The sequence below is a fragment of the Pantoea sp. genome (assembly GCF_032114055.1).
GTDB lineage: Bacteria > Pseudomonadota > Gammaproteobacteria > Enterobacterales > Enterobacteriaceae > Pantoea.
The window spans coordinates 344,465-390,404 of the sequence record NZ_DAMCTB010000003.1 but is presented as its reverse complement, the minus strand read 5'-3'; the positions used below and the strand labels follow the sequence as shown (position 1 = coordinate 390,404).

Here is a 45,940-nt window from a genome sequence, read left to right as displayed (position 1 = left end):
CCATAATACCAACGCTCTCCGGTGAACCATTCATCACGATCCTCACTCCCATAGTATTCGAGCGTAATACCCAATTCCTGCACATTAGCTGGAAGAGTGAGCCCCCACTCAGCAGCCAGGCTGCGCTCTTTAATCAAAGCGGAGGCACCATTTTCAGAACGGTCTTCAGTAATAAAGCTTTGGTAATAGTCTTCTGAACGATAGAGACAGATTTCGCTTGTAAACATATCCGGAAGGCATATAACCGCAGTAATCCGGGGGCTGTAATTCATACCAGCAGTTGCCCTTATAAGATTTGAACAAGCATTGATCATGGCTTGCGCGCAATCTGCTTTAGTTTTAAGTGTGCTGTACTTTCCCTGAACAAGATTAATCTCTACCGGGATTTTGAAATTCCAGTAATGCTCATTTTCTGAAAACACGCTTCGTTGAGGGTTATGAAATGTATCAGCCCAACGTTTAATAGCTTTCAAGCGGCGTGGAATATTTCTGACTTTGGTTCGATGGTCTCTGTTAAGCCGTCTGCTCATGAGTCTTTAATTTTCATCCCTTCAAATGATATAAGCTGTGTGCAGCTAATCGTTAAGCAATAATATAATTTAGCTTTCTCGAGTTGAAACGCCTTGAGGCCGTTTTTCGCACATAGCGAAGATTCATCTCAGTCAGCCTGTCCGCTTTTTGCCAGAAGCGTACGTTTTAAGCCAGTTCAGCCAGCTATCTTGTGATCATAGCAAGTTTAGCCGCGAAGTATAAAAATAAGCCCCTGTTGCTCTGTCCATCATCTGGACAACGCGATTTTTATTCAAAATGGTTGACGCAACATGCCATGGTCGGCACCATCATTCGGGCTATTCGTCTTCCCGGAATTGAGTTTGAAAACGGTCACAGGATTTTTGGATACGCTGATGCGAGCAGCTTTGTGGATTATCTTTAGCTGAATATATCGTTTTATGGTCCAGATAATTATTCTGGCAGAAGGTGACGTTAACCTGCCCAATCTCGCACAAAGCAGATATCTTCCTTTCAGTTAGCCTTTCTGCTTTGTGCGGGAAGCGGACATTTGCACCTTTGCCATGCACTAACGGATGGAGAACAGTCCTTACCGCACAGTCTTACAGTCTCGCCGGAATTATCAGGGACACTTTTCAGCGTTATGAAGTGTTAAAAGGTATCTGAAACAAGTAGCTCGCGGCAGCACCGCGCTGAGGTCCCCTGCAGGCAGGTACGAAGGTAGTCCTTTATTATAAAAATGAGTAGACGTCGAAGTCGGAACAGGTATGGTAAATTCAGTCGTCAAAACTGAATTAAGGATAGTGAATGTTCACCATTTCAGAAGTTGATAAGGGAAATTCTGACCTGGCGCGGTTGGTCGGCGAGCTCGATGCCTTTCAGAGCGCACTTTATCCTACAGAAAGTAACCACTGCCTGGATCTTTCAACAGTCATTGACGAGCAGATCCGGTGCATAATAGTCCGCGATGAAGAGGGCGTGCCTGCAGGCTGTGGTGCTTTGCTCTTTCTCGAAGAGGGTTCAGCTGAGGTTAAGCGGGTTTACATTCGACCGGAATACCGCGGCAGAAAGCTCGGAGAGCAGATAGTCAGTGCGATCGAGAGGATTGCTTCAGAAAAGCATTTGCGGCTACTGCAGCTTGAAACAGGCATTCATCAGCAACCAGCTCTGGCGCTTTATCGCAAATGCGGGTATGAGATATGCGATGCATTCCCTCCGTATAAACCTGATCCACTAAGTGTTTTTATGCGCAAAGCGCTCCCTTGAAGTAACGCTGCTAAAACGCCAGGAAAGGACACAACAGGGTTGTTATTTTTGATCTGGCAGAGCTTCACTGTAACCATCATTCGACGTCCGCTCTTGCCTCATTGCCAGCAATATACTCAAAAACCATTCCTTTCAAAAAAAACCACTGATGACTAATAAAAGTTCTCCTGTGTATAAAGCATAAAGGTGACTTTGCCGCTGTTGTATTCCTCAGGTGTTTCATCGTGTTCGAGATAGTTCAGCAGGATGTCTACTGACAGCTGCGCATGACGTGCCGTATTCTGATCCAGCGTAAGGGCCAGTGCGTTTCTGGCAAACAGGGCTTTAGTCGTAGAATAGAGTTCATGTGTGATAAGTGTGCAGGTGTGTGTCAGACGATGCCGGGCCAGCGCTTCGCTGATTTCGGTATTACCCAGGCCGGTATTATAGAGCCCCACGACATGAGCAGACCGCACAAGCTCTTTTTCAAGCAATTTGCTGATGGTTATCCGGCTTTCCTGACCTGCCAGCACCTCACGTAATGTTACTTCAGGAAAACGCTTTTCAAGGACGTCCCGAAAGCCCTGAATACGCTGTTGATGAGCGCGATATTCACTGCGTCCACTCACCACAATCACATCGCCTTGCTGTCTGATCAGGCTGCCCATCATCAGCCCGGCTGTGCGGCCTGCCTGCAGCTGGTCGATACCAACATGACACAGCCTGTGTGCGCCAGGCAGATCTGTAACGAGGGTCACCACAGGAACGCCGCGCTGTTTGCAGCTCTGCAGCGCCTGATAAACAGCGGGGTGCTCATGTGCAAAAACAATCAGGCCGTCACGCATTTTGCTGCGCGCGTCAATGAGCACAGCCAGTTTGTCCGGGCAGGACTCCGTCACAAAAGTGCGGTGCAGCACTACGCGGCGATACCCCAGAGCATTGGCGATGGCGAGATAATCGCTGGCAAGCTGTCTGAAAAAAAATGCGTCATCGCCACTCAGCAGTACCTCTATCTGCCAGGCATGGCGGTGCTCTTCAGGCAGAATGCGCTTCAGGCCAGCCTCACGCGCGGCTTCGAGTACTTTCTGTACAGTCCGGGGTGAAACGCCGCCCCGCTCATTCAGCACGCGGTCGACCGTAGCCAGACTGACGCCCGCGCGTTCTGCCAGCATTTCAAGAGTCAGTGATTTCATCAGGGTTCCTGCTGAGGTAATTCCCTCAAAACATACATTTCTCAGGGTATGCAGGCAGGCTAATTTGGCAACGTCTTTATCGCCGAACTTTGACCTTCAGACAGGAAATTATCATGACTCAGAAAAAACGTTTTGCACTGATTGGCTGTGGCTTTATCGGACAGGTGCATGCCGCAAATCTCGCGATGCACCCGGATGTTGAGCTTGCAATGGTGGCCGACCTGGATACGGCCCGCGCCACCGCACTGGCCGGACAGATGAAGTGTACAGCGGGCGAAGTCAGCACCGCTATCAATAGTGACAATATAGATGCAGTGCTGATTGCCAGCGCAACGCCGTCACATGCTGAACTGCTTGAAGCCGCAGCGCGTGCAGGTAAGGCCGTCTATTGTGAAAAACCGATCGATTTGTCGCTGGCAAGAGCAGTCCGCGTTGCTGAAAACGTGCTGCCACTGAAGACAAAAATTACGGTAGGCTTCAATCGCCGTTTTGACAGCAGTCATCAGCAGTTAAAGCGCCAGCTGGAACAGGAAACAGTAGGACGTATCGAGTTAATCCAGATGGTCTGCCGTGCGTCAGAACTTCCGCCGCTTAGCTACCTTAAGTCTTCCGGCGGCCAGATGCGTGACCAGGCGATCCATTTTTTCGACCTGCTGCGCTGGCTGACAGCCGATGATGTTATTTCAGTCGGTGCAATGGGGGCTGCACTGGCGATGCCTGCCATCAGTGAGTCTGGCGATGTGGATACGTCGGTGCTGATTATGCGGATGCAGCAGGCCGCGTTTGCACAGCTCGATAACACGCGTCGTACGGGTTATGGCTATGATGAAAGGATCAGTGTCATGGGCGAAAAAGGACTGGCGGAGTCAGGTTCCCAGAGCCCGCCGGGCATGACGCTTTACATGGGAAAAACCATTATAAAGCAGGGCCTTTATGCGGACTGGTTCAGCCGTGTTAAGGGCACCTATTATCAGCATCTTGACGCGTTTGTCCGCTCTCTGAACGGCGAGGATGTGGCTGATTTACCCGGACTGCTGGATGGGATTCAGGCGCAGGCGATCGCAGAAGCCGCGACGAAATCCCTGACAACCGGAATGTTCTGCCCGGTCGACAGGGTGATGTGATAAAGGTCCGGGGCTGGTCCTGTCAGGATATGGCCCCGGAAGCTCCCCATACTCAGCCCTGGCTGCTGCAGATTTCAGCGCTCCTCGTTGAACACGATCCCAAGCTGTTCCCTCACCGTATCCATCGCTGTCAGAGTAGTGAGTACGGCAGATAACGGGCGAATGGGCGAGTCAGTTAACCCCTGCCCCACGCACCATGAAAAATGCCGGATTTCATGACAGAGCTGCGCGTAACGGCTGGCGGGCTCTTCCCAGCATAGCGTGTGGCCCCCCTGGCTTGAGGTCAGCACAAATCCGCCGGGTGCATAAAACTGTCCCGCCATAACCAGGGTAGCATCGCGTCCCGCAATCACTGCATTTCCAGGTGTATTACTGAACAGGGTCGTATTCAGCACCGAATGCATGCCACAGGCATGTTCAAACAGCATAGACGCCTGCCCGTTAACATTGCATTCTGCCGGTTGTCCGCTGGACTGGATGCGGACCGGTGCACCTGCCACCATCACACTCAGCGAAACCAGATAACTGCCTAAATCCAGCATCGGGCCTCCGGCCAGATCGGCATTAAAGATGCGGTGGTCCTGCGTAAAAAACTCGCCGTGATCGGCAATCAGGGTATGAAGATGGCCCAACACACCATCGGCTAAAAGCTGACGCAGCACATCGTATTTTGGCGCGAAATCACACCACATGCCTTCCATACACAGCAAACCTTTCTGACGGGCCTTCGCTTGCAGGGCCTCCGCTTCCCTGACATTCAGCGCCAGAGGTTTTTCAATCAGCACATGTTTGCCCGCATTCAGTGCTTTCATGCCATCCGGAAAATGGTGGTTATGGGGTGTGGCGATGTAAATTGCGTCCAGATCCTTCATTGCCAGCATTTCATCTGTGCTGCTGAAGGCCGCCGGAATGGCCCAGCGATCTGCGAACGCCTGTGCCCTTACTTTGTTTCTTGCTGACACTGCAACCAGCTGCTGTCCGGTGTGCGCTTTCAGCGCGCGGGCAAAATGTTCGGCGATCCAGCCGGGGCCGATAATGCCCCAGCGCAGTACGGGTATCGACTTTTCAGCAGGCAGTCGCGGGACGGGGAGGGAAGAGGGAAACATAGTGATTCCTTTTAAGCATTGTTCTGGCGGTTGCCTGCAACTGCAACCCACTGACGGGATAGAATGGACTGCTCAATGGCGGTCAGGATTTGCTGATTCTGCAGGCCAAATGCAAAGTTCGGATAACAGTCGTCGTCGCTGCAGATCCCCTGAACGAGATCATGAACTTCGATGACTTTGACATCAAAATACCCAAGCCCGCCGCCGCCGAAATCAAACCCGAAAAAGCCGGAATAGGCCGGGATCTGGCTGCCTGCATACAGGGTTTTGAAGCCCCGATCGTGTCTGTCATCACTCAAGCGATAAACCTGCAGCTCATTGAAACGTTCGCCGTCCATATAGAGGGTGCCTTCTGTTCCGGAGACTTCCCAGAACACACCAAATATGCGACCGGCGGCCAGGCGTGAAGCTTCGATAACGCCGCTGGCCCCGCTTTCAAAGCTGACGAGGCACTGAACCTGGTCATCATTTTCCACCTCGCGCCATTCTGCCTGTTCATCAATGTGACTGGCATAACCGGCATCTACCTGAGGAACCGGGCGCTGTTTCAGACAGGTCTGTGCGCTGGCCGTTACCTCGCTGATCTCCCCCATGAGAAACTGTGCGACGGAAAGGGTGTGAGCCCCCAGATCGCCCAGAGATCCGCTGCCGCCCAGGCTTCTGGAGCAGCGCCAGGACCAGGGCAGCGTCGGGTCATTGTAGAAACCCTGGTCAAAGGTGCCGCGAAAGCGGATTGGCGTGCCGATATCCCCGCGCTCAATAATCTGTTTTGCCAGCAGCGCCGCGGGCGTTTTGATATTGTTAAAGGCCACCATCGTTTTGACGCCTGCCTGCTCTGCAGCCAGCGTCATCTGCAGCGCCTCCTGCGCACTGACGGCCAGTGGCTTTTCACAATACACGTGCTTACCTGCCGCAATTGCTGCCAGCGCCATCTCAAAGTGCAGATGGTTAGGCGAGGTGATATCGACCACATCAACCTGCGGGTCATTAATCAGATCACGCCAGTTCCCGTAGGCCTTATCAGCCCCAAAGCGCTCTGCATTCGCATCGGCTAAGACCTGATTCTGATCGGCCAGTGCATAGAGACGAGGACGCTTCGGCAGGTCCGGATAAATCATTGCTGCGCGACGGTAGGCATCAGCATGCGCCTGCCCCATAAATCCCGAGCCGATTAAACCAATATTGAGGTTGTCTTTCATTGGGCGGTTTCCTCTGCAGAAAGAGACGGTGAAAAAGTACTTTTTACCCAGCGAAACGCCCGGGAAACAGCAGCAGACGGCTCTTCTTTTCGCGGGTCCTGCTCCGCCTCGACTATCAGCCAGCCCTGATAATCTGAGCGCGCAATAAAGTCAGTCAGCGGAGAATAATCAATGCAGCCCTCCCCCGGCACCGTGAAAAGTCCCGCACGCACAGCATCATTGAAGCTGAGGTCGTTTTCCCGAACCCGATGCAGTACATCAGCACGAACGTCTTTCAGATGAATGTGCACGATACGGTGTCCAAACTTTTCTGTTATCTGAGCCAGGTCAACTCCAGCGGCGAAAGCGTGCCCGGAGTCCAGAACCAGTCCGACCCTGTCGGAGGTTTTAGTCAGAAATTCTTCCAGCTCATGATGCTGTTCAACCAGCATCATCAGATGATGATGGTAGGCCAGTTTCAGACCAAACCTGTCCATCAGAATATCGGCGAACACGCTGACTTTGCGGGCATATTCATCAGCATTCAGGCAGTTCAGAGGCGGAGAAAGAGAAAGAGGCTCGTCCAGCGGATGGCTGCCAGGCATACAGCCGCACTCGCCGTAAACCATAACGTCTGCTCCTGATGCTCGGAGAAGTCCGGCATGTGATTCCACGGCCACGATTTCATCAGCAACGCTGCGTTCAGCAAGGAAACCGCTGTGCCAGCCTGAAGCAAGCTGAAGTCCTGCCTTATGCAATAGCGGGGCTAACTCCGCATGGGTACGGGGGAATTTTCTGCCCAGTTCAGTTCCCTGATAACCGGCAAAGGCAGCCTGTGTCAGGCAGGTTTCAAGGGCAATATTGTCACCCAGATCGGGCAGGACATCATTCGTCCAGCTCAGCGGGCTTACACCTAATCGAATACGTGAAGTCATCAGCATACTCCTCCTTTCAGGTCAGTCTGAGAGCACTATAGGGAGGGTGTGAGCAGAATCGTTATCGGTTCAATGAGGTAAAACCCTCATCCGGAGGAAATACAAGGTCTGTCTGTTGCACAGGGTGATTGACCGGAAAAAAACGTAAAGACTCACCCGCTCTTCGGGTTAATAAGTCGCCTCCCTCTGTTCCTTAAGATCCTCTCGTCCCGCAGCCGGAGATCGTCAGGGGTTAACCGCAGGTCACCCGATGATGAACGAAAAATAAGGGGCTGCTGTATCACGCACAGGCATACTTCGGTGCCGACCGAAGCAGCACGCCTTCGTCATCATTAATCTGTCCGTAAATTAACAACGGAGCGGACCATGATTGCAGTACTTTTTGAGGCTGATGCCCTGCCAGAGGCTCAGGAAAGATATCTTCAGCTCGCTTCAGAACTGAAGCCTCTCTTATCCGACACGCCCGGCTTTATTTCAATTGAGCGTTTCCAGAGCCTGACTACGCCCGGAAAGATTCTTTCTCTGTCGTGGTGGGAAGATGAGGAGTCTGTAGCCGGGTGGAAGCAAAATGTGATGCACCAGGCTGCTCAGAAAGAAGGTAAGCAGTCCATTTTTTCATTCTACAGAATACGGGTAGCCAGCGTATTCCGTGATTACGCTTCTGATAAGGGAACAAATCAGCATGTATGATATTCACGTTATTCTCAAAAACAGCCCGGGGTCACTGGGTTCGCTGGGTAGAGTACTGGGTGAAAACGGAGTGGGACTTGAAGGCGGTGGCGTATTTACAGGACCTGATGGCGGACATGCACATTTTCTGGTTGAAGACGGCCACAAAGCTCGTCAGGTGTTGACTGAGGCTGGTTTTGACGTGTGTAACGTGTGTCGTCCCCTGATAAGAAAATTGCCTCAGGAACGGCCCGGAGAACTGGGAGAAATAGCTGATACTATTGCCCGAAGCGGCATCAATATTCTGATACAGTACAGTGATCACAATAACCGGCTCATTCTCATTACGGATGATGATGCCCGGGCCGCCGAAGTAACCCGAACATGGGCAATACATTCTGAATGAATCTCGTTAAAACAACGCGCGACAGTGAGCCAGATGATGTCCTTGAAACATCAATGGTTAAAGTGGCTTCTTCGCTGTCTGATCCGTCGAGAGTCAGTATTCTGTGCGCCCTGATGGACGGGCGCGCATGGACAGCGACCGAACTTAGCGTAGTGGCTGGCATAGCGGCCTCGACAGCCAGCGGGCATCTGAACCGGCTTCTCAGCAACGGTCTGGTCATTTGCCTGACGCAGGGGCGTCATCGCTATTACAGCCTTGCGGGCCATCATATCGCTGGATTGCTGGAAAACCTGATGAGAGTTTCTATGGGGACTTCCAAAGCCCCCCTGTCCAGTACACCGGTCTATCTGCGTTACGCACGCACCTGCTATGATCATCTGGCAGGCGAGCTTGCTGTCAATATTTATGAATTTATGCTGCAGGAAAAATGGCTTGAAGCAGATGGCTCGGACCTGACAACAGCCGGCAAAATGCATTTTGAGAAAATGGGCGTTTTGCTTAACTCTCGCACACGACGCAAACCCTGTTGCGGCTGCCTGGACTGGAGTGAAAGACGTTTCCATCTCGGCGGTAACGCGGGCTCAGCCCTGTTTACACTTTTCCTGCAAAAAGAATGGATAACGCGTACACAGGGGTACCGTGAAGTGAACGTAACCAATTCAGGCCGGGTTGCACTACATCGGCTTTTTAAGCTGTAAATTACCTGAACTTGATTCATATACCGGTTGCTTTGAACGGGTGGTTCAAAGCGTTTTCACCCGTCTCTTTCATTTTTAGCAACAGGCTCGCTTCCCGACCAAAGCGAATCTGACATTCAGTTAGTGCAATCTGTGACCAACGCGGACAGTGCGATTAAAATTCACTATTAACTTGCAGAAAACGGGCTCGCGTGAAATAGCTAAACCTGAGAACTGAATCACTTCATCAATACTTACTGTAAGGACGCTTATATGCCTGACTACGACTTCTATCAAAAAGGTAAACGGATCGTTGCGTTAGAGCGTTCGGAAAACAATCAGGCTGTTAAATTAATTACTCAGGGTTATCAAAAGCAAGTTGAAGAGATTAGTGCTACGACGAAAAAAAGCGCACTCACGCGTCTTTATGACATTCGTAAAGATAGCAGAATAGACCAGCATAACTTCTTAGCAGGGGCGGGTACGATGCCGTTGATAGGCATAATGACGGCAATTGCAGCTTTTCTGTTACGGAAAAAAACCTGACATTGACTAATGCCTGCCTGACGCTCATTGCCAACCTTCAGCTCAACAAGATAATCTAACGCGTGGCAGTAACAGACGTTCAGTCCGCAAAACGCTGGCATTCTGAAATGGGTTTTAAAATATTGTTAATGCAGTCAGGCCTGTGCTATGTATAGCGTTCGACAATATCCAGCCACTATTAGGATGAGTTATGAAGGGAAGCTGTTTGTGTCAGAAAATCCGGTATGAATGCGATGTACTGGAAGGGGAAATAGTGAACTGTCACTGCCATACCTGCAGAAAAGCACACGCCGCCCCCTACGCACCAACAGCGGGCGTTAAACGCGAACATTTCAGATGGCTGGAAGGAAGTGAGCACCTCGGATCTTATGCCTCTTCCCCGGATAAACTTCGTCATTTCTGTTCACTTTGTGGCTCACACCTGATGGCAGAAAGGCCGCATCAGGGCCATGTCATCGTACGTGTGGCAACCCTGGATGAGCCCCCCTCCTCTGCGGCTATTTCACATATCTGGTGCTCTCATAACGTGCCGTGGCTTAGTGAATACCAGGATACGCCTTATTACGAGGAATGGCAGAAAACTGCTGGTCATAAATGAGAGAAAATTAATAGCGAGGATCCTGTTTGCTCATAACAGACAGCAAAGGGAACCGCCTGATTTCAGATGAGAACGTTGCTGATTACAGATCTGAGACTAACCTGTTGTAGGCAACATGAGTAACCGATACGACTAAACTTCCATCGATTGAAAGGGGATTAAGTTCTGTATGCGTACTCCGGATTATCCTTCACAGGATTCTGATAAATGGGCTCAGGTGGATGCCTGGTTTTCTGAAAGACTTGCTCCGGAAGAGGCAGGTTTACAATCTGCCCTCGCCAATAACGCCGGACAGGGTTTGCCTGCACACGATGTTTCCGCTTTACAGGGGAAAATGCTGGCTATTTTTATTCAAATGTCACGAGCCGTCCGGGTACTTGAAATAGGCACGTTGGGGGGGTATAGCACGATATGGATGGCCAAGGCACTCCCGCCGCATGGAAGCATAACGACAATTGAATTCAATGCGCATCATGCAGAAGTAGCCAGCCAGAATATTGAAAAAGCGGGGCTGGCTGAGCGCGTCACACTACACAGAGGCGCTGCGCTTGATATATTACCCACGCTTGATGCGCCTTTTGATCTGATTTTTATCGATGCCGATAAAGTAAATAACCCCCTCTATCTTGAATGGGCTATCAGACTGTCGAAACCCGGTACGGTCATCATTGGAGATAATACCGTGCGCGGTGGCCATATCATCGATGCCGACAGTAACGATCCCAATGTTACAGGCCTGCGGAAATTTGTCGACATGATCTCTGAGGATGAACGCCTTGAAGCGACAGCCGTACAGACTGTGGGTGAAAAAGGATGGGATGGTTTCGTTATTGCTATTATTAAAAACCATTGATGCAATGCATCATCACGAAAAATGCACTTTACACCCGTTTTTTAATCATCACTTCGGCATGATGAATTAAAGCTGTGCAGCTTAGGGTGTCTGTGTATTTTATACAGAAACCAGTTTCATACTCTCATCCCACCGGGTGACCTTATTTCTGCCAGCATCAAATGTCCGATGATCACGACGTCAGAAGACGGTATTCAAAGTCATGAGTGTGGTATCGCTACACAGCTTATGAGCAAGGCGATGATAAGGGCTGGCGGGTACGCATTGCAGACCCACGGGCATAATCTGAACAATCATGTCGCCCGCTATTCACTTATAGCGGGCGTTAACCTGACGTCAGTTCGCTTTATGCTAAAAGCGAACAGTGTGAGATGTCAGTGTCCGTTCTGTGCCAGAAGCGGACATTCATTTAGATATTAATCACAGCGCTATTACATGACCTGACCATAATACCAACGCTCTCCGGTGAACCATTCATCACGATCCTCACTCCCATAGTATTCGAGCGTAATACCCAATTCCTGCACATTAGCTGGAAGAGTGAGCCCCCACTCAGCAGCCAGGCTGCGCTCTTTAATCAAAGCGGAGGCACCATTTTCAGAACGGTCTTCAGTAATAAAGCTTTGGTAATAGTCTTCTGAACGATAGAGACAGATTTCGCTTGTAAACATATCCGGAAGGCATATAACCGCAGTAATCCGGGGGCTGTAATTCATACCAGCAGTTGCCCTTATAAGATTTGAACAAGCATTGATCATGGCTTGCGCGCAATCTGCTTTAGTTTTAAGTGTGCTGTACTTTCCCTGAACAAGATTAATCTCTACCGGGATTTTGAAATTCCAGTAATGCTCATCTTCTGAAAACACGCTTCGTTGAGGGTTATGAAATGTATTAGCCCAACGTTTAAGAGCTTTCAAGCGGCGTGGAATATTTCTGACTTTGGTTCGATGATCTCTGTTAAGCCGTCTGCTCATGAGTATTTTAATTTTCACCCCTTCAAATGATTTAGGCTGTGTGCAGCTAATCGTTAAGCATCAATATAACTCAGCTTTCTCGAGTTGAAACGCCTTGAGGCCGTTTCTCGCTCATAGCGAACATTCATCTCAGTCAGCCTGTCCGCTCAGTGCCAGAAGCGGACGTTGCTAACACTTGAATATACTCATCCGCGGGGCCCGGTCAGCGCAATATGCCAACTTAAGGCGCTGTCGTGACATCAGCTTATAAAGTAGTATGTGTTCTTCTGCTGTTCACACTTTGGATACTCAATGACATTGCAAGCGACCTGGCTTGAACAGCCTAAGCCCGGTGATGAAAGGGTAGGTGTTTCGATCATCGACGTTAATCCCTTTGGCGCTAATGGAGAAAAGGATCGACGACTGTTAATCAGTAAGGGCGGTGAACCCTTTGTGATTTTACAGTTATATATACGTGCTGATGAGGATGGCTGGCTGATTTCCAGCGCGTTTTGTGATTTCCTACTGAATGAATCCCAGGTGGCAATCATTTGTGGCGACCACTTTCATGTTGTCGAGATGACCACATACTCGTTCAGAAGCCATCCACTAGGTGATTACGTTGGCCATATTTATTCAGTTCCTGACATCCATTCTGACAGGCTACATAATTGGGTTCTGGTTACCACTTACTGCCACGTTTTTCTGATGGATATTGCTGCGAGCATTCTCTGGAAATCTAGACAGTGCGCCATTGATGGCGTGATCATTACATCGATAGAGAATGAGACGGTGCTGGGCCTGGGAGAGTGGGACCCGCCAGGAGGTTGGGAACCTTTTAAGCTCGATCTTAAAACGGGCATCCCGATTTGAAGAAGGGGGGGCCCCCTCACAGTCTTCGGTCGGCGCGGACGATGCATTCCAGCAATTATTGCCTTAAGAGTTAATGTTCGATTGCGATGAGGACAAACATTATGCTCCTGGAGACGCTAAAAAGACTTGAATGCTCTCTTCTTAGCAGCAAGCGGAAAGATCGGGTATGGCTTGAAGAGATACTCCACGAAAGATTTAGCGAAATAACACGCTAAGGTGTAGTCGTTGATCGTACTCAGACTATTGAAGCGCTTTTAAGTGAAGATAATGTTCCGGCTATTCTTGATCGTGATTACCGGCTTATCAGCGTTGGAAATAATTACGCAATATTGCACTACAGAACTGTTAATCCAGATGGCAGTCGTGCAACCCTACGTTCGTCATACTGGGAATTTTCTGCAAACGGGCAATGGAAATTGGTATTCCATCAGGGAACGCCAGAGGCAGGGGGCGTATAGATGGCAGATACAATGTCCGCTTCTCGCTCAGAGCAGACTTACATGCCTCAACAGCTGACTACTGCTTTTACCAGGCTGGGCGTCGTTGCCTGAACTCGTTTCGGGTAATGTCGTCAGCAGGTAAGCCGGGCAGCAGTACGACAGAAGAATGGAATAACAATATACTGATGCGATTGAATATCAGATGCTGGATTAGGCCGGCGAACCGGCCTGAGGTATTATCAGATGGCGCAATAAACGCGCGCTTCACGTGGCGTGTAGATACCAAACGTCACCACGCTCAGTAAACCATTAACAAACGTCTGCTGCACCTCAACCCGATTAACTTTTTCCTGTCCGCCGCACACCTGCGCCGCATCAATGCTCTTACGCTGACCGATACCTGAAACAAAGAACGGCTGGCTGGTGGTTTTCGTCGCCGCGCCAACCTGATTCTGTTTCATTACGAAAGTCTGCTGTGCACAGCCGGTTAAACTCAGAGCCAGTAACGCCGCAACAAAAAGCTTGTTCATAAATATCCTTATCGTCTGAAATGAAAAAAATGCTGAGTGAATTCATCACTCAGCCAGCCATCAGGTTATCGGCAACAAAAGCGGAAACATTAGAAATATTGTTAAGAACGCGTGACGGATGGGTTTTGCTGAAGCGTACAGAAATATACCCCTCCCTGCATAGCAAAGGGGGGTTTAAGCGTTATCCCTTAGCGAGTCAAATCGCAGAAGAACGTTTTAACGCCACCGGGAAAGCTTTTGCATGCGGACTGTTCTTCGCGCCCGCCGCACCATCAAAGTTCTATTCCAGCTCAGGCAGCAGAGACTTATGCTTCTCACTCGTAGCGGACCATGGCCTGCTGTTAGTCAACTTCGTGCCAGAAGCGGACCCTGCCAGGTCCGGGCTCAAATAACCATCGGCGCGCTGGTTAATTATATGTTCAACAGACATACAGACAAATCCGGTCACCATGACTGGGTTTTAAATGGCCACTACGTCAAACCCTGCATCCAAAACCGACTGAGTTCAGCAGTGGAAATATTAGTGGCAGGCAACAGTGGTTCAGGTTGTTCAGAAAAAATCTTATCAGCGAATTGTCTTCCAGTCAGCTGTGCTGCTGAGGTCTTGCTATGTCTTAGTTGGTAAAAGCTTTCCGGAACAATGTTTATATCGTCGATCTCCCTCAATAAGCGAGCCAAATGCCATGCATCTTCCAGCGCCTGGCATGCTCCCTGCCCGGAAGTCGGTAAGGAAGCATGAGCCGCGTCTCCAATCAGTAAAATATTGTCCTGATGCCAGAAAGGAAGAGGATCAATGTCATGAACAAAAATGCACTTAACCGATGCTTTATCACATGACTCCAATACATTCTGCACAGGATCAGGCCAGTCCTGAAAACGCTGATGCAACGCATCGAAATAATGCGCTCGAAGGCGTTCATCGTTAACAGGAGCGTTCCATGCACCTGCCCAATAGCACCACCCGTTATTCACCGGCACGATGCCAAAACGCTCCCCCCGGCCTCGAAAATCATCGATGACGTTGCTCAGGCTGCCCTCTCGTTGTCTGCCTACGCCTATTACGTTAACAAAGCCATGATAATGAGGAGGTATTCTCTCCGCATACAACGCCTGGCGGACGACTGAATTCATACGCCCGTCAGCCCCCACGACCAGATCAAACTTCTGGCTCAACTTCATTACGTCTGCATTAGTGATTGCACAACTAAATTTGATCTCGCAATCCAGACTATCCAGCGCACCGATCAATAAGCTGAGTAGCTCACGTCGTAAGACTGTCACGCTGGGAAAACCGCATAGTGAATTTACTGCTGAAATATCGAACTCTGTCTGAAGAAGACCATATCGGTCAAACTGGCGCATCATGCAGGGCGTACCACCCACCTGAATTACCTTTTTGTCCAGACCCATCTTCTGCATGACGAACATGGCATTGGGCCACAACGTCACACCCGCTCCTGCAGTGGATACGGTGCTGCCACGTTCAAATATGCTGACCTGATGGCCCTGTCTGGTTGCAAGTATTGCCAGCGCCATTCCAGCAATCCCGGCTCCTACGATGGCAATTTTCTTAGGTCTGGTCATCATCTTCTTCCTGTTACGAAACGTAATAGAAATTGTAATGACCTCCTTATTGCTGATAAATATGGCAATATAGTTTTATTAATCTCATTTACTGGGATAATTTATGATTGAAAAATTTGAGATGCAGTGGCTGATCTGCTTTCAGGCTGTTTATGAAAAGTTGAGCTTTAAGCTCGCAGCAGATCAGCTTCAACTGCCATCATCTAATGTCAGCCGTCATGTCGCTTTACTTAAACAACAACTTCGCGTGCGGCTGCTGGAGCGCACAACCCGCAAGATAATTCCAACCGCAGCCGGTAAACGACTATATCAATCCATTACACCGCTCACGCGCGCTTTGGACCATGCCCTGGAAGAAGTATCCCTATTCGGTGATTCACTTTCAGGCCATCTGAAAATCATTACCCCAGACCTTCCATTCATGGCCGATATTCTTGCTGACTTCTGCATCAGGCATCCACAAATACAGCTCAGTTGTGACACTCAGCTGGATCCAACAGAAGGACTACTGGACGGATTTGATCTGGTATTACGCTTTGGGCGTGGACCACTGGAGGATTCCAGCTGGGTTGCCAGGGAAATTCTGCGCTGGCCAAGCTGTGTGGTGGCCGCACCAGAACTTCTGAAACGTTACCCCTTGCCACGATCGCCAGATGAATTAGCCCACATCCCTTGCATTACCAGTATGTCGGTACTCCAGGGAACGCCATGGAGATTTAAACAAAACCAAACCGTCCGGGTGCATTCCAGTTACAAGGTGAACAGCGGACAGATGGCCAGAGCCGCTGCACTAAAAGGACTTGGCTTCGCCATTTTGCCTCTCCATGCGTGTGAATCCGAAATCGACAACGGCTCCCTTATAAAAATTAACTGTAATCGCGAACCTGAAGATCTGGTGCTCTACGCGCTGTATTCCGGCAGAAAATATCTACCTGTCAAAGTGAAGGCGTTTCTGGAACATTTGCAATTATCTATTGCCGATTTAGAGGTACACAGCAAGGAAGGTATATAACCGACAAAACAATCCGCTACCCTGGACCGAGGCAAAATGTCCGCTTCTCGCACAAAGCGGACATGGACCGGAGTGTAAGTCTGCTCGCCAGCAGCGGACTCTTTTAGGTTTACAACTTAGCAGCGTCTGTACGGGTCATTCAGCCACAGACCCTTACTGATTATTTCACTACCGGATTCTTTTTAAGCGAGAGCATGTTCATAAATTCATCATCCAGGTGCAGATGTTGCCGGACAAGTTCAGGCGGTGTACTGGCCAGCCACTGGTTAAGTGAAATATCGGCATAGTAATCGCTTTTAAACAGTTCAAGAAAACGCAGCGGCCCTTTACCGGTATTTTCGATGTAGTGACCCATTGCAAAGGGCACATAGCCAACATCCCCGGCGCGATAGTCGAACGTTCTTGCCTGACCTGATGAGGCAAAGACCCCCATCCGCCCCTCGCCTTCAAGGTAATATTGCCACTCATCATTATTGGGGTGCCAGTGCAGTTCACGCAGGCCGCCTGGCTCAATTTCCACCAGCGCGGCGGAGATCGTTTTTGAAACCGGGAAATTAGATGAATCGGTGATCCTGACGGTTCCTCCCGGCGCGCGTACCGGCTCCTGAGCCAGCATCCTGTGCGTAAAGCGAATTTTCGATTTCGCAGCACCTTTTATGCTGTCCGATTCCAGACTGCCTGGAACGTTGCCGGCAAAGATATATTCATCATCAGGTGAAGGAAGATGGGCAAATGAAGAGACCGGTACCTTAAAGTTTTTGGCCAGAATTTCCGGCGGAATATGTCTGAACCAGTCTGACAGCAGAAAAGTGCTGTCCTCATCAAAATTGCCGTCGTCAAACGCCAGTAAAAACTCACAGCCGTCAGGACCGAGCCCCTGAATCGAGTGAGGAATACCGGGCGGAAAATACCAAAGATCACCCGCTGCAATATCATCGACGAACCATCCGCCACTGGTGTCAAACGCTGTCACCCGTGCGTTACCGTAAGTCATATAAGCCCACTCGCCCTCCTTGTGCCAGTGCAGCTCGCGGATGCCTCCGGCATTAAGACGCATATCGACGCCCGCAATCGTCGTGGAGATGCCCAGCTCCCGCTGCGTCACCTGCCGCGTCCAGCCACCGCTTCCCTTACGAACGTGCGCGTCACTGAAAGAGAAATGGAGATTCGGCAGTGTTCCGCTGTCTGTCTCAGGCGGATTTACGATGTCCGGGTTTTCTGCTTCACGGATGGGATCATGAGGACCGGGATCCCGTCCTCCACCGCCCGTTCCGGCAGGAAACGTCTTTACGCTATTGTCGTGAGCCAGCGCCTGACCGGCTGCAAGTGCAACCGTTCCACCTGCCGCAAAAGCCATAAAATGTCTTCTTGTTAATGTTTTCATCGCCATCCATCCTCAGAATAGTGTTTATCTTTGGTCTTATTTTGCTAACGCCCTAACGTTATAGCCGCGCTGAAAATGAACGAGGAAACAATTTTGTAACACTGGCGAGGCAGTGGAACAGCGCTGCGAACAGTCAAGACTGATGAATGTATTCAGAAAAATTAATACTGTTTAATCGCTGTATATCTGCAACGGTTTTATCCGTAAAATAAGCGCACTTATCGTCAATCAATACGACACGGTTTTATTTCTGGTTAGCCGTTCATCCGTTACAACTGATAAAATTTTTTACCAATTGCGCGATTTAACAGACCCTGAATATCTGAGAGCCCGCGCCTGGCGACGCCTTTTGAAAACCAATTTCAATCAGAGGGGGCAACAAAATAACGGAGGTAATTTTTGCTTAAATCCGCCAGACAGCAATGCTGAAGTTCTGAATATGTTTAGTAAACTTCCTGAATATCTGATGGGTTTTCACTGTGGGCCAAAAGGTCACTATGCGCTCATGCTGGTTTTCTGAGGCAGAACTGATGGGTAACGTTGTCTCTCCCCGATAAAATAAAAAATCCCGCCCGTTCATAAAAAGCGAATGCCGATGAAGGCGCATTGGTATTAATCACATCAAACCAGCGGTCTGCACCCCTGAGTATTTCCTTGAGCAGATAGCTGCCTATCCGCCTGTTTCTCCATTCCCTGTCTACATAAAAATGTCGCAGCCGCCCGATGCCTGTTTCTGATACAAAAGGGTCAATGTTAAGTCCGCACACGCCGACCAAAAGACCATCAACGTACGCACCCATCAGGCTTTCGCCGGGCCTGTCAAAACGGTTATGTCCACTAAGCCAGTTTTCTTCCAGCCGACGCAGCATATTAAATCCCCCGGCTATGCTCTGCGATTTCAGCGGCCCAAAGCCGGTGCTGTCTGGGGTAATCCTTGCACAATGGATGTTCATAACGGGCCCTCAGTTTTTAGTTTGCATAGATCAACAGGATTACCTGAGTGTCTGGAATGATGATGGGATTGTCCTTTCCCTGAAGCTCATTCAGATTGATCAGGAAACTAAATCAGCTCAACTTACTTGCTTCTGTGCTATTTGATTCGTCAGCCTGTCGTCATTAAGGATGTCAGAGCTGACAGAATAGCCCATCGGTTAATGCAACAGACTATTTCAGTTTCTACAGCAAAGCTTTTATTTACTTCAAAAGTGTTCGACCGCTTTTCACCAGAGACCTGAACCTGAGCCCCTCCAGCAGCCCTCGAGGTCATCAAAAAGACGATTGAGTATAAGAGAAACACAATAACTGTTATCCCTTATCCACTTGCATCCATCACTTTACAGCCCGGTCAGACATAAACAGATACGGCAGACCGCTTCATGCAGGCCATGCTCATCTATGCCTTAATGCCCGGCATCTGCCTGCACGCCTTTATTCAGCACTTACATCGGCGTTTTTCTTCCTGGCTTCCCTGTTTTCCTTATATTCCTCTTCGATTAACGGTGTTTACCTGACAACCGGGCAAAATCAACAGTTTATTAACAATTCAGTTGCGATGGCGTGTAAATAAATTTATTACTATTTAAGAGCTTATATCTGCACGCCCATAAAATCGCTCACCATTCTCATATAAGGATATTTTATGAAAAATGAACCTGCCGCCGGCGCGTGTCAGACACCGGGGTTATTCCGGACGCTGCGGACTTTTCCGGGAACCGTCCACGCCCTGCTCTTTTTCACGTTGGTCATCCGGTTTAGCTATTTTATGGCGTGGCCCTTTATTGCCGTGATCATGACGCAGAACTATCACATGTCTCCGATCGCCATTGGCGGCGCGATGACCAGCAGCGCTCTGATCTCCGTGGTGCTCGGCATGTATGGCGGACAGATCTCAGACAGGCTCGGCCGACGCGTTATTCTTTTGCTCGGCTGTGCCTTTTCGGCCCTCGGCTATATCATCCTCGCAAAGGCGACCGGATTGGGGCTGTTTATTACCGGCCTGATGGTTATCGGCGTCTCCTTTGCGTGGGTTGATCCGCCACTGCGCGCGCTGATGAGTGATTTACTGGGCGACCGCCGTCGCCGGGCGCTTGCGCTGCAGATGCGTTATTACCTGATCAACATCGCGGCCGTATTCGGTCCTTTGGTCGGGATAGCCTTCGGACTGACCTCGCAGAAAGGTACATTTCTGATCACCGGTCTGACCTACCTGCCTTTTTTCGTTTACGTGCTGCTGTTTATCCCGGCAGGGACATTACTGGCCGGGGAGCAGAAAGAGCGCGAGGTGACACTCAGGCTGCATCAGGTAACGGGCATTATCATCAGGGACAGCGTATTTATTGCGGCACTGCTGTGCAGCATTCTGTGCAGTGTGGTGTTTATTCATTATGAAGCGGTTCTGCCTCAGTATCTCCTTTTACTAAACGGCGAGAAGGCCATTAAGCTGATTACCCTGATACTGGTGACCAACGCATGCACCGTACTGGTGTTTCAGACCTTTATCATGCGGTTTCTGGCAGGCTTTACGCTGCCAAAACGTATTCTGCTGGGTGGATTGATTTTCACCCTGTCGCAACTCTGCTTTTATTCGGTACGTTCTCCGGATGCCTGGTTATGGCTCACGGTGACCTGTGTGTTTAGCATGGGTGAGGCAATCCTGATGCCGAATCTGAACATTCTGCTCGATCAGCTCGCTCCGCCGGCGCATCGGGGTGCCTATCTTGGCGCATCTATGCTGACAACTCTGGGCATTGCGGCCGGACCATTAATCGGTGGCGTCATGCTGGCGTGGAGCGGTGCGGGGGGGTTTATCTGTACGGCGATGCTCAGCCTCCTGCTCTGCGCCATTATCTTTGCGTACAGACGTAAAATAGTGGCGCGTTTGCAGAATACCCTGTGAGAGATGCGTCAGACGTTCAGGAGCTGGCCGGCTGACGGGAGATTCGCCACAACGCCATCACATCCTCGTTAACCGCCTGACCCACGCGCGCAGACGTGTCACGATCCTGCGCACGTGATTCGGGCTGGCGTTCAGACAGTTACCCGGCGCTGTCCGGCTCACGGGCAGCGCCAGCCGGGGGCCTCGCTATGCAGACATGCCGCCATCAATCACCAGTTCAGTACCGCTGATATACCGGCTCTCATCGGAAGCCAGGAACAGCGCCGCTGCCGCGACTTCATCAGGATGCCCCAGCCGTTTTGCCGGTATCTGAGCACTCAGCGCCTCCCTGACTTCATCGCTCGCCTGGTCAAACATCGGCGTATCGGTCGGACCGGGACTCAGTGTATTGACGCGGATGCCGCGCGGTGCAAGTTCATGGCTCCAGGTGCGGGCATAGGATCGCACTGCAGCCTTACTGGCGGAATAGGTGCCGTAACCCGGATTCGCCATGCTGCCAGCGATCGACCCCACCAGCACGATGGCGCTGCCCTCGCCCATAAGCTGCACCGAACGCTGCACCGCCAGCACCATGGCCCGTACGTTCAGATTAAAGGCGCGGTCAATGTGCGCTTCCGTTGTCTCGTCCAGGGACGCCGGTTCTGCCACGCCCGATGAACTGACGAGGATATCGAGGCGGCCAGCTTTGGCCTGCAGCGTATCGAACAGACGTGCGAGATCGTCGGGTTGCGTGAGATCACCGGCAACAGTTTCAATCTGGCCCTCAATCACAGCAACAGCCTCAGCCAGCTGCGTTTCTCGGCGGCCAGTGATAAAGACCCGCGCCCCCTCCCGGGCAAATCGATGGGCAATAGCGAGACCGATACCACTGCTGCCGCCAGTAACCAGAACGACTTTTCCACTTAATTTCATCATTATGACTCCAGACAGACATTAGACACCTGATAATATATTTTGTATATTTAGTGTCAATTACGCACCTGATGTATACCAGATATCTATAAGGAAACCGAATGACCTCTGATATCACTACGCTGCTGGCCGAGATCAACAGTACCCGCCCTATTCTTGAGCAGGTAGCGAACAAATGGTCGGTGCTGATCCTGACTGTGCTGTGCGCCCAGCCTGCGCGATTCAACGCCATTAAGCGCAGGCTGGAACCGATTACCCATAAATCTCTGACGGAAGCCCTGCGACGGCTGGAACGTAACGGATTAGTCAGCCGCAGGGTGATTGCCTCATCGCCTGTGGCAGTGGAATATGCGATCACGCCACTGGGTCAGACCCTGCAGACCCCTTTCGTGGCGCTGGTCAGCTGGGCAAAGCAACATGGAGAGACGCTGGAACAGGCGCAGACGGCCTATGACGCAGAAGATGAGAACAGGACAGAATAAGCAGATTCGCATCAACAATGAATGCGGGTATCAGAAAATCATCCTGTGAACGAGCAGGTACAGAAACGTGCAGCCGCTGTGCCGCTCTGTCGCTTCCGGTCAGGCGTGAAATGGGTTCCGCTGAAAAAGGCAATCAATCTGTGTCGTACAGAGGCGCGCCCGGCACCTGCTCTGGCAGTGGTAAAATTACTGCTCCGTTGCATGATAAGGGGTTCATCAGACTGCAGCTTCGGACGCAGAGCGCATTGGAAAGTGCGTTAATCAGCGCATCAGCCTCTGCTTACTCTCCTGCTGGCTGTGAAGGAAAGTCAAAAAACTGAAAGGTGCCATCACGGCGGGCTTTGGCCTGATACATCGCTTTATCCGCATTCTCAAATAACATTTTAGCGGAGACGTTGCCGAAGCGGGCAAGGCTGATGCCGATGGCGGCGCTGATGCGCAACTCCACATTATTGATGGTAAAAGGCTTTTGCAGGCTGCTGGTGATACGCAGGGCAATAGACGATGCCGCTTCACTGTCCGTGCAGCGGGCTGCCACGACAAACTCATCGCCGCCCAGTCGTGCCACCGAGTCGCCCGGACGCATACAGCGCTGAAGCCGCTTACTGACCTCCTGCAGCAACGCATCGCCCGTCGCGTGGCCCATCAGATCGTTGACTGCCTTGAAACCATTGAGATCGATGAACATCACCGTGGTATAAGCCTGTTCATCCGTCCGGGCCAGCATCTGTTCAACCTTATCGTTGATCCAGGCGCGATTATGCAGCCCGGTCAGCGTGTCCAGGGTTGCCAGCTTTTCAAGATCGCGTAATTTTTCTTTTTCGCGCGTGATATCGCGCGACACCAGCACGGCGCCAATATTCTTGCCCGTGGAGGGATTAATCACGCCACAGGCTTTGGTGCCCATCAACATGTAATGACCGTCGCGATGCAGTTTGCGCACCTCAACCACATCCGGCAGCACGCCGCCGCTGAAGAGCGTGGCCAGTGCTTCAGTCGCGGGCTGACGATCGTCGGGGTGCAGCAAATCCACCACCCGGCGGCCGATCACCTCTTCGGCTGTCCAGCCAATCAGTTCGCAATAAGAGGGGGAGATGGAAACGTACCGGCCCTCTGCGTCGCAGTGGGCGATCAGATCAGTGCTGTTTTCGATCAACAGACGATACTCGGCCGCCGTGCGCAGCGCATCCTCCAGCGCTTTGCGCTGTCCGGTCACATCGAGGATGAAGCCGTTGTACTGCAGATGGGAGGTGCCCGGCTGTGAATCGGGCAGACCGGAGACAAGGACGCGGCGCGTTTTGCCATCCAGACAGTGAATCGGCACTTCAATATGAAAAGGAGTCAGACCTTCCAGTGCCGCCGTCAGCTGCAATGCGACCTTTGCATCATCCTCAGCCTGCGCCAGCCTCAGCCATGAACTCAGCGTCACGCCCCTGAGTTCCGGCATCACGCCGGCAGGACTGACCTGACTGGCGATGCAGATACCCTGTGCGTCTGTCGACCAGATGGCGGTAAAGGAGGGTTTAATCATTGTGTACATGGCGGTCGGCTCCGACGTTACTGACGATATTAAACAAGCTCAATACTCGTCGCACAGACCTGATTATAACCCTAAACTCTGCCCGGCACGGCACGGAAAGCAGTACCAGGCAGCAGTATCATTCTGCGAGATTCTCTGCCCTGAACGCTGGCTGCAATGCCAACTTTCCGGCCGCATTTTTAAGGCGCCACTCTCCCTGTGGCTCTGCACAAATATTGATATCAGGATGTATGGGTAAAGTATCAGTCTGTATTTATCGGCTGATAAGCTGAAAATCTTTAATCCGGGCATCAGGTTCACCGACCGATCGCGTTAATAAATACAGACATTTTTTATCACCTTATCGGCGCGGCTCCGTTTTATCTGCCTGACAGGCATAGGGCGTGTGCAAACAGGCGCAGGCTTTATCAGAGACAGCGGCTTCATGGTTCAGTTTTTTCTTAACCGGCACGGCATCACTGAGAACGTGATGCCCGTTTTTCTGAAAACGGCACCCGCTCAATGTCCCCAGTCCCTGAGATGCAGAGCAGCGGCCCGCCGTTGGGCGACGAAGTTGACGCGGACATCAAATTCCGGCCTGATCCCTGCCCGCTTTTGCGTAGCAGATTTGATTGCTCCGCTAATTGTTCTCTTCCGCTATTCGCTTAATCTTTACTTAATTTTATTTTTATAACCTTTCCGCTTTATTAGCCCATGTCAGGCTTTTCCGGAGCGTTACCCTATGCAAGATAATCACACAGCCTCTCTCTCCTTCAGTAAAGTACCGGCCGTAACCGCAGCGTTCTGGCTGACTAAAATCGCGGCGACTACGCTGGGTGAAACTGGCGGAGACGCAGTGACGATGTCAATGAATCTCGGTTATCTGACCGGTACACTGATTTTCGCCATCATCTTCCTGATTGCGGTGACGATACAGATTAACCGCCACAGCTTTAATAAATGGATCTATTGGTTCACGGTGGTCGCCACCACCACCGTGGGAACCACACTGGCGGATTTTGCTGATCGTTCGCTGGGTATTGGTTATCTGGGTGGCACTTTGCTGCTGAGTACCCTGCTGGTGCTTTCGCTCTTTCTCTGGAAAGTCACCTGCGGCACCGTGGCGGTCAGCTCGGTAAGCAACGGTGTGACGGAGACGTTTTACTGGGTCACCATCATGTTTTCCCAGACGCTGGGCACCGCATTAGGAGACTGGACGGCAGACAGCGAAGGGCTGGGTTATGATGGCGGGATCCTGCTGTTTGTCGGCGCGCTGGCTATCATCTGGGCGGCCAGTCGCTTTACTTCACTGTCGCGCACCGCACTTTTCTGGGCCGCCTTTATTCTGACCCGCCCGCTGGGTGCAGTTGTCGGTGACTTCCTGGATAAACCCTTTGCCGCAGGCGGGCTGGCGCTGAGTCGTTACGGTGCCTCGCTGGCCCTGGCGCTGATGATTATCGCCTTTCTGGTCCTGCTGCCTCAGCGTCCCGCTACCCATCGTGTCACAGCAGGCTGAGACGACCACACCGTTCTCCCCTTCATCGCTGTGGTCAAAGCCGCCCGTCAGGGCGGCTTTTTTACGCGCTGTGGTGATCTGCGGATGATCGCAACCGCCATTTCCCTGTTCAGGCCTGGATACTTTTCGTTTTCAGCCCGGTGTTCTTACACTACACTGCTCCACGCGTCAGGCACGCATCAGAATATCAGGGTCTCGGATCCCTGGCCGCAATGACCCTGCGCCCCCCGCGATGAACGATAAGAAACGCCCTCAGCCCGGAACAGAGAATGCTCAAATCAGATCCCCGTTTTACTAGTACCCCCTGCTACCTGTCAGTCAGATGATGAGCCGTCCGCTGTTCGTCACGCTGGATGGCCCGAAAGGGGCCGGAAAAACCACTCTGCTGGAGGCGATCACTCAGGGCCTGAGGACAGAGAAGCGCAAGGTAGTCCGGCTTTGCGAGAAGAAAAACGATCCTTTCAGAGCGGAAACCATGTTGCTCGTCAATCGGCTGGCCAGAAATCCCTCTGTTGAGCTGGAGCGGGAGATTTGCAAACGCTTTGCGCTGAGCCGGGCATGGATTACGCAGCAGGTTCTGATCAGACAGCCAGCCGACAGCCTGATTCTGATGGACCGCTGGTATCCCTCAGATGCCGCATTTCGCCGGTTGATCCCTTTTGCGGAGATCTTACAGCTTAACCGGGAGCACAACGTGCGCGTGCCGGACCTGCACGTCGGCGTGGTGACGGCCCCCGAGGTGTCATGGGCCAGAGCCGCGGCACGGTCGCGGGGGCTGGGCAGTACGGTAATCCAGCGGCTGGAAGAGCATATCGCCTGTACCCACGCATTTGAGCAGGAGATTGACCGCAACGGCTGGCTGTTATGCCGGAATGAAAGCCGCCTGGATGAGGCAACCCAGCAGGTCATGGAGGCGATCAACGCATTGCTTTGATCTTTCAGCTGGCACGATACATACCCGCTTTTGTCGTTTGTTGCCAGTCTGAGCAATGGGGATCAAAAGTGTATTGCAGACGCCGGAGATTGGGATTTCATTCAGGCTACATAAAACGCATTACCCGGGCAGAAAAGCGGATTAACGGTTTGTGAACAGTACCCTGCCGCCACGCCGTGATAGCCGACCCGTGGCCCCACAAAATATCCGATACCTGCTCACCCCAACCCGAATACGCACCTGATGAATAACCCCTCATCCCGCATTCAGTTTTGCTATTACTGCTGGCCTTGCTTAACAAAATGCATGACATCAAATGATTAAGCATGATCTGAATCACATAATTGCGAGTAGAATCTCGTTATCTGTAGTAAAAAGTTCATTACTGCTTAACAGTATCAGCCCTGCAGAGGCTTTATCCACTCCCCCCTGTCCGTCAGGTAAAAGTTGTAACGTGCCATTTAAGCAATAAATTATAGCCCCTGACTGCATTTGTTCGCTCTGCACGGCGACAAATCTGGTTGATTCCTGCAAATCCGTCCAGAAATGACTTTTTATTTACTCAGTTTTCATTAAGGTTACGGAATACCTTTATGCCACGATTCAGAATCTGTCAGCCTGTCCTGCACCGCGTGACATTCATTATTATATTCTCACTTTATATTTCGGTTTTTCTCAACCTCCCTTTTTACCGCCAGGCCAGTTCGCTCATTCCTTTTGATAGCGTGAGCAATATTCTCTTTTTTATCTCTCTGCCGCTGGTGGCATTCAGCGTTATTAATATCGTGGTCACACTCGCCTCCTTTTTATGGCTGGACAGGATAACCATTGCGTTATTGGTCATTATTGCTGCTACCGCACAGTATTTTATTCAGCACTATGGCATCGTCCTTGACCGTTCGATGATCACCAATATTGTGGATACCACGCCCGCTTAAAGCCTGGCGCTGCTGACGCCTCAGATGATCCTCGTCATCCTGGCGAGCGGATTCTTTGTCGCTGCGCTGGCCTTCTGGCCCAGGTTTAAAGCCTCCATCCCGGTATGGAAAGGGCTCCTACAGCGCGGCATTAGTCTGGCGATCTCACTGGTGCTCATCGCCCTGATTGCACTGCTGTTTTATAAAGATTACGCCTCGCTGATTCGCAACAACCACTCGCTGCTGAAGTCACTCAGCCCCTCGAATTTCATCGCCGCGTCACTCTCTTACTACAGCCATCGCGAGCGGGCCAACCTTCCGCTGGTGAAAACAGGCGAGGATGCCCGCCAGCAGCCTCAGATGCTGAACGGCCCAAAAAAGAACCTGACGATTCTGGTGGTGGGTGAAACCTCACGCGCCGCCAATTTCTCTCTGGGCGGTTATGACCGGGAAACCAATCCGTTGCTGGCGAAAGAGGACGTCATCTATTTTCCGGCAACCTCTTCCTGCGGTACCTCCACCGCCGTATCCGTTCCCTGCATGTTCTCAACTATGCCGCGCAGCCATTATGACGATGCGCTGGCCAGCCATCAGGAGGGGCTGCTGGATATTCTGCAGCGTGCCGGGCTGAGCATGTTATGGAATGAGAATGATGGCGGCTGCAAGGGTGCGTGTGAACGGGTGCCGAATCAGGAGATGACCGATCTTAATCTGCCGGAGATGTGCATCAACGGCGAATGCTATGACGAGGTGCTTTTCCACGGGCTGGAGGCGTATATCAGCCAGTTGCAGGGCAATGGCATTATCGTGCTGCACACCATCGGCAGCCACGGGCCTACCTACAACCATCGCTATCCCCCGGCATTCCGCAAATTCACACCCACCTGTGAAACGAAACAGATTCAGGCGTGTTCCCAGGCGCAGCTGATCAATACTTATGACAATACGATCCTTTATGCGGACTACATCGTAGATAAAGCGATTACGTTACTTAAAGCCCGGCAGGATAAATTCACCACCAGCCTGGTCTATCTGTCTGATCACGGTGAGTCTCTGGGCGAGAAAGGTGTTTATCTGCATGGCCTGCCCTACGCCATTGCGCCTGACGTCCAGACACACGTCCCGCTGCTAATCTGGCTTTCGCCTGACTATAAGCAGCGTTACGGCGTGGACTACCACTGTCTGAGCCAGCATGCCGCAACGCAGAAATATTCTCACGATAATCTCTTTTCCACGCTGCTGGGGATGACGGGCGTGCAGACCCGTGAATATGTTGCCACTGACGATATTCTTGCGAGCTGCAGACATCAGCCCTGAGCGTCAGCCCGGCAGCAGGCTCTGCTGCCGGTGAGGAATTCACGTCTGAAGCCGCACGGATCTGCGGCCCGGTCAGAGCAGTGTCACCCTGCCCTGGAAAACTACAGGCCCCGATGGCCCGGCCTGTTTAGAGCCGCCTGGCGGTTCAAGACTGACCGCCAGCACCGTCTGGTTATCCAGCGCGCCGGCAGGCAGCTTAAAGGCATTGCTTCCGCGACGCGCGATCAGGCCCAGCGACTGCGGTGCGGCGCTACCTTTGATCAGCCATAGCTCAAAGTTTTTATCCGCTGGCAACGTAATGTTTAGGGCTGACACCTCAATCAGCGAAGCGGACTTATCCAGACTCACCACAAACTGCGCATCAGGCCGCGCCCCGCTGAGCACCGCCACCGGCTGCAGTGAAGGGGTGACATCGGGCCTGGTCACGTAACTGAAAATCAGGAGTCCCGCTAACGCCGCCGCCAGCCCCCAGCCGAGCCAGAATCCGGGATGAGAGGATGTACGGGGTGCAGAGGCCGTGGGAGCGGAGCGGCTGAGATCGCGCTCAATCCTCTGCCAGACGCCGGGCGCAGGCGCAACCGCCGGAGTGAGGAGATCGAGTCCGCTAAAGGCTTTCTGCCAGTGCAGGACTTCGGCAGCAAAGGCCGCGTCCTCATTAAGCCGTTTATCCAGCGATTGACGGGTGGCGTCATCGGTCAGCCCGAGCACATATTCTGCGGCGATAAGGTCGCTGTTTTCCTGAAGACTCATAAGCCTATGCACTCCCGCAGATGGATTAACGCGCGACGGATCCAGCTTTTTATCGTGCCTTCAGGCTGGCTCAGAGAGAGTGCAATTTCACTCTGCGACAGGCCACGATAATAGGCGAGCGAAAGCGTCTGTCGCTGCTCTGAAGGCAGATGCGCCATACAGTGCTGAAGACGGCGCGCCTCTGCATGTCCGCCATCTACAGAGAGCGGTGTGTGAAAGCCCGCTTCGGCTTCAGTAATCTCCTCCATGGAACAGCACCGGTTTTCATGTTTACGCAGAAAATCGATCGCACGATTGCGGGCGATATGGCAGAGCCATATCTGTGGTTCGCTGCGCCTGTCGTCGTAATAGGCTGCCGATTGCCAGATCTGAAGGAAGGTGTCGTGGAGGATCTCTTCTGCCCAATCACGGCGCCGGACCATACGCAGAATAATGCCGAACAGCTTTGGAGAGAGGCTGTGATAAAGCTGCGCCAGCGCGGCTTTGTCGCCGCAGGCAATCTGATTCATTAACTCAGCCTGAATGTGAGGCACGTTTTTTGTCATCGTTTTGCCTGTTGAAGGTGTAGCCACCTCAGTGGCTACACACAGTATAGATGACACTTTTTACGGCACCAGCACGGTATCAATAACGTCAATGACACCATTACTCTGGTTCACATCATAGGTGGTGATATTAGCAATGTTACCCTGGGCATCTTTAAGCTGAATGTTGTGTGGGCCGTTTGCCATTACCCACAGCGCGCCACCCTGCACCGTTTTCAGTTCAGCCTTGCCGCCACCGGCTTTGATTTTCTTCTGCAGCGCTTTCATATCCAGTTTCCCGGCTACGACGTGATAGGTCAGCACACTGGTGAGTTTCTGTTTGTTCTCAGGTTTTAGCAGGGAGTCGACGGTGCCCTGTGGTAGTTTTTCGAATGCCGCATTGGTCGGGGCGAAAACGGTAAACGGCCCTTTGCCTTCGAGCGTCGGCACCAAACCCGCCGCTTTGACGGCGGCCACCAGTGTGGTGTGATCTTTGGAGTTAATGGCGTTCTGCACAATATTTTTCGACGGGTACATCGCTGCCCCACCGACCATCACCGTATCGCTGTTCATGGTCGCCGCATAAGAGACACCGCTGAAGACTAAAGCAGAAAAAAGCAGAGCTGGCATGAAGGGTTTCATTTTCACTTTCCTCATTAGTTTATGGACAGGACGGTTATGCCCTTATCTGTTAATACGGATGAGCAGGGAAAACGGATGCAAAAAATTTTAATTTTTTTGCGATAGGGCGAAATAAAAATCAACGCGCTGATTTTTTTCCGGTTTACGTGAGCTGCGGCTGACAGGGTAAAGCAGAATTAGCCGCGCCATCCGGGTGACGAAATGGCGCGGCATAGCACTGCGGCTGAACCACAGGACAAATCTGGCTTTATAGCGTCAGCCTGCATTGCGCTCGAAATGGCTGTTCACAAACGCGCGGCAGCGAGGAGAGATCGGATCCAGAAACACCTGTTCCGGTGAGCCGGACTCTTCGATCATACCCTGATGCAGAAACACCGCTTTGTTCGAGACATCGCGCGCAAAGCCCATCTCATGCGTCACGATGATCATGGTGCGTCCCTCTTCCGCAAGGCCGCGGATAACCCGCAGCACCTCACCCACCAGCTCCGGGTCCAGCGCGGAAGTTGGTTCATCAAACAGTATCGCTTTGGGCTGCTGCGCCAGCGCCCGGGCAATTGCCACGCGCTGCTGCTGCCCGCCTGAAAGCTGTGACGGCCAGGCATCACGCTTTGCATAGAGTCCAACCTTATGCAACAAGGCTTCAGCCTCTTCGATCGCCTCTTTATGGCTGCGCTTCTGCACATGCACCGGCGCTTCGATGATGTTCTGCATCACCGTTTTATGCGGCCATAGATTAAAGCTCTGAAACACGAAGCCGAGCTGCATCCGCATCAGCTTGATACGACGACGTTGCTCGCGGCTCAGTTTCTCATCAGCGTTGTCCAGTGTGACGCTGACGTCGCCGACGGCGATTTCCCCCGCCTGTGGTATCTCCAGAAACGGGATGCAGCGCAACAGCGTACTTTTTCCCGATCCGCTGGCCCCAATCAGTGAAATGACGTCGCCATCCTGCGCGGTCAGGCTGATGTCATGCAGCACTTCGTGTCCCGCATAACTCTTTCTGAGGTGGCTCAGCATGATGGTAGGTGCGGTCATGAGCGTGCTCCGAAATAGTAAGGTGATAAGCGTCGTTCCAGCATTGATACCCCTTTACTGACCAGGATGGTCAGCAGCAGGTAGATCAACGCTGCACTCAGGAACACCTCCAGCGCCCGGAAAGTGGAAGAGACGATGGAGTCGGCAATGCCGGTCATCTCCATCAGGCTGATAGTACTGACCAGTGACGTCGCTTTGATCATGGAGATGATTTCATTGCTGTAGGCGGGTAACGCCTGGCGGACCGCAATCGGTAACGTAATGCGGGTAAAGATCTTATACGATGACATACCCGACACTTTTGCCGCCTCCAGCGACTGCTGACTGACAGCGCGCAGCCCGCCGCGCAGAATTTCCGAGGTATAGGCCGCATCGTTAAGGATGAGTGCCAGTAGGCCGCACCAGTAAGGCTCACGCAGCAGCGGCCAGAAGATGCTCTCACGCACCGCCGGTAAGCTACCCAGCCCGTAATAGACCATGAAAATCTGGATCAGCAGCGGAGTGCCACGAAACAGCCAGACGTAGAACCGGCAGAACAGGCTGCCGACGCGCGTCATGCGCAACAGATTCAGCAGCAGCGCCAGCACGCCGCCACCCAGCAGGGAGAGCAGCGCCAGGTTGATTGTCAGCGGCAATCCTTTTAACAGCGCCAACAGCGTCTGCTGTAAAAACATGATATCCACGTGGACTCCTTACCCTTTTATGCGCTGTTGACCGCGCATCGCAAACTTTTCCACGTAGCGGAAAACCATATCGGAACAGGTGGTGATAATCAGGTAGATCACTGCCCCGACGCTGTAGAAGAAAAAGGACATCTGGGTAGAGTTTGCGGCGGTGGAGACCTGGTTCATGGTCTCCACCAGCCCGGTCACGGAAACCAGCGCCGACTCTTTAATCACCGACTGCCACTGGTTGCCCATGCCCGGCAGTGCGGTCCTTAACGCCTGCGGCACAATAATGCGTCGAAACATCATCAGCCTGCCCATGCCGGTGACGGTGGCCGCTTCCAGCGTGCCGCCAGGAATGGCATAGAACGCGCCACGAAACACACCGCTCTGGTAGGCTCCTGAGATCAGCCCGATGGCAATCGCACCGGCTACGAAACCGTTGACATCAAACGGTCCCTGGAAGCCCAGCGCAGTGCCGACTGTGGTGACGACCTGCCGTCCGCCGAAGTAGAAGAGGTAGATAACCAGCAGCTCCGGTACGCCGCGGAACAGCGTGACATAACCTGCCGCCAGCCGCTGCTGCCAGCGAGAACCGGCAATCTGCATCCAGCAGAGCACGCTGCCCAGCATCGCGCCCAGCAGCCAGGCGCATAGAGACACGCTGACGGTGACGGCGGCGGCATTAAGCAGCACGCCCCCCCATCCTTCATCGCCGAAACCCAGTATCTGCCAGTCAATATTCATCAGCATCCGGGGTTACGCTTTCGGCGCGACATCTTCGCCGAACCATTTGATCGACAGTTTGCTCAGCGTTCCATCTTTGATCATCGACTCCAGCGCCTGATTCAGTGCCTGCTGCAGTTCGCTGTTACCTTTACGCAGGCCAATCGCCGAGCCGGCACCCAGTACGCCACCAGTGAAGCCATAGCCGCTGCTGCTGATCGCATCGCTCTGCTTTTTCACAAAGGCGTTGAGGTTGGTGCGCGAAGCCATCACCGCATCAACGCGGCCATTCAGCAGGTCGGCGTAGGTTTCCGGGCCAGCCTGATAGGTGCGGATCGTAGCGACATCGCCCAGGTACTTCTGCAGGAAATCCGCCTGGATGGTGGCGACCTGCACCGCAATGGTTTTGCCTTTAAAGGTGGTTTTCAGATCGTCGATCGCTTTTTTCATCCCGGCTTCGTCATCTGCCGCAACCACCGTGCCGCTGCCTGGCAGCGTCGCCAGCGCGCTTTTTTTCGCGGTCACAAAGCTGGAGACGCTGACGGTATACTGATGAGTGAAGTCAATCGCTTCAGCACGTTTTGGCGTCACGGTCACCGCATCGACCACGGCATCATATTTACCGTCGATCAGCCCAGGGATCATGCCTGACCACTTCTGCGCGATGATTTCATATTTAAAGCCCGCGCGCTTCGCCAGCTCCGCGACCATGTCCGGCTCATAGCCGACAATTTTGCCGCTCGGCGTCGTCTGGTTGAACGGAGGATAGGCCGCTTCGGTAGCAAACTTCAGGGTGCCAAAATCTTTCGCCTGGCTGAACGCGGAGGTGGCGAGCAGCGCCACAGTCAGTGACGCCATGAACAGGCGGTTACGCATCATCATAGAAACCTCATTTTTATAATTAAGAGAGTAAATCAACTGCAAGGCGCGTCAGCGCCTGCGTCCCGGCGGTAATGCTGCGTTCATCCGGCTGATAGTCGGAGTTATGCAGATGGTCATCGCGGCCCGGTGTGGCAGAACCAATATGGATCTGGCAGCCGGGTGCGCGTTCCGTAAACAGTGAAAAATCTTCGGCTCCAAAGCTGGCGCTGGGCTGTGCGACGATCATCTGGTCAAACTGATGCGACAGGATAGTTTCCAGCGCGTCGATCAGGCGATCGTCGTTCATCAGAGGCGGCACACCACGCTGGAAGTTAACGTCTATCCGCACGTTCTGCGCCAGGGCGACCCCTTCACACATCCGTTTGAATGAGGCTTCCATGGCCGCGCGGACCTCAGGCGATTTCGTCCGGATCGTGCCCTGAAACAGGCAGCTGTCGGGAATGATGTTGTGGGTGGTTCCGCCCTGAATATGGCCGATGGTCAATACAGCGGAGTGCGCCGGATCGCGTTCGCGCGAGATCAGGGTCTGCAACTGGCTGATAAGATGGACGGTGGCGATGATCGGGTCGGTGCCCATGTGCGGGCGCGCCGCGTGGGTTGAGACGCCGTGCACCGTCACATCAAATTCGTCGCTGGAGGCCGTGCTGGCCCCGCGCGTCAGGGCAATCTCGCCTGCAGCCAGCTCGGGTTTGTTATGCAGGGTGACGGCCCAGTCGATGCCGTCTGCAACGCCATCCGCAATCATGGCGGCCGCGCCGCTTTCAGGTGTCTCTTCCGCAGGCTGGAATATCAGGCGGACCCGGCCTTTGAGTTGCTGGCGGTAGTGCGGCAGGATCGACGCCACACCCAGCAGGGTTGCAGTATGAATATCATGACCACAGGCATGCATTTTTCCAGGATAGCAACTGGCAAAAGGTAAACCGGTCTGTTCATGGATAGGCAGCGCGTCCATATCGGCGCGCAGCAGCAGCGTTTTACCCGGCTCTGCGCCATCAATATCGACTACAACGCCGGTGCGGCCCACGCCGCTGCGGGGATGAAGCCCCAGCGCCTGCAGGTAGTCCGTAACCAGACCGGCCGTTCGCAGCGTATCAAATCCTAACTCCGGATGGGCGTGGATATCCCGTCGAATCGCAATTAACTGCGATTCGAGTTCATTAACTCTGGCTTTTATTTCCCCGGCCAGTCGTGCTTTTTCCTGATTCATAGCAGCCCCGGCAATATGAGATCGACAGGCTCCGGCCGACCTTCTTTTTTATTCACCCTGATGGCGGATGATGATGACCATTTATTTATTCACAGCACGTTGCAGAAAGCAACGCGGAATAAGCGGCAATCAATCGCTATAAATCAATAAGATAGAATCAGTTATTGGAAAGTCGTATGAGATAGCAGCAGATCAGCAATAATATTAATAATCTACCTCGTGACATTACTTTCCCTACTTTCGCGGCGGGATAATTACTTCTATCCCGCCATTAAAAATAAGCCTCCGCTATTTTCGCTGACATTGCCGCGTACGCATCCGGAATAAAAATCGAATCGCAGGGCGAAGCAGCGCAGCCTGACCTGACTTCCGGATGCCGTTAGTCTGTTCTGCTCCCGGCGGCGGGGTCACGCGGCTGAGCCTGCAGCCGGGCAGCCGCACTTTCCGTTGCCGCACGGCGTGTGGCGATAAAGGGTGCCATCTGAGCCTGCGCCTGTGCCACCTCCTGTGGCGGTGCGGTACGCGGTGAACCGCTGCTGAACGGAGGTTCAGGGTCATATTCCATCTGTAACTGCACCGCTCTGGCGGTTTCTTCACCGGCGATTTCCGCCACCAGCGTCAGCGCAAAATCGATGCCAGAGGTAACGCCCGCGCCGGTGATGCGGTTGCGGTCGCGCACCACGCGCTGGCTGACCGGCTCTGCCCCGAGCAGGGCCAGCTGATTGAGGGAACCCCAGTGGCAGGTGGCACGATATCCCTGCAGGAGCCCGGCCGCCCCCAGCACCAGCGATCCGGTACAGACGGACGTGATCCACTGCGCCTGTTCCGCCTGCCGCTGCAGAAAATCCAGCGTGACCGCATCTGACATCAGAGCGATCTGCCCCGGTCCGCCCGGCACGCAGATCACATCCAGCGGCGGACAGTCTGTAAACGTCATGGTCGGCACGATCGACAGGCCGCGATCGGAACGCACCGGGTGACAATCTTTCCAGATCAGGAAGCATTCGACGTCCGGCGTACGCGCGAATACCTCCCAGGGGCCGGTTAAATCGAGCTGGGTAACATCAGGAAACAGCAGCAGACCTATCTTCAGTGAAGGATTCATACGTTAACTCCGGACATAAAGTGGCTTTCATCATGCCCGGATGGCTGTTCAGATAGCAACGTGCAGGCTACGGCCGGGAATGAATACCTTTAGCGGCGCAGCGCATCATCGCCCGCCCGCATTACGACAGCGCCTCTGCGTTTGTTTCGAGCCGCCGGGTGAAAAAACGGGTCAGGATGTCCGCCGTTTTTTCGGGTTGCTCATCCGGAATAAAGTGGCCGCAGTCAGTTATCGTTTCACCATAAACATGTTGCGCAACGGCACGTAACGGCGCAGCCATATCAGGAATCGAGCCCTGATCGGCACTTACAGCCAGCAGCGGCAGTGACAGTTTCCCCTGCCGCGCACGCTGGCGATTCTGCTGCGCGGACTGTTCAAACGCCCGATAAAATGCGAGCCCGGCCCGCAGTGCGCCTGGCTGTTGAAAGACGCGCAGATATTCACGCCGGGCCGCCGGATCGATGCGATGCGGGCTGGCGGCTTTCTGGTTGAAAAACCAGTCGAGGTAGAGGCCTTCTCTGCCCATGATCAGGGCTTCCGGCAGATCGTGCACACAGTGAAACGCAAAGTGCCAGGTTTTCCGGGCGCTTTCCCCCACCAGTGGCAGCGTATCCGGAAGCGTGATGCCTGGAATGCCCGCATCCAGCAGCGCCACACGACTCACCTTTTCACTGAATTGAGCCGCCAGAGACCAGGCTACCCAGGCGCCGACATCATGTCCGGCCAGGCAGAAGCGGTCCACGCCAAGCTGTTGCAGCAACATCACAATGCGCGCTGCAACCGTATCTGTATCATACCCTTCGGCGGGGAAGTCTGAATCACCCTGGCCCGGCAGATCGGGGGCGATAACATTGAAACGGCGGGCCAGCAAAGGCATCACCGCCCGCCAGGCGTAACTGCTTTGCGGAAACCCCGCCAGCAGAACGACAGTTTGCGGATGCTCGTCACCTGCGCGAAGATAGTGCAGACGCTGCGAACCAACGGTAGCAAAGTGTCGCTGAAAAATGGAATGGGGCAACACAGGACCTCCTTAAATAAGGAAACAATCATTTCCTTTATGAGTAAAATTTAATCGAGCAGCGTCATTGCCAGTGGAATAACGCTGGCATCCGGGCGCGTCGCCGCCTCTTTACCGGCGACTCTCATTCCCAGAACAATGCAAAGCAGCAGTGAGGCGGCAGACTCGCTATCAAGTGAAGGATTCACTGAGCCATCCTGCTGACCCTGAAGGATAAGCTGCTGCAGATTCTGGTAATTGCGCATCAGAGCCGCACCGACCACGCCCGCCAGTTCTTCATCCAGCGTCTGCAGCTCCACGGCGCTGACCGCCACCAGACAGCCACGTTCACCTTCAACGTCGCGCACGGAATCCACATAAAACGCCAGCAGCTCTTCCAGTTTCGCCCGGCCGTTTTCACATTGTCCCAGGCGCAGCGCCAGGCTGCTGTTACGCAAAGAGAGATAGCGGGCAAAGACCTCTGCAAACAGCGTGCGTTTGTCGGTAAAGGCTTTGTAGATGCTACCCGTGGTAAGCTGCATCGCCTGACTCAGATCCCCGATCGACGTGGCGTGATACCCTTTCTGACGAAACAGCAGCATCGCGCGGTCAAGCACCACGTCGGTATCAAAGGCGCGTGGCCGTCCCCGATCCTTGTAGCGGTTATCATTCATCGCTGGCACCATTAGGAAATGATCATTTCCTTAAACATAAACCGATTCCCTCATGGTGTGAAGTTTTTTATTCCGATCTGCGCGAGCGGTTCAGGCAAGGTTTTTCAGGAGTAAACGTGCCGGAAGCTGCGGGCGGCCAGAACCTGTGCAGGAAACCGTGCCACCCAACGTAACGCGCGAAGAAGCGCGTCAGGTCACGCCGAGAAAACGCAATAGCGCCGTCATCATTGCGGCCCCCAGAATGATCATGATCAGCGGTGCGCGCCGCCAGGCCAGCAACAACGCAAAACCCACACCCGCGACCCGCGCCATCCCGGCGAAATGCTGGCCTTCAAACAGGGTGGTGGTTGCCGCGACGGCCAGCAGCAATATTGTGGCCGCATCAGAAAGCATCTGCTGCGTGCGCTCACTGATGGGCAGCCGGTTTCCCAGCCGGACACCGGCAAACCGCATCAGATAGGTTCCCGCGGCCAGCAGGGCAATGCCGGCCAGTATCATTCCCTGATGCGTCATTTGCGCGACCTCCATGTCAGCAGACCCAGTAACGAAAACAGCACCGGCATGCCTGCCGGAACCAGGGGCGTCGCCAGCAGTGAGAGGAGTGCGCCGACGGTGGCGGGTATCCGGGTACGACGCTGACGCAGTGCCGGAAAGATCAGGGCGATCAGGATGGCCGGGAAGACGGCATCCAGGCCAATCATGGAGACATCCGGAATGAACTGTCCTATTGCCGCGCCGGTCATTACGCTGACCGGCCAGATCAGACCGATCCCAATCCCGCACAGCCAGTAGGCGCTGCGGCGCTGGGCGAGCTGTGGCTGTGAGATGCCAAACACGACGCTTTCATCGTTCATGATGTGACAGCCAAACCAGCCCGACGGTCCCCTGCCCACCAGATCCTTTACCGCAATGCCAAACGGCAGGTGACGCGCATTGACCAGCAGACCCGCTGCGGCAGCAGTAAATGGGCTGCCTCCACCCGCTACAATGCCGATAAACAGGAACTCCGACGCGCCTGCCAGCACCAGCGTTGATAAGGCCAGTGGCACCCAGAGCGGAAAGCCGTCGGCGGAGGCCAGCGAACCATAAGAAAGGCCGACGATCCCGTCCGCAATGCAGACCAGGAATATCGCCTTTATCACCCCTTTATCCAGCAACTGCATCTGCGGAAAAATCATCATCACATCTCATAATGAACGTATAATCCGATATAATGAACAGCCGGACGTCGCTTTACAAGATGAACGTAACGTTCGATATAAAAAACATTCAGGTTATCAGGAGTGCGTTTGAATACCCCTATCAGCATTATTGCCACTGCCCTCGTGCGGGAACGTCAGCGATCAGGATTGTCACTGGCTGAGGTGGCACGCCGCGCCGGTATTGCAAAATCCACGCTTTCCCAGCTCGAGGCAGGGAATGGCAATCCGGGCATCGAAACCCTGTGGTCACTCTGCGTGACGCTGAATATTCCGTTTTCGCGGTTGCTGGAACCGGATGCCCGCCGTTTGCAGGTGATCCGGCGTGGAGAAGGCCTGACGGTGACGGCCGATCTGGCGGACTACCAGGCCGTTCTGCTGGCCTCCTGCCCGCCTGGCGCGCGACGTGACATCTATCTGCTGGAGGTTCAGCCCGGCAGTGAGCGCGTTTCACAACCCCATATTCCTAATACCGTTGAGCACATCATCATCGCCAGAGGACGTGCGTGGGTGGGACCGGTCGACAGCGCGGTCGAGCTGGAGGTGGGGGATTACATTACCTATCCGGGCGATGAGCTGCATCTATTCAGGGCGCTGGAACCCGATACACTGGCGCTGCTGGTGATTGAACACACCTGATCAGCATCCGGCGAGCTTCGCATCTGTCTGAGCGGGGGTAAGGTGATAAATGAGCTGCACCTCGCTGCTCAGGCAGATAGCCGGATAGTGTTCACGCATCCCCTCCAGCAGCCACGCATCCGGCCATTCCGCCATCTTTCCCAGCCGCGCAGCCACTTCGCTTAAACGCAGGGTGTCAACGCGCGTCACCCATACAATGACCGCATCGGCTGCATCCTGCTGATTAACCAGCCTCAGTGGGCCGGCGACGATCGCCCCCTCCTGCCATCGTATCGTCGAGGTTTTTTCGCCGCATCTGACGGCCGGCATCAGGCGCGGAACGAGTGAGAGCTGCTGCATTTTGTCTCCTGCACATTCGTGTATCCGGACAACTAAACACAAATTCGGCTTGAAAACAAAATTCTTAATGTTATGTTATAACATAATAATTAACGTGCATTTTAAGGTCATGCTATGACACTCTCTTCAGTCACATCCCGCGATTCCCGCCTGCCGGTGGCGGTGCTCTCCGGTTTTCTTGGCGCAGGTAAAACCACTCTGCTCAACCATATCCTTAACAACCGCGAAGGACGGCGGATCGCCGTCATCGTCAATGATATGTCTGAGATCAATATCGACGCAGCGCTGGTGCGCAACGGCGGTGCAGAACTCTCCCGTACCGATGAAAAGCTGGTCGAAATGAGCAACGGCTGCATCTGCTGCACCCTGCGTGAAGATTTGCTGCTGGAGGTGAAACGTCTGGCGCAGGCCGGTCGATTCGATCATCTGGTGATTGAATCGACCGGTATTTCCGAACCCCTGCCGGTGGCGGAAACGTTCACCTTCGAGGATGAAGATGGGGAAAGTCTGTCGGCGTATGCCCGGCTGGACAGCATGATCACGGTCGTGGATGGTCTCAACTTCCTGCGGGATTACCGCTCAGTCGATGATCTCCAGTCGCGTGGTGAGTCGCTGGGCGAACAGGATGAGCGCGCTGTCGTGGATCTGCTGGTGGATCAGATTGAATTCTGCGATCTGCTGGTGCTCAACAAAACGGATCTGCTGAGCCAGGCGGAACGCCATGAACTGCATGGCATGCTGCACGCGCTTAACCCGCACGCCCGCATTGTAGAGAGCGAATTCGGTCAGGTGCCGCTGGACGCACTTCTGAATACTGGCCGGTTCGATTTTGATCGGGCGGCTCAGGCGCCCGGCTGGTTGCAGACGCTGCGTGGGGAGCACCAGCCAGAGTCAGAAGAGTATGGCATCCGTAGCTTTGTTTACCGCGCCCGTCGGCCGTTTCATCCGCAGCGTTTCTGGCGGGTGGTGAACCACGAGCTTGACGGGATCGTGCGTTCCAAAGGTTACTTCTGGCTGGCCAGCCGTCCCGACTATGCCGGACTCTGGTCTCAGGCAGGCGCGGTGGCGCGTCAGGGATATGCCGGCCGCTGGTGGGTCAGCATTCCGCGATCCGACTGGCCGCAGGATGCGGAGTCCCTTAACTTCATCGCCGTACAGTGGCAGGAAGGCACCGGCGATGCGCGTCAGGAGCTGGTCTTTATCGGTATCGAAATGGACGAGCCGCGCATTCGTGCGGCGCTGGAGAGCGCGCTGCTGACGGACCAGGAAATGGCGGCCGGACCTGAACAGTGGGTCACGCTGGCGGATCCGGTTCCGGCCTGGTTCGACGAGGTGACGGCCTGACGCAACGGTTGACGGCATGGCCGGGCTCCGTGATAGTGACATAGCCGTGTGGGTGACGATCGCCCGCCGATCCCTGATCAGGAGTCGCCACAGATGCCGCAACGTATTGCCGTTATTGGTGCAGGTGTGCTGGGTTTAGCCGTAGCACAGTCCCTTTGCCGTCAGGGTGCGGAGGTCACCGTTTTCGACAAAGGCCAGCCTGGCGGCGGCACCAGCCAGATCAGTTATGCCTGGGTGAATGCCAACGGTAAGGATCCCGCCAGCTATCACGAACTCAATGCGTGTGCGACAGAGGAGCACCGGCGCTGGCAGGCCAGTCATCCGACCTGGCCCCGCTGGCTGCTGGAAACCGGCACGCTGGAATGGGCGGCCGATCCCGCTATCCACCAGCAGCTGACCCGCCGGGTTGCAAAACTCACGGCGCTGGGTTATCCCTGTGAAACACGCGAGCGGGATGCGCTGCTCAGCGCCCTGCCCGGTCTCCGGCTTGATCCCCGCGTTCAGCAGGCGTGGTTTTTTTCCTCGGAATGCCTGCTCTTTCCCAGCCTTTATATCGCCTCTCTGCTGGCCGATCTGCACGCCAGCGGGGGACGGCTCGTTTCTCAAAGTGAGGTCACAACGCTGGCGGAATCGGGCCGGGATGTGCGTCTGACGCTGGCCAGCGGCGAAGCGTGGCGCGGCGATCAGCTGGTACTGGCGACCGGCCGGTGGGCACCTGAGCTGCTCAGCCAGTGCGGGCTCGAACTGGCAATGACCGATGCGAACCGTGCTGATCCGGCGGCCTGCAGTTTCCTGGCGCATACCCAGCCGCTGCCAATCCCGCTTAACTGCAATCTGATCACGCCGGAACTTAACGTACGGCCGCAGGGGGGAGGACGCCTTATGCTGCAGGCACTCGATCTGGATCAGTATGCCGATCCGGCCCGTCCGGCCTCCCCGGATGGATTGATTGGCAAAGAGATGCTGCGGCGGCTGCAGCGGCTGTTCAGGTACAGTGAGGGGGCAAGAATTGAGAAGATTGAAACCGGGCAGCGGTCGCGCCCGGCTGACGGACTGCCCGCGCTGGGGTATCTCAGTAAATCGTCCAGGATCTATCTGATGGTTACCCACAGCGGCATGACCCTTGCCCCGCTGCTGGGCAGACTGGTGGCAGAAGAGATGCTGAGCGGCACAGCCTCACCGATGCTCAGTGACTTTGCACCGCATCGGCTGCTGCGTCCGCTCAGTGCGGATATAAAGAGCGCACCCGCCTATCTGCCTGCGTCGCAGTAAAATCAGCGGCGATTTTTCCACACGGTCTGCACGTTACAGAATTCGTGCACACCAAAGTGCGACAGTTCACGGCCATAACCGCTCTTCTTCACACCCCCGATGGTGACGCGCGGATCAGAGGCGCCGTTACCGTTCACAAACACAGCCCCGACTTCAAGCTGCAGTGCCAGCCGGTCGGCGGTCTCTTCGTTGCCACTCCAGATCGTGGCACTGAGGCCAAAATCGCTGTCGTTGGCGATCTCAAGCGCATGCTGGGGATCCCGAGCGACGGCAATCGCGGCAACCGGGCCAAACAGCTCCTGACGAAACGCCGTCATGCTGCTGGTGACATCCGCAAGGATCGTTGGTGCGTAGTAGTTACCCTGACCGGCGACCTTTTCGCCGCCCAGCACCAGACGTGCCCCTTCTGCCAGCGTGGCCTTGACCTGACTGTCCAGCTCGTCACGCAGATCGGCGCGCGCCATCGGGCCCAGGAATGTCTGCTCGTCCAACGGATCGCCCATGGTTAGTGCCTGAACGGCTTCCGTGAAGCGCTTTTCAAACTCGCTGGCGATTGGCGCTTCGACAATGAAGCGTTTAGCGGCCATGCAGACCTGCCCGGTGTTCTGGAAGCGTCCGATGACGGCAGATTTAACGGCTTCATCGAGATCGGCATCGGCCAGTACGATGAAAGGATCCGATCCGCCCAGTTCCAGTACGGTTTTCTTCAGGGCTGCACCTGCCTGCGCGGCAATTGCGGCGCCTGCCCGGACACTGCCAGTGACGGCAACGGCGGCAATCCGGTCGTCTTTAATCGCGACGGAAACACCGTCATTATCAACGTTAATGAGATTAAAGCCGCCTGCAGGCAGATCGGTCGCCCTGAACAGCTCAGCCATCAGTGTGGCGCTTCCCATAACGTTAGGCGCGTGTTTCAGCAGATAGGTGTTGCCTGACAGCAGCATGCTGACAGCGCCTCGCAGAACCTGCCACAGAGGGAAATTCCATGGCATGACGGCCAGGATGACGCCAATCGGCCGGAATCGTTGCCATGCGTCGGCAACCTGAGTCGGCTGGTCATCAAGCATTGCCGGGCCATGTTCAGCATACCAGTCGCACAAATTTGCGCATTTCAGGACTTCAGCGCGGGCCTGTGCAATGGGTTTTCCCATCTCCAGCGTGATCATACGAGAAAGATCCTGCTCACGCAGGCGGAGCTGTTTACCCAACTGGCGTAATACATGCACTCTGTCCGCCATATCACTCTGTTGCCATCGGGCATACGCGGCGGCGCTCTCTGCCAATGCCTGCTCCAGCTCGGATGCTGATTGTAATGGCCAGCGTGTCAGAATTTCACCTGTTGCAGGGTTACGCGATAGGACATGGTCAGTCATGATGCCGGTTTCCTCATTCTGTCAGTGATGGAAAAACGATACGCGCTCAGGATGATGATGAAAAATGAATAATAGTGAGGAAGTTGTTTACTAAAAATGAACCTGTATGCTTTTTATCTGCTCTGCTTCTTTACCAGCTCTTTGCAGATGTGGTTATTTCAGCCGCCAAAGCGGAGAGCGGAAGATCGGCGATTTCTGATGTTTTCCACTTATACAGTGATTAGATCCTAAAAAACGATCCTTAATAGATCATAAAGAGATCCTAAGAGATCCCCGATCGTCGCAGGCCGCACGCCCCAAGGGCTCAAAGGGTGATCGCGTTCACTATAATCAGTAAAGTGTTCACTGTAATCAGTACTTTATTCACTGTACCAGGTAGAATGTTCACTATAAACAGTGCTAATGTTCACTGTAGTCAGAAAACGATCCCTTTCATCCACAGAATGAAGATCTTAAGCTATGGCAGATAAAGACAACGAAAACAAAGCGTTACTAGAACCTTTTCTGTCAGTGACCAAAAACAGTGGTGAAGTTATCCAGCTTCATCCCAACAAGAATAATACTGTTCAGCCGGTGGCATTAATGCGCCTTGGACTGTTTGTGCCGACGCTGAAATCAACGGCACGCGGCAAATCCGGTGCAATGGCCTCGACAGATGCGACCAAAGAGCTGAAAAATCTGACGCTGGTAAAAGCCGAGGGCTACGAAAAGATTACCATCACCGGCGCGCGACTGGATATGGATAACGATTTCAAAACCTGGGCGGGGATCATTCAGTCTTTCTCGCGCTATCCGACCAGGGGCGATACAGTCACGCTACCCTTCATCGACTTTGTGAAGATGTGTGGTATTCCCTCTGCCAACTCCTCCGCTGCGCTGCGTAAGCGTCTGGATGCCTCTCTGCGCCGGATTGCAACCAATACCCTCTCCTTTGAAGGTAATGGCAAGGCGTATCATACTCATCTTGTTCAGTCTGCGTATTACGATCGCGAAAAAGATATCGTGCGCATTCAGGCCGATCCTAAACTGTTTGAACTTTATAATTTCGACCATAAGGTTTTGCTTCAGCTTCGCGCCATATCCCGTCTTAAACGCAAAGAGTCTGCACAGGCGCTCTACACTTTCCTGGAGAGCCTGCCAACCAATCCTGCGCCTATATCGCTCGCGCGACTGCGAATGCGCCTGAATCTGGGCTCCAAGACTACCACGCAGAATCATGTGGTGCGGCGCGCAATGGAGCAGCTCCAGGAAATTGGCTATCTTGATTACTCAGAAGTGAAACGCGGGCGCTCTGTCTTCTTTATCATCCACAGCCGCACGCCTAAGCTCGATGGCATCAGCAATCTGGAGAGCATTGATTCGCTGGATGAAATTGAGTTTGATGACTGACCGCATACGTTCACTGCAATCAGTATAATGCTGTGGCAGTGTCACATGCTGTGCTACTGATGATGACGGCTCAGCTACTCAGGATTCACTGTAATCAGCCCTTATTCCCTGTTCACTGTAATCAGCACCGTTCACTGTAATCAGTACCCGGCGCCTTACAGGCAAGCCAGCTCTGCAAATCTTCCTTTTTTATCTGCCACTCCATAAGCCTTTGGATGTAAGTGTGTACTTACATACATCTTATGGCTGGTATCTGACAGTTCTACTGCTGATTACAGTGAACGCCCGGACGCTTGCTGAAAAAGAGGGCTTACTGATTACAGTGAACGTTACTGAATACAGTGAATGATTGCGGCCCGCCCTGCCTTTCAGCCTTGTGATACAACCGTTGGGCCAGCATCAGGGCCTGCTCATTATAATGCGAGGCGTGACACTGTTACTGATTACAGTGAATCATCGCTGGCATGCGGCTTCCCTTACTTTTACCGTATTGGGTTACTGATTACAGTGAACGTTAGCCGCTGACGTCATTCTGTACCTGTGGCCAGGAATCTCAACTGATTGCAGTGAACGCTTACTGATTACAGTGAATGCCGGTGAGCGGATGAGTAAACGCATCGTCTTACTGATTACAGTGAACGCCAGATCTTTACGCCTGGCAGCGTTGAGCCTGATTACTGCCATATAGCCATAGCATTACATTCCGCCGTTAAGCCTGGCCGGTTCATCCTGGCTTATAGCGAGCGCGGTAGTCCAGCGCGAGATCTGACCGCTCAATGCGGTGCATTCGCAGCTGCAGAGTCATCACGATTTGCACTCATCCCTGCTGGCGGGCCTTTCCACAGCCATGTGCCTCTTTGCTGATTACA

The 45,940-nt window shown here is 53.4% G+C and carries 45 protein-coding genes and 1 pseudogene; 19 read left to right on the top strand and 27 right to left on the bottom strand.

Features of this window, described 5'->3' with window-relative positions:
- On the bottom strand, window positions 1-473 hold a 473-nt coding region (locus tag RT657_RS08290), incomplete at its 3' end, for a DUF3916 domain-containing protein (RefSeq protein WP_313653676.1).
- A gap of 844 nt (window positions 474-1,317) precedes the next feature.
- Between RT657_RS08290 and RT657_RS08285 the strand changes: the two genes are divergently transcribed.
- A complete protein-coding gene (locus RT657_RS08285) occupies window positions 1,318-1,776 on the top strand; it encodes a GNAT family N-acetyltransferase (protein ID WP_313653675.1) in 459 nt (152 codons plus the stop codon).
- A 152-nt stretch (window positions 1,777-1,928) separates the two neighbouring features.
- Here RT657_RS08285 and RT657_RS08280 read toward each other — a convergent pair whose 3' ends face one another.
- Window positions 1,929-2,948: a LacI family DNA-binding transcriptional regulator gene (locus RT657_RS08280; protein WP_313653674.1), complete on the bottom strand. Its 1,020-nt coding sequence runs from the start codon at window positions 2,946-2,948 to the stop codon at window positions 1,929-1,931.
- Between the two features lie 113 nt (window positions 2,949-3,061).
- Here RT657_RS08280 and RT657_RS08275 point away from each other — a divergent pair, with 113 nt between their 5' ends.
- Window positions 3,062-4,072 carry a Gfo/Idh/MocA family oxidoreductase gene (locus tag RT657_RS08275; RefSeq protein ID WP_313653671.1) on the top strand — a complete coding sequence of 337 codons (1,011 nt, stop codon included), beginning with the start codon at window positions 3,062-3,064 and terminating at the stop codon, window positions 4,070-4,072.
- A 74-nt stretch (window positions 4,073-4,146) separates the two neighbouring features.
- Here the strand turns inward: RT657_RS08275 and RT657_RS08270 are convergent, their stop codons facing one another.
- From RT657_RS08270 to iolE, 3 genes are read right to left on the bottom strand one after another with little or no spacing between them, the layout of a single operon-like run.
- Window positions 4,147-5,178 (bottom strand): Gfo/Idh/MocA family oxidoreductase, encoded by a 1,032-nt coding sequence (locus tag RT657_RS08270; protein WP_313653670.1) that lies wholly within the window; start codon window positions 5,176-5,178, stop codon window positions 4,147-4,149.
- A gap of 11 nt (window positions 5,179-5,189) precedes the next feature.
- Window positions 5,190-6,377, bottom strand: coding sequence for a Gfo/Idh/MocA family oxidoreductase (locus RT657_RS08265; RefSeq protein ID WP_313653669.1), 1,188 nt, complete (start codon window positions 6,375-6,377; stop codon window positions 5,190-5,192).
- A complete protein-coding gene (gene iolE, locus RT657_RS08260) occupies window positions 6,374-7,294 on the bottom strand; it encodes a myo-inosose-2 dehydratase (RefSeq protein WP_313653709.1) in 921 nt (306 codons plus the stop codon). The genes RT657_RS08265 and iolE overlap by 4 nt, the downstream gene beginning before the upstream one ends.
- 363 nt (window positions 7,295-7,657) lie before the next feature.
- Here iolE and RT657_RS08255 point away from each other — a divergent pair, with 363 nt between their 5' ends.
- From RT657_RS08255 to RT657_RS08230, 6 genes are all read left to right on the top strand, one after another.
- The gene (locus tag RT657_RS08255; protein WP_313653667.1) at window positions 7,658-7,981 is read left to right on the top strand and encodes an antibiotic biosynthesis monooxygenase; all 324 of its coding nucleotides are present in this window, start codon (window positions 7,658-7,660) and stop codon (window positions 7,979-7,981) included.
- The gene (locus tag RT657_RS08250; protein ID WP_313653665.1) at window positions 7,974-8,366 is read left to right on the top strand and encodes an amino acid-binding protein; all 393 of its coding nucleotides are present in this window, start codon (window positions 7,974-7,976) and stop codon (window positions 8,364-8,366) included. Before RT657_RS08255 ends, RT657_RS08250 begins: the two co-directional genes overlap by 8 nt.
- Entirely contained in the window at window positions 8,363-9,064 is a 702-nt protein-coding gene (locus tag RT657_RS08245; RefSeq protein ID WP_313653662.1) for a winged helix-turn-helix domain-containing protein, read from the top strand. The genes RT657_RS08250 and RT657_RS08245 overlap by 4 nt, the downstream gene beginning before the upstream one ends.
- Before the next feature lie 252 nt (window positions 9,065-9,316).
- Window positions 9,317-9,589, top strand: a complete 273-nt coding sequence (locus tag RT657_RS08240) for a hypothetical protein (protein ID WP_313653660.1) — start codon at window positions 9,317-9,319, stop codon at window positions 9,587-9,589.
- 190 nt (window positions 9,590-9,779) lie between these two features.
- Window positions 9,780-10,187, top strand: coding sequence for a GFA family protein (locus RT657_RS08235; RefSeq protein ID WP_313653659.1), 408 nt, complete (start codon window positions 9,780-9,782; stop codon window positions 10,185-10,187).
- 169 nt (window positions 10,188-10,356) lie between these two features.
- Window positions 10,357-11,040 (top strand): O-methyltransferase, encoded by a 684-nt coding sequence (locus tag RT657_RS08230; protein WP_313653657.1) that lies wholly within the window; start codon window positions 10,357-10,359, stop codon window positions 11,038-11,040.
- 431 nt (window positions 11,041-11,471) lie between these two features.
- Here the strand turns inward: RT657_RS08230 and RT657_RS08225 are convergent, their stop codons facing one another.
- Window positions 11,472-12,014, bottom strand: a complete 543-nt coding sequence (locus tag RT657_RS08225; protein ID WP_313653656.1) for a DUF3916 domain-containing protein — start codon at window positions 12,012-12,014, stop codon at window positions 11,472-11,474.
- Between the two features lie 291 nt (window positions 12,015-12,305).
- Here RT657_RS08225 and RT657_RS08220 point away from each other — a divergent pair, with 291 nt between their 5' ends.
- Window positions 12,306-12,866: a hypothetical protein gene (locus tag RT657_RS08220; protein ID WP_313653654.1), complete on the top strand. Its 561-nt coding sequence runs from the start codon at window positions 12,306-12,308 to the stop codon at window positions 12,864-12,866.
- Window positions 12,867-13,545: 679 nt separating this feature from the next.
- Here RT657_RS08220 and RT657_RS08215 read toward each other — a convergent pair.
- Entirely contained in the window at window positions 13,546-13,836 is a 291-nt protein-coding gene (locus tag RT657_RS08215; protein ID WP_313653652.1) for a Bor family protein, read from the bottom strand.
- A gap of 471 nt (window positions 13,837-14,307) precedes the next feature.
- On the bottom strand, window positions 14,308-15,423 hold the full coding sequence (locus RT657_RS08210) for an FAD-dependent monooxygenase (protein WP_313653651.1): 1,116 nt from the start codon (window positions 15,421-15,423) through the stop codon (window positions 14,308-14,310).
- 100 nt (window positions 15,424-15,523) lie between these two features.
- On the opposite strand from RT657_RS08210, the gene RT657_RS08205 reads away from it, so the two are divergent.
- Window positions 15,524-16,432 (top strand): LysR family transcriptional regulator, encoded by a 909-nt coding sequence (locus RT657_RS08205; RefSeq protein ID WP_313653649.1) that lies wholly within the window; start codon window positions 15,524-15,526, stop codon window positions 16,430-16,432.
- 160 nt (window positions 16,433-16,592) lie between these two features.
- Here RT657_RS08205 and RT657_RS08200 read toward each other — a convergent pair whose 3' ends face one another.
- Window positions 16,593-17,789: a cupin domain-containing protein gene (locus tag RT657_RS08200; protein WP_313653647.1), complete on the bottom strand. Its 1,197-nt coding sequence runs from the start codon at window positions 17,787-17,789 to the stop codon at window positions 16,593-16,595.
- A 530-nt stretch (window positions 17,790-18,319) separates the two neighbouring features.
- Window positions 18,320-18,769: a GNAT family N-acetyltransferase gene (locus RT657_RS08195; protein WP_313653646.1), complete on the bottom strand. Its 450-nt coding sequence runs from the start codon at window positions 18,767-18,769 to the stop codon at window positions 18,320-18,322.
- 686 nt (window positions 18,770-19,455) lie between these two features.
- Between RT657_RS08195 and RT657_RS08190 the strand changes: the two genes are divergently transcribed.
- Complete coding sequence (locus tag RT657_RS08190) at window positions 19,456-20,712, top strand: MFS transporter (RefSeq protein ID WP_313653645.1); 1,257 nt, start codon at window positions 19,456-19,458, stop codon at window positions 20,710-20,712.
- A gap of 186 nt (window positions 20,713-20,898) precedes the next feature.
- Here RT657_RS08190 and RT657_RS08185 read toward each other — a convergent pair whose 3' ends face one another.
- Window positions 20,899-21,627 (bottom strand): SDR family oxidoreductase, encoded by a 729-nt coding sequence (locus RT657_RS08185; RefSeq protein WP_313653644.1) that lies wholly within the window; start codon window positions 21,625-21,627, stop codon window positions 20,899-20,901.
- A 98-nt stretch (window positions 21,628-21,725) separates the two neighbouring features.
- Between RT657_RS08185 and RT657_RS08180 the strand changes: the two genes are divergently transcribed.
- Window positions 21,726-22,106: a helix-turn-helix domain-containing protein gene (locus RT657_RS08180; protein WP_313653643.1), complete on the top strand. Its 381-nt coding sequence runs from the start codon at window positions 21,726-21,728 to the stop codon at window positions 22,104-22,106.
- Window positions 22,107-22,386: 280 nt separating this feature from the next.
- On the opposite strand, the gene RT657_RS08175 is transcribed toward RT657_RS08180, so the two are convergent.
- Window positions 22,387-23,646 carry a diguanylate cyclase domain-containing protein gene (locus RT657_RS08175; RefSeq protein WP_313653640.1) on the bottom strand — a complete coding sequence of 420 codons (1,260 nt, stop codon included), beginning with the start codon at window positions 23,644-23,646 and terminating at the stop codon, window positions 22,387-22,389.
- Between the two features lie 721 nt (window positions 23,647-24,367).
- Here RT657_RS08175 and RT657_RS08170 point away from each other — a divergent pair.
- The 3 genes and pseudogenes from RT657_RS08170 to eptA all read left to right on the top strand — a co-directional run bounded on the left by RT657_RS08170 (window position 24,368) and on the right by eptA (window position 28,309).
- A complete protein-coding gene (locus RT657_RS08170) occupies window positions 24,368-25,141 on the top strand; it encodes a hypothetical protein (RefSeq protein ID WP_313653638.1) in 774 nt (257 codons plus the stop codon).
- A gap of 325 nt (window positions 25,142-25,466) precedes the next feature.
- Window positions 25,467-26,075 (top strand): dTMP kinase, encoded by a 609-nt coding sequence (locus RT657_RS08165; protein ID WP_313653707.1) that lies wholly within the window; start codon window positions 25,467-25,469, stop codon window positions 26,073-26,075.
- Window positions 26,076-26,668: 593 nt separating this feature from the next.
- Window positions 26,669-28,309 (top strand): annotated as a pseudogene (eptA, locus tag RT657_RS08160) (phosphoethanolamine transferase EptA).
- Between the two features lie 72 nt (window positions 28,310-28,381).
- Here eptA and RT657_RS08155 read toward each other — a convergent pair.
- The 13 genes from RT657_RS08155 to RT657_RS08095 form a co-directional block, all read right to left on the bottom strand.
- Entirely contained in the window at window positions 28,382-29,059 is a 678-nt protein-coding gene (locus tag RT657_RS08155) for an anti-sigma factor domain-containing protein (protein ID WP_313653636.1), read from the bottom strand.
- Window positions 29,056-29,604 carry a sigma-70 family RNA polymerase sigma factor gene (locus tag RT657_RS08150; RefSeq protein ID WP_313653635.1) on the bottom strand — a complete coding sequence of 183 codons (549 nt, stop codon included), beginning with the start codon at window positions 29,602-29,604 and terminating at the stop codon, window positions 29,056-29,058. Before RT657_RS08150 ends, RT657_RS08155 begins: the two co-directional genes overlap by 4 nt.
- A 60-nt stretch (window positions 29,605-29,664) precedes the next feature.
- A complete protein-coding gene (locus tag RT657_RS08145) occupies window positions 29,665-30,225 on the bottom strand; it encodes a fasciclin domain-containing protein (RefSeq protein ID WP_313653633.1) in 561 nt (186 codons plus the stop codon).
- Between the two features lie 255 nt (window positions 30,226-30,480).
- Window positions 30,481-31,260 (bottom strand): ABC transporter ATP-binding protein, encoded by a 780-nt coding sequence (locus tag RT657_RS08140; protein WP_313653631.1) that lies wholly within the window; start codon window positions 31,258-31,260, stop codon window positions 30,481-30,483.
- On the bottom strand, window positions 31,257-31,943 hold the full coding sequence (locus RT657_RS08135; RefSeq protein WP_313653630.1) for an ABC transporter permease subunit: 687 nt from the start codon (window positions 31,941-31,943) through the stop codon (window positions 31,257-31,259). The genes RT657_RS08140 and RT657_RS08135 overlap by 4 nt, the downstream gene beginning before the upstream one ends.
- A gap of 9 nt (window positions 31,944-31,952) precedes the next feature.
- Window positions 31,953-32,678 (bottom strand): ABC transporter permease subunit, encoded by a 726-nt coding sequence (locus RT657_RS08130; RefSeq protein ID WP_313653629.1) that lies wholly within the window; start codon window positions 32,676-32,678, stop codon window positions 31,953-31,955.
- A gap of 6 nt (window positions 32,679-32,684) precedes the next feature.
- Entirely contained in the window at window positions 32,685-33,533 is an 849-nt protein-coding gene (locus RT657_RS08125) for a transporter substrate-binding domain-containing protein (protein WP_313653627.1), read from the bottom strand.
- Window positions 33,534-33,552: 19 nt separating this feature from the next.
- Window positions 33,553-34,740 (bottom strand): M20 family metallopeptidase, encoded by a 1,188-nt coding sequence (locus RT657_RS08120; protein ID WP_313653625.1) that lies wholly within the window; start codon window positions 34,738-34,740, stop codon window positions 33,553-33,555.
- 379 nt (window positions 34,741-35,119) lie between these two features.
- Complete coding sequence (locus RT657_RS08115; protein ID WP_313653624.1) at window positions 35,120-35,845, bottom strand: DJ-1/PfpI family protein; 726 nt, start codon at window positions 35,843-35,845, stop codon at window positions 35,120-35,122.
- 121 nt (window positions 35,846-35,966) lie between these two features.
- The gene (locus RT657_RS08110) at window positions 35,967-36,866 is read right to left on the bottom strand and encodes an alpha/beta hydrolase (RefSeq protein WP_313653623.1); all 900 of its coding nucleotides are present in this window, start codon (window positions 36,864-36,866) and stop codon (window positions 35,967-35,969) included.
- 47 nt (window positions 36,867-36,913) lie between these two features.
- Window positions 36,914-37,528: a TetR/AcrR family transcriptional regulator gene (locus tag RT657_RS08105; RefSeq protein ID WP_313653622.1), complete on the bottom strand. Its 615-nt coding sequence runs from the start codon at window positions 37,526-37,528 to the stop codon at window positions 36,914-36,916.
- Window positions 37,529-37,705: 177 nt separating this feature from the next.
- Window positions 37,706-38,029, bottom strand: a complete 324-nt coding sequence (locus tag RT657_RS08100) for an AzlD domain-containing protein (protein WP_313653621.1) — start codon at window positions 38,027-38,029, stop codon at window positions 37,706-37,708.
- Window positions 38,026-38,694, bottom strand: a complete 669-nt coding sequence (locus RT657_RS08095; protein WP_313653705.1) for an AzlC family ABC transporter permease — start codon at window positions 38,692-38,694, stop codon at window positions 38,026-38,028. Before RT657_RS08095 ends, RT657_RS08100 begins: the two co-directional genes overlap by 4 nt.
- A 111-nt stretch (window positions 38,695-38,805) precedes the next feature.
- On the opposite strand from RT657_RS08095, the gene RT657_RS08090 reads away from it, so the two are divergent.
- On the top strand, window positions 38,806-39,354 hold the full coding sequence (locus RT657_RS08090; protein WP_313653619.1) for a helix-turn-helix domain-containing protein: 549 nt from the start codon (window positions 38,806-38,808) through the stop codon (window positions 39,352-39,354).
- Here the strand turns inward: RT657_RS08090 and RT657_RS08085 are convergent, their stop codons facing one another.
- Window positions 39,355-39,693 carry an ASCH domain-containing protein gene (locus tag RT657_RS08085; RefSeq protein WP_313653618.1) on the bottom strand — a complete coding sequence of 113 codons (339 nt, stop codon included), beginning with the start codon at window positions 39,691-39,693 and terminating at the stop codon, window positions 39,355-39,357.
- Between the two features lie 114 nt (window positions 39,694-39,807).
- On the opposite strand from RT657_RS08085, the gene zigA reads away from it, so the two are divergent.
- Both zigA and RT657_RS08075 read left to right on the top strand, forming a co-directional pair.
- On the top strand, window positions 39,808-41,037 hold the full coding sequence (zigA, locus tag RT657_RS08080) for a zinc metallochaperone GTPase ZigA (protein WP_313653617.1): 1,230 nt from the start codon (window positions 39,808-39,810) through the stop codon (window positions 41,035-41,037).
- Between the two features lie 93 nt (window positions 41,038-41,130).
- On the top strand, window positions 41,131-42,309 hold the full coding sequence (locus RT657_RS08075; RefSeq protein WP_313653615.1) for an FAD-binding oxidoreductase: 1,179 nt from the start codon (window positions 41,131-41,133) through the stop codon (window positions 42,307-42,309).
- A 2-nt stretch (window positions 42,310-42,311) separates the two neighbouring features.
- Here the strand turns inward: RT657_RS08075 and RT657_RS08070 are convergent, their stop codons facing one another.
- Window positions 42,312-43,682, bottom strand: coding sequence for an aldehyde dehydrogenase family protein (locus RT657_RS08070; RefSeq protein WP_313653614.1), 1,371 nt, complete (start codon window positions 43,680-43,682; stop codon window positions 42,312-42,314).
- A 459-nt stretch (window positions 43,683-44,141) separates the two neighbouring features.
- On the opposite strand from RT657_RS08070, the gene RT657_RS08065 reads away from it, so the two are divergent.
- A complete protein-coding gene (locus tag RT657_RS08065) occupies window positions 44,142-45,071 on the top strand; it encodes a RepB family plasmid replication initiator protein (RefSeq protein WP_313653613.1) in 930 nt (309 codons plus the stop codon).
- The last annotated feature ends 869 nt before the right edge of the window (window positions 45,072-45,940 follow it).

What these genes read in the sequence shown, in the direction of transcription:
- RT657_RS08285 (WP_313653675.1), top strand. Translation starts at nt 1,318, where the DNA reads ATGTTCACCATTTCAGAAGTTGATAAGGGAAATTCTGACCTGGCGCGG.
- RT657_RS08280 (WP_313653674.1), bottom strand. Translation starts at nt 2,948, where the DNA reads ATGAAATCACTGACTCTTGAAATGCTGGCAGAACGCGCGGGCGTCAGT.
- RT657_RS08275 (WP_313653671.1), top strand. Translation starts at nt 3,062, where the DNA reads ATGACTCAGAAAAAACGTTTTGCACTGATTGGCTGTGGCTTTATCGGA.
- RT657_RS08270 (WP_313653670.1), bottom strand. Translation starts at nt 5,178, where the DNA reads ATGTTTCCCTCTTCCCTCCCCGTCCCGCGACTGCCTGCTGAAAAGTCG.
- RT657_RS08265 (WP_313653669.1), bottom strand. Translation starts at nt 6,377, where the DNA reads ATGAAAGACAACCTCAATATTGGTTTAATCGGCTCGGGATTTATGGGG.
- RT657_RS08255 (WP_313653667.1), top strand. Translation starts at nt 7,658, where the DNA reads ATGATTGCAGTACTTTTTGAGGCTGATGCCCTGCCAGAGGCTCAGGAA.
- RT657_RS08250 (WP_313653665.1), top strand. Translation starts at nt 7,974, where the DNA reads ATGTATGATATTCACGTTATTCTCAAAAACAGCCCGGGGTCACTGGGT.
- RT657_RS08245 (WP_313653662.1), top strand. Translation starts at nt 8,363, where the DNA reads ATGAATCTCGTTAAAACAACGCGCGACAGTGAGCCAGATGATGTCCTT.
- RT657_RS08240 (WP_313653660.1), top strand. Translation starts at nt 9,317, where the DNA reads ATGCCTGACTACGACTTCTATCAAAAAGGTAAACGGATCGTTGCGTTA.
- RT657_RS08235 (WP_313653659.1), top strand. Translation starts at nt 9,780, where the DNA reads ATGAAGGGAAGCTGTTTGTGTCAGAAAATCCGGTATGAATGCGATGTA.
- RT657_RS08230 (WP_313653657.1), top strand. Translation starts at nt 10,357, where the DNA reads ATGCGTACTCCGGATTATCCTTCACAGGATTCTGATAAATGGGCTCAG.
- RT657_RS08225 (WP_313653656.1), bottom strand. Translation starts at nt 12,014, where the DNA reads ATGAGCAGACGGCTTAACAGAGATCATCGAACCAAAGTCAGAAATATT.
- RT657_RS08220 (WP_313653654.1), top strand. Translation starts at nt 12,306, where the DNA reads ATGACATTGCAAGCGACCTGGCTTGAACAGCCTAAGCCCGGTGATGAA.
- RT657_RS08215 (WP_313653652.1), bottom strand. Translation starts at nt 13,836, where the DNA reads ATGAACAAGCTTTTTGTTGCGGCGTTACTGGCTCTGAGTTTAACCGGC.
- RT657_RS08210 (WP_313653651.1), bottom strand. Translation starts at nt 15,423, where the DNA reads ATGATGACCAGACCTAAGAAAATTGCCATCGTAGGAGCCGGGATTGCT.
- RT657_RS08205 (WP_313653649.1), top strand. Translation starts at nt 15,524, where the DNA reads ATGATTGAAAAATTTGAGATGCAGTGGCTGATCTGCTTTCAGGCTGTT.
- RT657_RS08200 (WP_313653647.1), bottom strand. Translation starts at nt 17,789, where the DNA reads ATGGCTTTTGCGGCAGGTGGAACGGTTGCACTTGCAGCCGGTCAGGCG.
- RT657_RS08195 (WP_313653646.1), bottom strand. Translation starts at nt 18,769, where the DNA reads ATGAACATCCATTGTGCAAGGATTACCCCAGACAGCACCGGCTTTGGG.
- RT657_RS08190 (WP_313653645.1), top strand. Translation starts at nt 19,456, where the DNA reads ATGAAAAATGAACCTGCCGCCGGCGCGTGTCAGACACCGGGGTTATTC.
- RT657_RS08185 (WP_313653644.1), bottom strand. Translation starts at nt 21,627, where the DNA reads ATGATGAAATTAAGTGGAAAAGTCGTTCTGGTTACTGGCGGCAGCAGT.
- RT657_RS08180 (WP_313653643.1), top strand. Translation starts at nt 21,726, where the DNA reads ATGACCTCTGATATCACTACGCTGCTGGCCGAGATCAACAGTACCCGC.
- RT657_RS08175 (WP_313653640.1), bottom strand. Translation starts at nt 23,646, where the DNA reads ATGTACACAATGATTAAACCCTCCTTTACCGCCATCTGGTCGACAGAC.
- RT657_RS08170 (WP_313653638.1), top strand. Translation starts at nt 24,368, where the DNA reads ATGCAAGATAATCACACAGCCTCTCTCTCCTTCAGTAAAGTACCGGCC.
- RT657_RS08165 (WP_313653707.1), top strand. Translation starts at nt 25,467, where the DNA reads ATGAGCCGTCCGCTGTTCGTCACGCTGGATGGCCCGAAAGGGGCCGGA.
- RT657_RS08155 (WP_313653636.1), bottom strand. Translation starts at nt 29,059, where the DNA reads ATGAGTCTTCAGGAAAACAGCGACCTTATCGCCGCAGAATATGTGCTC.
- RT657_RS08150 (WP_313653635.1), bottom strand. Translation starts at nt 29,604, where the DNA reads ATGACAAAAAACGTGCCTCACATTCAGGCTGAGTTAATGAATCAGATT.
- RT657_RS08145 (WP_313653633.1), bottom strand. Translation starts at nt 30,225, where the DNA reads ATGAAACCCTTCATGCCAGCTCTGCTTTTTTCTGCTTTAGTCTTCAGC.
- RT657_RS08140 (WP_313653631.1), bottom strand. Translation starts at nt 31,260, where the DNA reads ATGACCGCACCTACCATCATGCTGAGCCACCTCAGAAAGAGTTATGCG.
- RT657_RS08130 (WP_313653629.1), bottom strand. Translation starts at nt 32,678, where the DNA reads ATGCTGATGAATATTGACTGGCAGATACTGGGTTTCGGCGATGAAGGA.
- RT657_RS08125 (WP_313653627.1), bottom strand. Translation starts at nt 33,533, where the DNA reads ATGATGATGCGTAACCGCCTGTTCATGGCGTCACTGACTGTGGCGCTG.
- RT657_RS08120 (WP_313653625.1), bottom strand. Translation starts at nt 34,740, where the DNA reads ATGAATCAGGAAAAAGCACGACTGGCCGGGGAAATAAAAGCCAGAGTT.
- RT657_RS08115 (WP_313653624.1), bottom strand. Translation starts at nt 35,845, where the DNA reads ATGAATCCTTCACTGAAGATAGGTCTGCTGCTGTTTCCTGATGTTACC.
- RT657_RS08105 (WP_313653622.1), bottom strand. Translation starts at nt 37,528, where the DNA reads ATGGTGCCAGCGATGAATGATAACCGCTACAAGGATCGGGGACGGCCA.
- RT657_RS08100 (WP_313653621.1), bottom strand. Translation starts at nt 38,029, where the DNA reads ATGACGCATCAGGGAATGATACTGGCCGGCATTGCCCTGCTGGCCGCG.
- RT657_RS08095 (WP_313653705.1), bottom strand. Translation starts at nt 38,694, where the DNA reads ATGATTTTTCCGCAGATGCAGTTGCTGGATAAAGGGGTGATAAAGGCG.
- RT657_RS08085 (WP_313653618.1), bottom strand. Translation starts at nt 39,693, where the DNA reads ATGCAGCAGCTCTCACTCGTTCCGCGCCTGATGCCGGCCGTCAGATGC.
- zigA (WP_313653617.1), top strand. Translation starts at nt 39,808, where the DNA reads ATGACACTCTCTTCAGTCACATCCCGCGATTCCCGCCTGCCGGTGGCG.
- RT657_RS08075 (WP_313653615.1), top strand. Translation starts at nt 41,131, where the DNA reads ATGCCGCAACGTATTGCCGTTATTGGTGCAGGTGTGCTGGGTTTAGCC.
- RT657_RS08070 (WP_313653614.1), bottom strand. Translation starts at nt 43,682, where the DNA reads ATGACTGACCATGTCCTATCGCGTAACCCTGCAACAGGTGAAATTCTG.
- RT657_RS08065 (WP_313653613.1), top strand. Translation starts at nt 44,142, where the DNA reads ATGGCAGATAAAGACAACGAAAACAAAGCGTTACTAGAACCTTTTCTG.